This window comes from Streptomyces sp. NPDC050504, assembly GCF_044458065.1.
GTDB lineage: Bacteria > Actinomycetota > Actinomycetes > Streptomycetales > Streptomycetaceae > Streptomyces.
In genome coordinates this window covers 664,947-722,617 of the sequence record NZ_JBITHO010000004.1, presented here as the reverse complement: position 1 = coordinate 722,617, position 57,671 = coordinate 664,947, and the positions used below count along the sequence as shown (strand labels likewise).

The 57,671-nt window shown below is 69.8% G+C and carries 47 protein-coding genes (2 of these 47 cut by a window edge); 22 read left to right on the top strand and 25 right to left on the bottom strand.

The genetic code is table 11. The annotated features are described in order from the left end of the window. A protein-coding gene (locus ACIBNE_RS18470) for an MBL fold metallo-hydrolase (protein ID WP_399272685.1) crosses the window boundary here: on the top strand, nt 1–65 show its 3' portion. Its footprint begins 697 nt before the window's first position; 65 of the gene's 762 nt are visible here — the last part of the coding sequence; its start codon lies off the left edge, out of view; the stop codon is at nt 63–65. A gap of 175 nt (nt 66–240) precedes the next feature. Here ACIBNE_RS18470 and ACIBNE_RS18465 read toward each other — a convergent pair whose 3' ends face one another. After that, nucleotides 241–972, bottom strand: a complete 732-nt coding sequence (locus ACIBNE_RS18465; RefSeq protein WP_399272683.1) for a VOC family protein — start codon at nt 970–972, stop codon at nt 241–243. A 126-nt stretch (nt 973–1,098) separates the two neighbouring features. Between ACIBNE_RS18465 and ACIBNE_RS18460 the strand changes: the two genes are divergently transcribed. Beyond that, nucleotides 1,099–2,586, top strand: a complete 1,488-nt coding sequence (locus tag ACIBNE_RS18460) for a serine/threonine-protein kinase (RefSeq protein WP_399272681.1) — start codon at nt 1,099–1,101, stop codon at nt 2,584–2,586. A gap of 349 nt (nt 2,587–2,935) precedes the next feature. Beyond that, complete coding sequence (locus ACIBNE_RS18455; protein WP_399272679.1) at nt 2,936–4,126, top strand: DNA cytosine methyltransferase; 1,191 nt, start codon at nt 2,936–2,938, stop codon at nt 4,124–4,126. A gap of 4 nt (nt 4,127–4,130) precedes the next feature. On the opposite strand, the gene ACIBNE_RS18450 is transcribed toward ACIBNE_RS18455, so the two are convergent. The 5 genes from ACIBNE_RS18450 to ACIBNE_RS18430 form a co-directional block, all read right to left on the bottom strand. After that, complete coding sequence (locus tag ACIBNE_RS18450; RefSeq protein ID WP_399272677.1) at nt 4,131–4,604, bottom strand: very short patch repair endonuclease; 474 nt, start codon at nt 4,602–4,604, stop codon at nt 4,131–4,133. Between the two features lie 57 nt (nt 4,605–4,661). Beyond that, entirely contained in the window at nt 4,662–5,633 is a 972-nt protein-coding gene (locus tag ACIBNE_RS18445) for a NaeI family type II restriction endonuclease (RefSeq protein ID WP_399272675.1), read from the bottom strand. Between the two features lie 61 nt (nt 5,634–5,694). Further along, nucleotides 5,695–8,682 carry a Z1 domain-containing protein gene (locus tag ACIBNE_RS18440; RefSeq protein ID WP_399272673.1) on the bottom strand — a complete coding sequence of 996 codons (2,988 nt, stop codon included), beginning with the start codon at nt 8,680–8,682 and terminating at the stop codon, nt 5,695–5,697. Between the two features lie 27 nt (nt 8,683–8,709). Beyond that, entirely contained in the window at nt 8,710–10,248 is a 1,539-nt protein-coding gene (locus ACIBNE_RS18435; protein WP_399272671.1) for an ATP-binding protein, read from the bottom strand. Nucleotides 10,249–10,405: 157 nt separating this feature from the next. After that, nucleotides 10,406–11,413 (bottom strand): SEC-C metal-binding domain-containing protein, encoded by a 1,008-nt coding sequence (locus ACIBNE_RS18430; RefSeq protein WP_399272669.1) that lies wholly within the window; start codon nt 11,411–11,413, stop codon nt 10,406–10,408. Nucleotides 11,414–11,511: 98 nt separating this feature from the next. Here ACIBNE_RS18430 and ACIBNE_RS18425 point away from each other — a divergent pair, with 98 nt between their 5' ends. From ACIBNE_RS18425 to ACIBNE_RS18400, 6 genes are all read left to right on the top strand, one after another. Next, nucleotides 11,512–12,402 (top strand): class E sortase, encoded by an 891-nt coding sequence (locus tag ACIBNE_RS18425; RefSeq protein WP_399272667.1) that lies wholly within the window; start codon nt 11,512–11,514, stop codon nt 12,400–12,402. 14 nt (nt 12,403–12,416) lie between these two features. Then, the gene (locus ACIBNE_RS18420) at nt 12,417–12,659 is read left to right on the top strand and encodes a DUF3311 domain-containing protein (RefSeq protein ID WP_399272665.1); all 243 of its coding nucleotides are present in this window, start codon (nt 12,417–12,419) and stop codon (nt 12,657–12,659) included. After that, on the top strand, nt 12,656–14,218 hold the full coding sequence (locus ACIBNE_RS18415) for a sodium:solute symporter (RefSeq protein WP_399272663.1): 1,563 nt from the start codon (nt 12,656–12,658) through the stop codon (nt 14,216–14,218). The genes ACIBNE_RS18420 and ACIBNE_RS18415 overlap by 4 nt, the downstream gene beginning before the upstream one ends. 107 nt (nt 14,219–14,325) lie before the next feature. Beyond that, the gene (locus ACIBNE_RS18410) at nt 14,326–14,652 is read left to right on the top strand and encodes a DUF6412 domain-containing protein (protein ID WP_399272661.1); all 327 of its coding nucleotides are present in this window, start codon (nt 14,326–14,328) and stop codon (nt 14,650–14,652) included. A 431-nt stretch (nt 14,653–15,083) separates the two neighbouring features. Further along, nucleotides 15,084–15,860 (top strand): YidC/Oxa1 family membrane protein insertase, encoded by a 777-nt coding sequence (locus ACIBNE_RS18405; protein ID WP_399272659.1) that lies wholly within the window; start codon nt 15,084–15,086, stop codon nt 15,858–15,860. Nucleotides 15,861–15,978: 118 nt separating this feature from the next. Next, on the top strand, nt 15,979–16,839 hold the full coding sequence (locus ACIBNE_RS18400; RefSeq protein WP_399272657.1) for a fumarylacetoacetate hydrolase family protein: 861 nt from the start codon (nt 15,979–15,981) through the stop codon (nt 16,837–16,839). Between the two features lie 251 nt (nt 16,840–17,090). On the opposite strand, the gene ACIBNE_RS18395 is transcribed toward ACIBNE_RS18400, so the two are convergent. Next, nucleotides 17,091–17,285, bottom strand: a complete 195-nt coding sequence (locus ACIBNE_RS18395; RefSeq protein WP_399272975.1) for a hypothetical protein — start codon at nt 17,283–17,285, stop codon at nt 17,091–17,093. A 146-nt stretch (nt 17,286–17,431) separates the two neighbouring features. After that, complete coding sequence (locus ACIBNE_RS18390; RefSeq protein ID WP_399272655.1) at nt 17,432–18,367, bottom strand: SPFH domain-containing protein; 936 nt, start codon at nt 18,365–18,367, stop codon at nt 17,432–17,434. A 283-nt stretch (nt 18,368–18,650) separates the two neighbouring features. Between ACIBNE_RS18390 and ACIBNE_RS18385 the strand changes: the two genes are divergently transcribed. After that, nucleotides 18,651–21,089 (top strand): transglycosylase domain-containing protein, encoded by a 2,439-nt coding sequence (locus ACIBNE_RS18385; RefSeq protein ID WP_399272653.1) that lies wholly within the window; start codon nt 18,651–18,653, stop codon nt 21,087–21,089. Between the two features lie 172 nt (nt 21,090–21,261). On the opposite strand, the gene ACIBNE_RS18380 is transcribed toward ACIBNE_RS18385, so the two are convergent. From ACIBNE_RS18380 to ACIBNE_RS18370, 3 genes are all read right to left on the bottom strand, one after another. Continuing rightward, nucleotides 21,262–23,160, bottom strand: a complete 1,899-nt coding sequence (locus tag ACIBNE_RS18380; protein WP_399272651.1) for a SpoIIE family protein phosphatase — start codon at nt 23,158–23,160, stop codon at nt 21,262–21,264. A 191-nt stretch (nt 23,161–23,351) separates the two neighbouring features. Then, nucleotides 23,352–24,017: a DUF402 domain-containing protein gene (locus ACIBNE_RS18375; RefSeq protein ID WP_399272649.1), complete on the bottom strand. Its 666-nt coding sequence runs from the start codon at nt 24,015–24,017 to the stop codon at nt 23,352–23,354. Between the two features lie 63 nt (nt 24,018–24,080). Further along, complete coding sequence (locus ACIBNE_RS18370) at nt 24,081–25,484, bottom strand: class II fumarate hydratase (RefSeq protein ID WP_399272646.1); 1,404 nt, start codon at nt 25,482–25,484, stop codon at nt 24,081–24,083. Between the two features lie 107 nt (nt 25,485–25,591). Between ACIBNE_RS18370 and ACIBNE_RS18365 the strand changes: the two genes are divergently transcribed. Further along, nucleotides 25,592–27,109, top strand: coding sequence for a ricin-type beta-trefoil lectin domain protein (locus tag ACIBNE_RS18365; protein ID WP_399272644.1), 1,518 nt, complete (start codon nt 25,592–25,594; stop codon nt 27,107–27,109). A gap of 48 nt (nt 27,110–27,157) precedes the next feature. Here the strand turns inward: ACIBNE_RS18365 and ACIBNE_RS18360 are convergent, their stop codons facing one another. Next, entirely contained in the window at nt 27,158–28,831 is a 1,674-nt protein-coding gene (locus ACIBNE_RS18360; RefSeq protein ID WP_399272642.1) for a fumarate hydratase, read from the bottom strand. Nucleotides 28,832–29,002: 171 nt separating this feature from the next. Here ACIBNE_RS18360 and ACIBNE_RS18355 point away from each other — a divergent pair, with 171 nt between their 5' ends. Continuing rightward, nucleotides 29,003–29,701 (top strand): DUF1707 domain-containing protein, encoded by a 699-nt coding sequence (locus ACIBNE_RS18355; protein WP_399272640.1) that lies wholly within the window; start codon nt 29,003–29,005, stop codon nt 29,699–29,701. 180 nt (nt 29,702–29,881) lie between these two features. Beyond that, nucleotides 29,882–30,256, top strand: coding sequence for a WhiB family transcriptional regulator (locus ACIBNE_RS18350; RefSeq protein WP_399272638.1), 375 nt, complete (start codon nt 29,882–29,884; stop codon nt 30,254–30,256). Between the two features lie 162 nt (nt 30,257–30,418). On the opposite strand, the gene glpX is transcribed toward ACIBNE_RS18350, so the two are convergent. Next, a complete protein-coding gene (glpX, locus tag ACIBNE_RS18345) occupies nt 30,419–31,450 on the bottom strand; it encodes a class II fructose-bisphosphatase (RefSeq protein WP_399272636.1) in 1,032 nt (343 codons plus the stop codon). Nucleotides 31,451–31,573: 123 nt separating this feature from the next. On the opposite strand from glpX, the gene ACIBNE_RS18340 reads away from it, so the two are divergent. After that, complete coding sequence (locus ACIBNE_RS18340; RefSeq protein ID WP_399272634.1) at nt 31,574–32,095, top strand: DUF4245 domain-containing protein; 522 nt, start codon at nt 31,574–31,576, stop codon at nt 32,093–32,095. 114 nt (nt 32,096–32,209) lie between these two features. On the opposite strand, the gene ACIBNE_RS18335 is transcribed toward ACIBNE_RS18340, so the two are convergent. The 4 genes from ACIBNE_RS18335 to ACIBNE_RS18320 form a co-directional block, all read right to left on the bottom strand. Continuing rightward, entirely contained in the window at nt 32,210–32,800 is a 591-nt protein-coding gene (locus ACIBNE_RS18335; protein WP_399272632.1) for a malonic semialdehyde reductase, read from the bottom strand. A 235-nt stretch (nt 32,801–33,035) separates the two neighbouring features. Then, the gene (locus ACIBNE_RS18330; RefSeq protein WP_399272630.1) at nt 33,036–33,242 is read right to left on the bottom strand and encodes an exodeoxyribonuclease VII small subunit; all 207 of its coding nucleotides are present in this window, start codon (nt 33,240–33,242) and stop codon (nt 33,036–33,038) included. 115 nt (nt 33,243–33,357) lie between these two features. Beyond that, nucleotides 33,358–34,578, bottom strand: coding sequence for an exodeoxyribonuclease VII large subunit (gene xseA / locus ACIBNE_RS18325; protein ID WP_399272628.1), 1,221 nt, complete (start codon nt 34,576–34,578; stop codon nt 33,358–33,360). Nucleotides 34,579–34,700: 122 nt separating this feature from the next. Further along, the gene (locus ACIBNE_RS18320; protein WP_399272626.1) at nt 34,701–36,083 is read right to left on the bottom strand and encodes an APC family permease; all 1,383 of its coding nucleotides are present in this window, start codon (nt 36,081–36,083) and stop codon (nt 34,701–34,703) included. Nucleotides 36,084–36,169: 86 nt separating this feature from the next. On the opposite strand from ACIBNE_RS18320, the gene ACIBNE_RS18315 reads away from it, so the two are divergent. Together ACIBNE_RS18315 and ppgK are read left to right on the top strand one after the other, a co-directional pair. Further along, a complete protein-coding gene (locus tag ACIBNE_RS18315; protein WP_399272624.1) occupies nt 36,170–37,159 on the top strand; it encodes a 4-hydroxy-3-methylbut-2-enyl diphosphate reductase in 990 nt (329 codons plus the stop codon). A 69-nt stretch (nt 37,160–37,228) separates the two neighbouring features. Then, nucleotides 37,229–37,972, top strand: coding sequence for a polyphosphate--glucose phosphotransferase (ppgK, locus tag ACIBNE_RS18310; RefSeq protein ID WP_399272622.1), 744 nt, complete (start codon nt 37,229–37,231; stop codon nt 37,970–37,972). Between the two features lie 74 nt (nt 37,973–38,046). Here the strand turns inward: ppgK and ACIBNE_RS18305 are convergent, their stop codons facing one another. Then, nucleotides 38,047–38,592: a DUF6542 domain-containing protein gene (locus tag ACIBNE_RS18305; protein ID WP_399272620.1), complete on the bottom strand. Its 546-nt coding sequence runs from the start codon at nt 38,590–38,592 to the stop codon at nt 38,047–38,049. A 433-nt stretch (nt 38,593–39,025) separates the two neighbouring features. Between ACIBNE_RS18305 and ychF the strand changes: the two genes are divergently transcribed. The 3 genes from ychF to ACIBNE_RS18290 all read left to right on the top strand — a co-directional run bounded on the left by ychF (nt 39,026) and on the right by ACIBNE_RS18290 (nt 41,045). Then, nucleotides 39,026–40,114: a redox-regulated ATPase YchF gene (gene ychF, locus ACIBNE_RS18300; RefSeq protein WP_399272618.1), complete on the top strand. Its 1,089-nt coding sequence runs from the start codon at nt 39,026–39,028 to the stop codon at nt 40,112–40,114. Nucleotides 40,115–40,365: 251 nt separating this feature from the next. Beyond that, entirely contained in the window at nt 40,366–40,650 is a 285-nt protein-coding gene (locus ACIBNE_RS18295) for a hypothetical protein (protein WP_399272616.1), read from the top strand. Continuing rightward, nucleotides 40,632–41,045, top strand: coding sequence for a PIN domain-containing protein (locus ACIBNE_RS18290; RefSeq protein WP_037661709.1), 414 nt, complete (start codon nt 40,632–40,634; stop codon nt 41,043–41,045). The genes ACIBNE_RS18295 and ACIBNE_RS18290 overlap by 19 nt, the downstream gene beginning before the upstream one ends. A gap of 157 nt (nt 41,046–41,202) precedes the next feature. Here the strand turns inward: ACIBNE_RS18290 and ACIBNE_RS18285 are convergent, their stop codons facing one another. The 5 genes from ACIBNE_RS18285 to ACIBNE_RS18265 all read right to left on the bottom strand — a co-directional run bounded on the left by ACIBNE_RS18285 (nt 41,203) and on the right by ACIBNE_RS18265 (nt 52,042). Then, nucleotides 41,203–42,453, bottom strand: coding sequence for a hypothetical protein (locus ACIBNE_RS18285; RefSeq protein WP_399272614.1), 1,251 nt, complete (start codon nt 42,451–42,453; stop codon nt 41,203–41,205). Between the two features lie 276 nt (nt 42,454–42,729). Further along, nucleotides 42,730–45,597 carry a pPIWI_RE module domain-containing protein gene (locus ACIBNE_RS18280; protein ID WP_399272612.1) on the bottom strand — a complete coding sequence of 956 codons (2,868 nt, stop codon included), beginning with the start codon at nt 45,595–45,597 and terminating at the stop codon, nt 42,730–42,732. Nucleotides 45,598–45,643: 46 nt separating this feature from the next. Further along, the gene (locus ACIBNE_RS18275) at nt 45,644–49,216 is read right to left on the bottom strand and encodes a signal recognition particle (protein ID WP_399272610.1); all 3,573 of its coding nucleotides are present in this window, start codon (nt 49,214–49,216) and stop codon (nt 45,644–45,646) included. Beyond that, the gene (locus ACIBNE_RS18270; RefSeq protein ID WP_399272608.1) at nt 49,209–50,315 is read right to left on the bottom strand and encodes a hypothetical protein; all 1,107 of its coding nucleotides are present in this window, start codon (nt 50,313–50,315) and stop codon (nt 49,209–49,211) included. Before ACIBNE_RS18270 ends, ACIBNE_RS18275 begins: the two co-directional genes overlap by 8 nt. Before the next feature lie 68 nt (nt 50,316–50,383). Next, entirely contained in the window at nt 50,384–52,042 is a 1,659-nt protein-coding gene (locus tag ACIBNE_RS18265; protein ID WP_399272606.1) for a PD-(D/E)XK nuclease family protein, read from the bottom strand. A 108-nt stretch (nt 52,043–52,150) separates the two neighbouring features. On the opposite strand from ACIBNE_RS18265, the gene ACIBNE_RS18260 reads away from it, so the two are divergent. Together ACIBNE_RS18260 and ACIBNE_RS18255 are read left to right on the top strand one after the other, a co-directional pair. Next, nucleotides 52,151–53,473, top strand: coding sequence for a serine/threonine-protein kinase (locus ACIBNE_RS18260; RefSeq protein ID WP_399272604.1), 1,323 nt, complete (start codon nt 52,151–52,153; stop codon nt 53,471–53,473). Between the two features lie 136 nt (nt 53,474–53,609). Then, nucleotides 53,610–55,715 carry an N-6 DNA methylase gene (locus ACIBNE_RS18255; protein ID WP_399272602.1) on the top strand — a complete coding sequence of 702 codons (2,106 nt, stop codon included), beginning with the start codon at nt 53,610–53,612 and terminating at the stop codon, nt 55,713–55,715. 172 nt (nt 55,716–55,887) lie between these two features. Here ACIBNE_RS18255 and ACIBNE_RS18250 read toward each other — a convergent pair whose 3' ends face one another. Next, on the bottom strand, nt 55,888–56,193 hold the full coding sequence (locus ACIBNE_RS18250; protein WP_399272600.1) for a hypothetical protein: 306 nt from the start codon (nt 56,191–56,193) through the stop codon (nt 55,888–55,890). A gap of 489 nt (nt 56,194–56,682) precedes the next feature. On the opposite strand from ACIBNE_RS18250, the gene ACIBNE_RS18245 reads away from it, so the two are divergent. After that, nucleotides 56,683–57,174, top strand: coding sequence for a hypothetical protein (locus ACIBNE_RS18245; protein ID WP_399272599.1), 492 nt, complete (start codon nt 56,683–56,685; stop codon nt 57,172–57,174). Here the strand turns inward: ACIBNE_RS18245 and ACIBNE_RS18240 are convergent. After that, on the bottom strand, nt 57,140–57,671 hold the 3' portion of the coding sequence (locus tag ACIBNE_RS18240) for an IS5 family transposase (RefSeq protein ID WP_399272597.1). The gene runs 251 nt beyond the window's last position; the window shows 532 of its 783 coding nt (coding positions 252–783); its start codon lies beyond the right edge, outside the window; the stop codon is at nt 57,140–57,142. The two genes, ACIBNE_RS18245 and ACIBNE_RS18240, sit on opposite strands and share 35 nt — an antisense overlap.

Sequence of the window (57,671 nt, the reverse complement as noted above, 5' to 3'; positions counted from 1 at the left end):
TCGCGGCGGCGGGGCTGAGCGAGCGGCTGAACCTGCTGGAGCCGGGTGGCACGGTCAAGTTCTGAGGGCGGGGCGTTCCGGCGCCCCGGGGGCTTGAAGGGTGGGGCGTTCCGGCGCCCCGGGGTCCGAAGGGCGGGGCGTTCCGGGGGCTTGAAGGGTCGGGTGTTCCGGTGCCCCGGGGGCTTGAAGGGTTGGGCGTTCCGGCATCCCGGAGTCCGAAGGGTTGGGCGTTCCGGTGCCTCAGGTGACCTGATTGATCGCGAACTGCCCCCGCCCCGGGTCGCGCAGGGTGGCCTGCCGTCCGATCCCGGCGGCGGACTCGGGCGGATGGACGACGGCGGCGCCGAGCGCGAGGGCCTCGGCGACCGTCGCGTCGCAGTCCGCCACCCGGAAGTAGGGCACCCATCCGGGCACGGGCGGCGCCCCCGCGGGATCGGCGGGCGGAAGCCGGATGATCCCGCCGTGGGCGCCCTCGATGCCGGCCCCGGCGGGGGAGAGGACCGTGTAGTCGGCGCCGCGCTCCAGCACGATGTCCCGCATGTCCCAGCCGAAGACCGCGAGGTGGAACCGCTTGGCGGCGGCGGCCTCCGCGGCGTCGGAGACGTACAACTGGGTCCACCAGAGCGCGCCGGGCACGTCCACGGCGTCGAGCGCGGGAACGTACCCGCCGCGCCGCACGCCGAAACGGTGCCCGCCGGGGTCGCGGAAGTGCCCGAAGTCGTGGTTGGCGGACTCCGTCGAACCGCCGGCTGATTCGACGGTCCCGGCGACGGCGAGCGGGCCGAGGTCGGTCCGGAACGAGATGCGCCAGTACGAGTCCGCGCCGTCGTCGGCGCCCGAGCCGTCACCCCCGCCCCCGCCCGGGGTTCCGTACGCGGCGACGGTCTGTCCGCCGAGCAGGAAGAGCCCCTTCGTCGGCTGCCAGCCGAAGAGCCGCCGGTAGAACTCGACGACGTTCGAACTCCCGCTCAACTCAACCCAATTGGGTGATCCGTGCGTGTAACCGGTGGTCAGCACAAGTCACTTCTTCCGTGCTCGGAGCTACCCTGATCGCCCGGGTGCGCTACGGGGGACGGGCGACGGACGGGGGGACGACTGATGGTGGCACTTCTGCCCAACGACCCGCAGGAGATGGGCCCTTACCGGTTGACGGCCAGGCTCGGATCGGGCGGCATGGGAATCGTCTACCTGGGCCGCTCGCGCACGGGCCGCGAGGTGGCCGTCAAGGTGGTCAGGGCGGAGCTGGCCGACGAGCCGGGCTTCCGGGACCGCTTCCGGCGGGAGGTCGGCCTGGCGATGCGGGTCGGCGGGTTCTGGACGGCGGCGGTGGTCGACACGGACGCGGACTGCCCGACGCCGTGGGTCGCGAGCCAGTACGTGGCGGGCCCGTCGCTGGCCGACGCGGTCCACGACCGCGGCCCGCTGCCGGAGGCCGCGGTGCGCTTCCTGGGCGCGGGCCTGGCGGAGGCGCTGACGGCGATCCACGCGATCGGCCTGGTGCACAGGGACGTGAAACCGGCGAACGTACTGCTGGCGCACGACGGCCCGAGAGTCATCGACTTCGGCGTGTCCAAGGCCCTGGACAGCGCGACGGGCCTCACGCGCACGGGCACGACGCTCGGTACCCCCGGCTTCATGTCGCCGGAGCAGGCGACGGGCGAGGGGATCGGCGCGCCGAGCGACGTCTTCTCGCTGGGCTCGGTCCTGGCGTTCGCGGTGAGCGGCAGGGGCCCGTTCGGCGACGGCCCGACGCACGCGCTGCTGTACCGCGTGGTGCACCGGGACCCGGACCTGTCGGAGGTCCCGGGGGCCCTGCGCCCGCTGGTCGAGGGGTGCCTGGCGAAGGAGCCGGGGGAGAGGCCGACGGCGGAGGAGGTACTGGACAGGCTGGCGGTACGGGCGGGAGACGGCCCCCCGGAGGGCTGGCCGGGAAAGGGAGCCCGGCCCGCCGCCCCCGCGACACTCAAGGCGGAATCGATTCCGCACCCCTCACGGCCCACGCGCCCCGCACCGCCAACACCCCCGCCCCCGCAGTCACCACCGGGCACCACCCCGCACGGCGCGACGTTCAGGGCGGGAGGCAGGTTCACCGACTTCCGGCGGAGCTGGGGCCCGTACTGGAAGACGGCACTGCTGACCTTCCTCACGGCGGTGGTGGTGGAGGCGGCGGGCGGCCCGGCGGTGGCGAAACCGGGCCTGGCAGCGGCGGCCGCGGCGATCCTCCTGGGCCTGGTGGTCTCGGCCGCGCACCTGGCGGAGCACGCCCTGCGGCTGGACGGAACGGGCCTGGAACTGCGCCGCGCGGGCAGAACGCTCCACGCGAGGTGGCAGGACGTGGCCTACGCGACGCTCCTCTTCACGGACGAGCGGACCCTGGCGGTGGTACTGGTCCTGAGAGCGGAGTCCCGCATCCCGATCCCCAGACCGCTGCGCGGCAGGAACTCGGGAAACGCGAGGGAGTGCGTGTACAGGGTGGACCTGAAGTCCCCCACCCAAGCAGCCATCCAAAGCACCCAACTGGACACCCACCTAAGACGCTACGCAGGCCCCCTCTACGCCCCTACGCACTCGCGGAGGGCCAGGTGAACGCCTTGCGGACTTCGTCCGGGGTGCGTCAAGAGGCGCCCTCGATTCTGCCGGGCCGCTCCGGGATCTCGGCCAGGCCGGTTGTCCTGCGATTCACGCTGCTGTCGGAGCGAACTGCGGCAGCTTCCGGCTGGCGTCCTGATGGAGCGGGAGCGGCCTGAGGAGACTACGCAGGGCCACGAGTCATACGCCATATCGTACGAGGGGCCTCTGGTGCAGGAGATGTGTGCTGGCGGGCGCACGGGGTGCCGCACAATTAGAGGCGTTGCCGGCGTTGTCAGTGGTGTCTGTCACCCTCTGTGAGGGCGGATAGCGAGAAGTGTCCGCTGAGTAAGTTTTAGGAGGGTGCATGGCCAGCACTGAGTCGGAGTTCACCTCGATCGAGATCTGCGCGGGGGCCGGCGGGCAGGCTATCGGGCTGCACGAAGCGGGGTTCAGGCATCTCGCGCTTGTCGAGATCGACCCGCATGCGGCGAAGACGCTGCGTGACAACATCGAGAGGCACGGGAAGTGGGATTGGGAGCGGCAGCACTGCGACGTGCTGCCGCCGACGGACGTCAATGACTTCAACCCGGACGAACACCTGGTGAAGAGCGGTGAGCGGCTGCGGGACCACGGCCTCGATCTGCTGGCCGGTGGAGTGCCTTGTCCGCCGTTTTCCCATGCGGGAAAGCAGCTCGGCAAGGATGACGAACGTGATCTCTTCCCCCGGATGCTGGAGCTAGTCAAGGACCTCAAACCGCGTGCGGTAATGATCGAGAACGTCCGCGGCATCATGGATCCGAAGTTCCAGGATTACCGTCAGTACATCGTGGCCAGGCTGCAGGGCGGCGCCTATCGCGGCGAGGATGGCCAAGAGGTCGAAGAAGATGGCCTCGGCTACATCGTATGTAAATGGGACGTTCTGGAAGCCAGCGATTTCGGTGTTCCGCAGCTCAGGCCCCGGGCCATTCTCGTAGCCATTCGCGAGGACGTGCTGCAGGGCCTGGAATACAAGTGGCCGACTCCCACGCACAAGGATCCAGTCAGCGTCGCCGACGCGCTCGGCCCGTCCATGAAAGAGCGGTACGGCCGTTATTTCGGGGGAGTGCACGACCAGCGGGCCAAGGACGCCCACGACCGGTGGCTGGACGCCGCGACGACGAGGGACCAGGAGCTCAAGGGCAAGGGCGGCGGCATCGCACCCACGCTGGTCGGCGGTTCGAAGAAGCACGGGGGCGCCGACCTGGGACCGAGCCGTGCCAAGGCCGCGTGGAAGACGCTGGGAGTATCCGGGCTGGGCGTCGCCAATGACATGGACACCTGCGCGAAGAAGGGCACCGAAGACAGGGACCTTTTCGGGCCGGACGGGCCGATGCTCACGGTGCAGCAGGCCGCGATCATTCAGGGGTTCCCTGACGGATGGGAGTTCACAGGGGGCAAGACCGCTCAGTACCGGCAAGTGGGGAACGCCTTCCCGCCACCTGTTGCCGCAGCGGTCGGTGAGTCCATCATCAAGGTCCTGAAGGCCGCACGGAAGCGCGACGGCAAAAAGCGCTGACGGGTTATTCTCCCGGCTTCTCGGTTTCCCGCCGCGCCAGGGCGCGGCGCTTGTCCACCGCCGCGGCGATCTGGGCAGCACAGTCCGCGGAGGGCTCGTGCTCCCAGAACCGCAGTACGGTCCACCCGGCCTCGGTAAGGCGCTCGTCAGTGTCACGGTCGCGGGCCATGTTCCTGGCGACCTTCTCCGACCAGTAACCGGAGTTGGTCTTGGGCGGAACGTAGTGCTCCGGGCAGCCGTGCCAGTAGCAGCCGTCGATGAAGACGGCCACCTTCACGGGGCGGAACACCATGTCGGCCGTTCTGCGCAGGCCGGGCAGAGGCTTCGCCGCCACGCGGTAGCGGAGCCCTCTGGCGTGGACCAGCCGTCGGATCAGCCACTCCGGTTTGGTGTCGCGGCTTCTGATCGCCTGCATGTTCCGGCGCCGCTCAGGCGACGACGCCCACGAGCCTTCGGGTGGAGTCCATGGCGTGCTCATTCCGCACTCTTCATCGTTGTTCAGTTCAGACAGTCGTGAGCTGGGGAAACGGGCTCGTCAGCCCTCTGCGGAGCCGGCGGGCGGCGGAAGGAGCGGTGCGGCTGTCACCGGGTCCCCGGGGCGGGCGAGGGCCCAGGGTATGCCCGCGATGACGGCCTGCGGCGCCGTGCGGCCAGGGCCGGCCTCCGTCACCCGGGCGCTGACGAACTCCCCTTCCCTGGGGACGGGAAGCCCGAGGCTCCGGGCGATCTCCTGGTGCGCCCGGTAGTCGCCCATGATGAGGATGCCTTCCGGCCGGAGGGCGGAACGGGAGCCGCCGTTGCCCCGTACCCGCTTCATGTAGTCCTTCTGCTGCGCGACAGTGCGGACGACGTTGCGACCGATGCGACGCCCTTGGGCGCGGCGGAAGAGCTCATTGAGACGTGCCTGCCCGGCCTTCGGAGCGAACACCGCCGTACGGTCGGCGTCGTCCAGGTGCAGCAGTACGTTCTCCGGGAGCTCGGCGTCGCGCCAGAGCCAGAGGATCTTGTCCCGGTGCTCGGCCTTCACCGTCAGCTTCGCATCACGGTTGCTGCCGGCGTTCAGCCATCGTCGCTCGATGCGCAGGAGCCCGGCGCTCCAACGGCTCGTGTAGTCATCCGCCCACACGAGCAGACACAGATGCCCGACGGCCTCCGGCGGAATCATCCAGCCGCCGAAGTTCTGCGAGTACTTGCAGTCGACGTCGTACCCCGCGATCTTGTAGTCCATGGCGTCGCCGTCATCGAACTTGAACTCGCGCTGAAGGTTGATCTCGACGATCGTCCCGGCGTGGGTCTTCTCGGTCTTGAAGAGGGTCTTCCAGTCGTAGCGGCCGGTGACTTCGCCGTTGAGCAGCTGGTCGATCGTGTCCCGCAGCACGCGCGCGAAACGTTCCCCGGAAGGGTCGAGCGAGCGGATGCGGTCGTGGACCGCGGCCAGCGCGGGGTCGTCCTGGAGCGCGTTCTGGGCGTGGAGGCTGGCCGCCGCAGTGATGTCGACCGGGAGCAAGGAGGTTCTCTCTTCTGTCAGCTGATGTCCGTCGGATGCTGTCTGCCCGTGTGGGATGGCGCTATTGGGAGGTGTCGACCACGACGTCCCCGGACCGGTTCGAGTTCTTCGTCCGGAAGCGGAGGAGCTGGCGCTTCGTGTCGATCGCGGACTTCGGGGGGACGATGGTGAAGGCCATGGTGACGTCGGCGGGGTTGACGGTGCCGCTGGCGGCTGCCGCCCGTACCGCCTCGTCGGTCTCCGCTTCGACCACGGGGTAGAGCAGCACGACGCCCCGGTGCGGGCCCAGCACGTCAGTGGTGTCCACGGGGGCCGCGGACTGCGCCGATGCGATCAGGTGCATGGCGTAGTCGCGGTGCTCCTTGCCGGAGATGCGGCCGAAGGAGGATCTGTTGTCCTGGATCTTGCGCCGGAAGAGGGAGAAGGGTCCGTGGTCCAGGAGCCGCGCGTCGATGCTGCGCTTCTCGGTCCTGCGCGGGGCTACGACGAGCCAGTCGTCCACCTTCGCCAGCCGTCCGTCCAACTGCGCGAGGTACGTCAGGTGGGGACCGAAGCGCAGTCCTCCGTCGGCCCACTCCAAGCCGCCCAGCACGCCCAGCAGCTCGGCGTGCGGCAGAACGGTCGTGGAAGCCTGGAAGCTCCGGGTCAGACTGGTGGTGGTGTCGGGCAGCAGACGGCAGGTGCTCAGCGACCCGTCGAGTGCGCGCAGCACGGGCCGCCAGCGCTCGGTGTTGGCCCTGACGGTGTTCGCGTCCATCGGATAGGCCAAGGGCTCGATCGGCTCGCCCGGGGAGCGGACCTCTACCAGCTCCGCGTTGAACATCTTGTTCCGTGCGGAAGGCTTGACCCACGGCAGGTGCTGGGAGACCAGCGGAGGGATCTGGGCGGGGGTCACCTGCGGCTTGCCGTCGACCAGTTCCGCGTACCGGGATAGTTCGGCCCGGAAGTCCTCCTCGTCCTGGCAGATCGCCTCGAACGCCTCGTACAGATCCACCGTCTTGCTGCGCCCGAAAGGCTCTTCGCGGCCGATGTAGAGGCGTACGAGATCCTGGTAGTTCGGGCGGAAGCCGAACCAGCGCCCCATCTGCATGAGGGTGTCCGCCTGCTGGGTGGTGCGCCGGTAGTAGGTGACCGTCAGGCCTTCGACGGTGAAGCCCCGGGAGAGCTTGGTGCCGCCCACGAGGATCTTCCAGACGTGCGGGGTCCGGTCGAAGTCCAGATCGATCTGGGAGAAGTACCGGTCGGTGTCGCCATTGACGATCACGACGGGCTCGCCGCCCGAGTTGATCAGCTGGCGGGCCCGGCTGACGTACGGCTTGAGGTCGTCGTACGAGGTGGGGCAGGGCAGCGGCGTGCCGTCGGCGGGCGCCCGGCTGCTGGAGACTTCCCGGAAGTCCGAGTCGTAGAGGGCTTCGAGGCGGGCGTGGCCGGCCTGGCTCGTGTAGCCGGCCTGGTGCCACACGGTGTTGATGCGCAGAGCCAGCTGGCTGTGGTCGTTCGTCCGCACGGACTCGTGGACCAGCATGGTGTGGTGGCGGAAAGGGCCCTCGGGGACACCGTGGTCGGCCCGGTAGAGCTTGATCGCGCCGGACAGGATGAAGGCGTCCACGGCTTCCTGCAGCCGGTCGCCGGTGGCTTCCCTGATGTCCCGCACGTGCGCTTTCTCCTGGGAGTTGGCGACCGTGCGTTCGTCCTGCGGTACGGAGGAGTCCAGGTCGTGGAAGTCCTGTACGCCCATGTAGCCGACCGGCCTCGGCAGCGAGATCAGGAAGTCCCGCGGGAAGATGTCGGCTTCGTCGCTCGGGTCCACGAAGACGTTGGCGAAGGGCGTTGCGGTGTAGCCGACGTACTGCGCGCGGGGGAGCAGCGTGAGGAGCTCGGAGATCAGCCCGTTGATGGCGGTGCGGGTGACCTCGCCGGCCTCCCACTTCTTCGGGTCGGTGGTGTTCACCGACGCCTGGTCGGACTCGTCGTCGATGATCAGCGCCGGAATCTGGTCGAGGAGCCGACGGTCGATCCGCCGCAGGTCCTTCACCAAGCGGGTCAGTACGGACTTGTTCTTCTTCACCACGGCCAGGCGCGCGGCACTGCGGTGCAGGTTCTCCGGCGCGTACAGCGGAAGGTCGCGGTCCCGTTTGTCGAACTCCAGCGCACGGATGCCTTCGTTGAGGCTCTGGTAGTCCTTGTCCTGGCGGGTCAGCCGGTCGATCTCGAACGAGCCGAGCGCGGACGGGCGGTCGCCGTGCGAGAGGAACTCCGGCCAGTCCTCGTCGTCCTGGTAGTCGACGTCCACCAGAGTGCCGGGGTCCGCGGGGTCGGCGCCCCGCAAGATGTTCTCGCGCCCGACGAGCTCCATGTCGATGCGCCGCTGGGTCTGGCCGCGCAGCAGGTTGAGCGTGCCGCCCAGGATGATGACGAGACGGTACCCGGCGTCTACGGCCTTCGCCGTGACTCCGGTGAAGTTCGCCGTCTTCCCGGACTGCACGTAGCCGACGACCAGGCCGCGGGCCGGATAGGCGGTCTCCCGCGTGGGGTCCGCGAGGCGTTCCACCACCGCGTGGCTCGCGGCGTCGAGCGAGGCGATCGCCGACTCGTCCCAGTGCTTCGTCTCCCGCAGGTAGTTCTCGTAGGCAGGCCAGTAGAAAGCCCGGCTGTCAGCGGCGCTCCGCGAGTACCAGGGGGTGAACTCCCTGCTGATGGTCACGATCCCGGGGACCTTGGAGACCGGCGCCGCGAGGTCCAGTGCCTTGCGCAGGTCGTAGTCGAAACACAGCCGCGCGTACGCGTCCGCCCGGCGCTCGTCCGTCCTGGGCGGATGTGCCGACCAGCCCGGCCGCTCCGTGAAGTCCCACTGTGCGAGGGTGCGCCGCCAGAGCGCCACGAGGGGGCCGCTGGTGTCCTCCAGGCCGGCTCGGAAGGCGTCGTCGCTGATGTCCGCGCCGGGGTACTCGTCCTCGGCCTCGGTACGCGCGCGCGGTGCGAACGCCTTCGGGCGCAAGGCCATCGCGCCGAGTACCGCGGTGTGGATCTCAAGGAGCTGGTCAGGCATAGCGGGGTGAAGCCCTTTCGGCCGTACTCAGTTGGTGAGGCGGTCGCGCTGCGCGCGTACGGCCGCCAGCAGGATGGTGTTCCAGTAGCTGAGCTGGTCGTCCCGCTTCTTCTCCCAGCGGGCGAAGCCGAACAGTTCCTCCAAGAGGAGGTACAGGAGCGTCTTGGTCACGGGCGCGTCGTTGGAGCCGCCTCTGCGGTCCCCGTTGAAGGCGTCCCGGTAGGTCTTGTTGAGCTGGATGACCCGGTTGGTGCGGTCGAGGTCGAAGAAGCGGTCGTCGGGGAGCGTCACCCACGTCAGCGCGATCGGCGACTCGCCGGGCTTCTCCGGCAGCTCTTCGCGGATGGCACGCTTGATCTTGGGGTCCAGGCCCTTGCCGGGAGGGATCACCGCTCTGCGCTTCACCTCGGCGCGCGAAGACGCCTCGCGGTACACCGACTCGGCGTCCCGCAGGTACTGCTGGAAGGTGAGCCCGTCGGCGTCCGTCGCCTGCTCGACGCCGCGTGCGAAGGCGAGCGTCGTGTCGATGCCGTCCTTCTTCACGGTCAGCTTGAAGACCGGGTTCTCCCCTTCGGGCAGGTCCACCGCGACCCGCGCGAGGTTCAGATGGGGTTCGGCCAGCCGGAAGCCGTGCCAGCCGCCGGCCTGGATGAGACGGTCGTGGCGGTAGAAGTAGAAGCCCTGGCGGTCAGTGAGGGAGCCGAGGCGCGGCAGCCTGAAGCCGGTGAGCGGCGACTTGGGGGGCCAGACGTGGGCGGAGAGCGTGACCTCGCCCACGCCCTCGACCGGCGCGGTCAGTGTGCGCGGATAGCCGGACACGCCGGGGACCCGGTAGCTGAAGGGGTCGATGGGCAGGACGCCCCGCTGGTCCAGGATCTCGCGGGTGCGCACGTCCTCGACGGCGATGTCGAGGTGGAAGTCATCGCGGGACAGGAAGCGGTGGAGGTAGAGGCCGAGGTGGGTTTCCAGCTTCTCTATCGCTTCGTCCAGGTAACGGTCGGTCTGGTGCGCGGCGATCGTCTCGAAGGCCCGTACCCCGTCCCAGCGCACGATGGTGCCGTGCCAGTTGATCACTCCGTCGTAGCGGTCGACCAGTTCCTGGCAGTAATCGGCGTTGACGATGTCGCAGCTGAAGTCCGCTCGGGCGTGTGCGGTCAGCCAGCGGCGCCCTGTCGCTGGGCTCCTCTTCGTGCGGCTGATGACGGTGAGCGCGTCGGCGTGCGACATGGAAGCCGCCTTGAGGCCAGTGCCGAACCTGCCGAGGGAACGCGCCGCGTAACGCTGCTGACCACCCACCGTCATCGCCGTGTCCAGTGCGTCGTCGTCCATGCCTTGGCCGTCGTCGACGAGGAGGAGGCTGACCAGGCGGTCCTCATCGCGCAGGAAACTGATGACGGCTTTCCTGGCGCCCGCGTCGATGGAGTTGTCGACGAGATCGGCGACGGCGGCTTCGAAGCTGTACCCCTGATGCGTCAGCGCCTCCACATAGCGGGAGGCCGGCGGGAGCTGCTTGCTTCCGCTGGTGGGGACGTCGTACTGCCAGTCGGCACCCGGCACGTAAGGCATGGGACTCACATGTGTAAACGAGGCTGAGTCAGGGCTGAACAGCACGGACCCAGACGGTCGGTCAGTGGGTAGAACTTATTTTGTGACGGTACTGTAAAGATCCCGGCCCGGCTGGGTGGTCCCGGTATTCAGTGGCCCGAAGTCCCGCTGTTCAGCCTCAGCCGCCGTCCCGCACCCCGTGGCACTCCCGGTAGGTCGTGCCCGAGTCGCACCAGCACGGGGTGTTGCGGGACGGGGGCCAGGGGGTGGCCTTGCCCCGGGCCGCCAGGGTCGTGGCGTACTGGGGGAGCAGTGCCGGGTCCGTGGGGGACGTCTGTTCCGACGCCGCGAACGCCTCGTACGACGGGACCGTGCCCGTCACGATGCCCAGGTTCTCCGTGCCCGTGTCCGCCAGCGTGCGCAGGGAGGACTCCACCGCCGTCAGGTGCTCCTCGTGCGAGGGGTACTCCGCCGCCAGTTCCGGGTGCGCCGCCAGGAGTTCGGTGAGTTCCGCGGCCGGCCAGTGCAGGATCGCCACCGGGAACGGACGCGAGAGCGCCGTGCGGTACGAGCCCAGCTCGACGCGCAGGCGCGCGATCTCCGCCTGGAGCTCCGCCGGGTCCGACGAGCCCAGGGACCACAGGCGCTTCGGGTCGTGCAGCTCGTCCAGCGGGACCGACGCGGTGTGCAGCCGGTCCGCCAGCACGTCCCATTCGTCGTGCGCCAGCGCCAGCAGGCGGCGCACCCGGTGGCGGCCCGTGAGCAGTGAGCGCGTGGGGTGCGGAATGTCGTCGTCCGGCGTCAGCAGGATCGTCAGCGCGGTGGTGAAGTGCGCGTGCGCCGCTTCGAGTTCGTCGTGCGATTCGAGGGTCTCCGCGATCACCTCCCAGGCCGCCGGCGAGAGCGGGGCGGCCGTCGCGATGCCGTCGATCAGCGCGCGGGCCTCCGCCTCGTGGCCGTACTCCCAGAGGTTCGCCGCCTGGAGGGCCTTGATCAGGTGCGGGTCTTCGGGGCTGTCGGCCAGGAGGTCGGTGTAGAGCGCGGTCGCTCGGGTCCGGTCTCCGGCCAGCTCCAGGTGGGCCGCGGCCTGGAGCAGCAGGGGCTCGCGGTCCTCCGGGTACTGCGCCGCGGTACGCAGCAGGCGCTCGGCTTCGGACGTGTGGTCGGCAGGCGTGTCGGGGCGCATGCACGACACCGTACTGCCGGATGCCCTTTCGGCGGAGGGGGCTTCCGGCCCGGTGAGTTGACTGGTGAGTTCAAGGGGCAGGCCTTATGGTGCGCGGCGTGCGGCGGCAGCAGCGGATTCCGGTGGCGGTACAGGGGCACGGCCCGCACGGCGCGGGGGCGGGCGCGCGGCGTGTTCGCGCGCCCTGGGCGCGCCTGCTGTGGGGCGCGGCCGAGGTGACGGTCACCTGCGGCCTCGTACTCCTGCTGTTCGTGGTGCACCAGTTGTGGTGGACCAACCGCGAGGCCCGCGCCGGTGCCCAGCGCCAAGTCCGCGCCCTTGAGAAGGAATGGGAGAGGGCGGACACGGGAAGCGGGGCGGCGGTCAAGGGCGATCCTCGGGGCGGTTCCGAGGGTGACGCGCGGGACGGTTCCGAGGGTGACGCAAAGGGCGGTTCCGAGGGCGGCCCCAGGAGTGGATCCGATGGGGACTCCAAAGGCGGGCGCCGGGGCGGCTCCGCCCCCGGCGGCCCCCCGCCCCGTACCGCCGCACCCCGCTGGGACCAGGCGTACGCCGTCCTGCGCATCCCCGCCCTCGGCGTCACCACCCCCGTCGCCCAGGGCGTCGGCAAACGCGCCGTCCTCGACAAGGGGTACGTCGGGCACTACCCCGGTACCGCACAGCCGGGCGAACCGGGGAACTTCGCGCTCGCGGGGCACCGCAATTCGCACGGCGAACCCTTCCGCCGCATCGACCGCCTGCGCGTGGGGGACGAAGTGCGCGTCGAGAGCAGGACGGCGTACTACGTGTACGTCGTGGACCAGACCCTCCCGCAGACCGCGCCCTCCGACCGCGGCGTCATCGCGCCCGTTCCGCGCAGCCGGGTGAAACCGCGCTACGGGTACGCCGTACCCGGCCGCTATCTGACCCTCACCACCTGTGCGCCCGAGTTCTCCTCCACACACCGGCTCGTCGTGTGGGGAAAACTCAAGTCCGTGCGACCCAAGTGAGTAACGTTCCGTGAGTGGTGAACGTACCGAACGGTCTGAAAGGCCGTCCCCAAGTCCTGTGGCTGCTGGTGCCCTTCGTGCTGTACCTGGGGGCCGTGCCGTTCGTGAACCGCGTACGGCCCCTGGTGTTCGGACTGCCCTTCCTCTTCGCCTGGCTGCTCGGGGCGACCCTGCTGACACCGCTCGCCGTCTGGCTGACCTGGCGGGCGGACCGCAGGAGCCGCTCCGGACGTGAGCGCGAAGGGGCACGGTCATGAGCGACGCCGCCGTCGCCACCTCGATCTTCGCCGTCTTCATGGCCGGAGCCGTCGCCCTCGGCCTCGCCGCCGTACGCGGCAGGGGCGGCGGCTCCGGCGGACTCGCGGAGTGGTCGGTCGGCGGGCGCAGCCTGGGCGCCGTCTTCATCTGGGTGCTGATGGCGGGCGAGGGCTACACCAGCTTCAGCTACCTCGGAGCCGCCGGCTGGGGGTACAACTACGGCGCCCCCGTGCTGTACGTCGTCGCCTACATGTCCTGCGGCTACGCGCTCGGGTACGTGGTCGGCCCCCTCCTATGGGGGTACGCGCGCCGCCACGGCCTCGTCGGCCTCTCCGACATCGTCGCCCACCGCTACCGGCGGCCCTGGCTCGGCGCGGTCGTCGCCGTCCTCGCGACGGTCTTCCTGCTGCCGTACATCCAGCTCCAGATCACCGGCATGGGGGTGGTCGTCTCGACCATCTCCTACGGGGCCGTGAGCCTGGACTGGGCGTACTTCGTCGCCTTCGCCGTCACCACCGGCTTCGTGGTCGTCAGCGGGCTGCGCGGCAGTGCCTGGGTGTCCGTGCTGAAGGACGCGCTGGTCATCGGGACGCTGGGGTTCCTCGCCGTGTACGTGCCCCTGCACTACTTCGACGGGTACGGGGACCTCCTGGCGCGCCTGGTCGACGAGAAGGGCGACTGGCTGACCTTCCCAGGGCACGGCGGCGCGCCGAAGGCGGACGGCGGCAGCGGGCTCGGCGGGGCGTGGTTCGTCAGCACGTCGTTCCTGAACGCGCTGACCGTCGTCATCTTCCCGACGACCGTCGCCGGGTACCTCGGCGCCCGCGACGCCGACGCGCTGCGCCGCAACGCGATCTGGCTGCCCGCGTACAACGTGCTGCTGTTCGTCCCCATGCTGCTGGGGATGGCCGCGCTGTTCGTCGTCCCCGGTCTGACGGGCGCCGAGTCCAACCTCGCGCTGTTCGAACTGGTCGTCGACTCGCTGCCCGCCTGGGCCGTGGGGCTCATCGGGGTCGCGGCCGCGCTGTCCTCGGTCGTGCCGATGGCGGTGTTCATGCTGGTGATCGGCACGATGTGGGGGCGCAGCGTGCTCTCCCTCGTACCGAAGTGGCAGGCGCGGCAGAAGGGCGCGGCGCAGCTGGTGGTGCTCGCGGCCGGAGTGATCGCGCTGGTCATGACGTACACGGCGCCCAACACGCTCGTACGGCTCTCGCTCGTCTCGTACGAGGGGATGGCGCAGCTCCTTCCGATGGTGCTGCTGGGGCTGGTGTGGCGGCGGCTGAGCCTGGTCGGCGCGGTGAGCGGGCTCGCGGTGGGCGTCGCGCTCGTCTGCGGGCTGGTCTTCACGGACAACGACCCCGTGTGGGGCGTGAACGCGGGGCTCGTCGCGCTCGCCGCGAACCTCGCGGTGGCACTCGCCGTGTCGTGCGCGGGGCGGGGCGATAAGGACGACGAACGGCCGGACTCCGAGGTGCTGGCGCGGGACCCGTTGGAGGAGGAGACGGGCGAGGACGGTTCCGCGGGAGCGTTTCGGCCGGTGGAAACCGAACGCGCGTAGCCATCGTGTATAACGGCTGAGAGGGTTGTACGGCCGGGAAGGCCGTAGACCCGAGCGCGGGCCGTACGGACGGCGGCCCACGGACCGAAGAGCGGGAGGAGCCGGGCATGGACCACGTCGCCAGTGCCGTTTCGCGGCTGCTGCGCCCCGTCGGGCTGCTGCTCTTCCTCTTCGTCGACGTCCTCCTCGTGGAGGGCGCGGGCAGCGTCACCGCGGCCGTCGCGCTCGCCGCGACCGCCGCAGCGGGCTCCGCGCTCGCCGTCGCGGCGCTCATCTCCGCGCGCTGCGCCCCTTCCGTGCCGCCTACGCGGGTGCGCACGGCGATCAGGGACCGCGAGCGGCGCACCGCGTTCCTGCCGCAACGGGACCCGGACGCGCAGGGCCGCCGCAGGCCGCGGGCGCCGGGCCTGGCCGTTTCGACGGCCACCGCGTAGGGAATCCGCGCGAGCGATTCGCGCGGGGAGATTCGCCCGGAGAGATCCGGGCGGGGAGATCCAGGCAGGGAGATCCGGACGGGCCGACCCGTCCGGGGAGCCCGCGAGGGCATTCCGCGCGGGACATCGGGCAGGACATCGGGCAGGACCGCGGAGCGGACGACGCGCATGCGTTTCGCGACCGGCCGCAACCCGGGGCGTGCCTCACCGCACTGAATGAGTAGGGCACCGCGCCCGGCTCCACCCACCGCCCCCGATCCCCGCCCCGTTCCGCCCCGTCCCGTTCCTTCCCCCCCTCTCTCCCTCCCTCGCCTCCTCCTCCGGATCCCCGTTCCCTCCGGGGCCGTCACGCCGCAGTCGTATGTACCCGATCGCATCCCGCGAGATTCCCGCGCGCACTCCGCGCGTTCCGCATGCCCCGGAGGGCTTCCATGTCCGCGTTCATGTCCGCTTTCGCCCGTCTCGTCGGCTCGCTCGCCGACGCGCTCGAACCCCTCTTCCACGCCTCGGCCACGGCCGCCGCGATCGTGCTGTTCACCGCGCTCGTGCGGCTCGCGGTCCACCCGCTCTCCCGGGCCTCGGCGCGCGGCCAGAAGGCCCGGATGAAGCTCCAGCCGAAGATCGCCGAGCTGCGCAAGAAGCACGGCAAGAACCCCGAGCGCATGCAGAAGGCGCTGCTGGAGCTGCACCGCGAGGAGAAGGTCTCGCCGCTCTCCGGCTGCCTGCCGAGCCTGCTCCAGCTGCCCGCCTTCTTCCTCCTCTTCCACCTGTTCTCCAACGCCTCGATCGGCGGGGAGCCCAACGACCTGCTCAGCCACACCCTCTTCGAGGCGCCGCTCGGTGGGCACTGGAAGGACGCGCTCGCGGACGGCGGGCCCTTCGGCGGGCACGGCCTGGTCTACCTGGCCCTCTTCGCGCTCGTCACCGCCGTCGCGACCTTCAACTACCGCCGTACGAAGCTCCAGATGGCGGCGTCCGCGGCGCTGACGCCCGCGCCGACGGGGCCCGACGGACAGCCGGTGCCCGGCATGGGCGCGATCAACAAGCTCATGCCGCTGATGTCCTTCATGACGCTCTTCTCGGTGGCGGTCCTGCCGCTCGCCGCGTCGCTCTACATCGTCACCAGCACCACCTGGAGCGCGGTCGAGCGGGCCGTCCTCTACCGCGACATGGTGCCCGTGAAGGCGGAGGTGGCTACTGCCGGGTAACGGTCCAGTGTGTGAACGGGGTCTTGTGGAGTGAACGGAACTCTTGGAGGATCGGCCAATCCGCCGATGGCCGCTACCCATCGAACGGGGCCTGACTTCGACCACGAGGAGACAGACCGTGAAGCTGTTGCGTGTCGGTACGGCCGGGGCCGAGCGCCCGGCGCTGCTCGACGCGGAGGGGGTCCTGCGGGACCTCTCCGGGGTCGTGGCGGACATCGACGGGGAACTGCTCGCCGATGACGCCGCCCTCGCGCGCGTACGCGAGGCGGGGGCCGACCCCGACTCGCTGCCCGCCCTCGACGCGGCGGGGCTGCGCGTCGGGCCGCCGGTCGCCCGGATCGGCAAGATCGTGTGCATCGGGCTGAACTACCACGACCACGCGCGGGAGACCGGCGCGGAGATACCGGCCGAGCCGATCATCTTCTTCAAGGCGCCCGACACGGTCGTCGGTCCTCACGACACCGTGCTGGTGCCGCGCGGCAGCGAGAAGACCGACTGGGAGGTCGAGCTGGCGGTGGTCGTCGGGCGGACCGCCCGGTACCTGGAGTCGGCGGAGGAGGGCCTGGCGGCCGTCGCCGGGTACGCCGTCTCGCACGACGTCTCGGAGCGGGAGTTCCAGATCGAGCGCGGCGGGACGTGGGACAAGGGCAAGAACTGCGAGACGTTCAACCCGCTGGGGCCGTGGCTGGTGACGGCCGACGAGGTGGGCGACCCGCAGGCGCTGGACCTCAAGCTCTGGGTCAACGGCGAGCTGAAGCAGAACGGCACGACCGCGGAGCAGATCTTCCCGGTGGGGGAGGTGGTGCGGTACGTGAGCCAGTTCATGACGCTGTACCCCGGTGACGTCATCAACACGGGGACGCCGGCCGGGGTGGCGCTGGGGGAGCCGGACCCGAAGCCGTACCTGCGGGCTGGGGACGTGGTGGAGCTGGAGATCGGGGGGCTGGGGCGGCAGCGGCAGGAACTGAAGCCCGCGTAGCGCCCCTGCGGGGCGCGGGTCCGGGGGCGGGGCTCCCCGGGGCGGGGGCCTTGCGAGGGTCCTGTTGCCCGGGGTGCCGTTGCCAGGGGGTCCCGTTGCCCGGGGTGCTGTTTTCGCCTTCGGCGGGGTGAGGGGCAGGCCCGCTCGGGGTTCGTGGGTACGCGCGGCACGTGCCCCGTTCGAGTGCGGTTCCCCGCACCCCTGAATGGGGCGCGGGGAAGGGGAGGGGCGGGGCCCGCCCGTACTCCTGCCTACTCCTGGTCTGCCGGTGGTGCCTTCGGCGGGCGCCCCCGGCGGGGGATGGGGGCCGCGCTCCCCGGCAGCCGCCCCGTCTCCGCGAGCGCCCTGCGCAGCAGGAACTCGATCTGGGCGTTCGCGCTGCGCAACTCGTCCGAGGCCCACCGCGCGAGCGCGTCGTACACCGCGGGATCGAGTCGCAGCAGCATCTGCTTACGAGCGGCGCCGGCCCGTCGAGCCCCCGCCGCCCCGGTACCCGAGGGCGAGCCGCCCTCCGGAAGGGCGCCGCCTCCCGAGGGCGAACCGTCCCCCGAAGGCGAGCCGTCCCCCTGGGTCGCCCCGTCCCGCGTCTCGGTCACGAGTAGAGCGTGCCGGTGTTCACGACCGGCTGTGCCGCCCGGTCCCCGCACAGCACCACCATCAGGTTCGACACCATTGCCGCCTTCCGCTCCGGGTCAAGCTCCACGATGTCCTGCTCGGCGATCCGGGCGAGCGCCATCTCGACCATCCCCACCGCGCCCTCCACGATCTGCTGCCGCGCGGCGACGATCGCGCCCGCCTGCTGCCGCTGGAGCATCGCGGAGGCGATTTCGGGAGCGTACGCCAGGTGGCTGAAGCGGGACTCGATGATCGTGACACCCGCCGCCTCGACCCGCGCGGTCAGTTCGACGGCCAGCTTCTCGGTGATCTCCTCCGCGTTGCCGCGCAGCGAGAGCCCGCCCTCGTCGTGGGAGTCGTACGGGTACTCGAGCGCGATGTGCCGCACGGCCGATTCGGTCTGCGTCGCGACGAACTCCAGGAAGTCGTCCACCTCGAACAGCGCCTGCGCGGTGTCCTCGACCTTCCAGACCACGATCGCGGCCAGCTCGATCGGGTTGCCGTAGGCGTCGTTGACCTTGAGGACCGCGGTCTCGTGGTTCCGTACGCGGGTCGAGATCTTGCGGCTGCTGGTGAGCGGGTTGACCCAGCGCAGACCGTCGGTGCGGATCGTCCCGACGTACCGCCCGAAGAGCTGGATGACCCGCGCCTCGCCCGGCGCCACCATCTTCACGCCCGACATGCAGAACAGGGAGCCGAAGAAGAGGATCACTCCGAGGATGAAGAGCGGAACGCCGACCCCGTTGTGGCCGTTCGCGCCGATGACGCCGCCGCCGATGCACAGGCCGACGCCCAGGATGGCGCCGAGCACCGTCAGGAGCAGTCCCACGCCGCCCGGGATGCTGTTGGCCACGGTCTCGCGGACCCGGGGCGCGGGCATCTCCGGCGTGTCCGGTGTGAGGTCGTTGGTCATGGAGTTCCCCGTTTCGTCCTGCTGCCAGGCATGGTCAGTGAGCTGTCAGCGCGCTAGCAATGTGATTACACATTAGCTGTCTTCGCAACCCTGTGCACCTCTCGTGAGTCGGTTCCATCGGAGTGGGTGCTGATTGTCACGTCCGGAAAAGACTGGATCGGTTCCTCTTTGTCCGTACCGGCGGTGTTAGTTTGCTGAGCTGATCGATGCTGATTAGTTCGGACAGCCCGGTTAGTTCGAGTAATTCGAGTGGTTGCAGTCCAGAAGCGGAGCGACGGAGCACATGGGCCGAGCGGAAGCGCGTCGGGCCCGGCAGCGCAGTGCGCGCCGGGTGAAGAAGCCGAAACAGGCGAAGACCGGCATACGCAGGTTCTTCACCTGGAAGAAGCTGCTGGGCACGTTCTTCGTCCTCTGCCTCCTCGGCATGGGCGGCTTCGTGACCATCTACTTGATGGTGCCCGTGCCGGACAAGGCGAACGCCGACGCCATGCTGCAGAGCAACGTCTACAAGTACAGCAACGGCGAGATCATGGCCCGCACCGGCCAGGTCAACCGCGAGATGATCGACCTCGACAAGGTCCCCGAGGACGTTCAGCACACCTTCGTCGCCGCTGAGAACATGTCGTTCTACGACGACCACGGCGTCGACCTCAAGGGCACCGCGCGCGGTCTGATCAACACGGTCACCGGCAAGGGCAAGCAGGGTGGTTCGACCATCACCCAGCAGTACGTCAAGAACTACTACCTGAACCAGGACCAGACGGTCACCCGCAAGCTCAAGGAGCTGGTGATCTCCCTCAAGGTCGACCGCAACAAGTCCAAGGAAGACATCCTCGCCGGGTACATCAACACCAGCTACTACGGCCGCGGCGCGTACGGCATCCAGGCCGCGGCCCAGGCGTACTACGGCGTCGACGCCGAGAAGCTGAACGTGGCGCAGGGCGCGTACCTCGCGGCGACGCTCCAGGCCCCCAGCCAGTACGAGTGGACCGCGTCGTCCTCGGCGCTGGGCAAGAAGAACGCGCAGGCGCGCTGGAACTACGTGCTGAACAACATGGTCGAGAAGGACTGGCTCGACCCGGCGGTGCGCGCGAAGACCGCCTTCCCCACGCCGATCCCGCCGAAGCCCGCCCCCGGCATGGAGGGCCAGATCGGCTACATCGTCGAGGCGGCCAAGACCGAGTTGATGGAGCGGAACAAGATCAGCAAGGCCGACATCGACGCCGGCGGCTGGACCTTCACGCTCAACATCGACAAGAAGAAGCAGGAAGCCCTCGGCAAGGCGGTCGACCGGCAGCTCAACGAGCACCTCGACCGCAAGGGCAACAAGGTCGACGCGACCGTCCAGGCGGGCGCCACCTCGGTCGACCCGAAGACCGGCGGCGTCGTCGCGATGTACGGCGGCGTCGGCGCGACCGAGCACTGGGTCTCCAACGCCACCCGCCGGGACTACCAGCCCGCCTCGACGTTCAAGCCGATCGTGTTCGCCTCCGCGCTGGAGAACGAGTCCGAGACGCAGGACGGCAACCGGATCGGCGTCGAAACGATCTACGACGGCACCAGCAAGCGGCCGGTCGTGGGCAGCGACACCGAGTTCATGCCGGAGAACGAGGACGACGTCGACTACGGGAACATCGACGTGAAGAAGGCGATGGCCTCCTCGGTCAACTCCGTCTTCGCGCAGATGATCGTGGACGTCACGCCGACCAAGACCAAGGAGACCGCGCTCTCCATGGGCGTGCCCGACCTGAACTTCCCCGAGCGGCCCGCGACGTCGCTGGGCACCATGAACGCCTCCACCATGGACATGGCCGGGGTGTACGCGACCCTGAACAACCACGGCAAGCTGGTGACCCCGGCCCTGGTGAAGTCCGCCGAGCACAAGGACCGCAAGCCCACGCTCAAGGACGCCATCGGCAGCCAGGTCATCAAGCGCAGCACCGCCGACACCGTCACCTCCGTGCTCCAGGGCGTGGTGCAGAACGGCTCCGGCAAGGAAGTCAGGAACGGCGCCTACGAGGCGGCGGGCAAGACCGGTACGTCGGAGAAGAACCGCTCCGCGTGGTTCGCCGGCTACACCCCCGAACTCGTCACCACCGTCGCCCTCTTCGGTGAGTCGCCCAAGGGCGGCACGCAGGTCTCGCTGACCGGCACCGCCAACCACGGCCGCGCCAACGGCGGTGGCTTCCCGGCGAAGATCTGGGCCGACTACACCGAGGCGGCACTCGGCGGCGGCTCGGACGCGAAGTTCGACCTGGAGGACGTCGAGGAGGGCGACGCGGGCCAGCTGCCGTCCTCGACGCCGGACCCGGACAAGGACAAGGACAAGGACAAAGAGAAGGACAAGGACAAAGACAAGGAGAAGGACAAGGACAAGGAGAAGGACAAGAACACCAAGCCGCCCACGGACCCGTCCACGAAGCCTCCGACGGACGCCAACGGCGGTCAGCAGGGCGGCCAGCAGGGCGGTCAGCAAGGTGGCCAACAGGGTGGTCAGCAGGGCGGCCAACAAGGCGGGCAGCAGGGCGGCCAGCAGGGTGGTCAGCAGGGCGGCCAACAAGGCGGGCAGCAGGGCGGCCAGCAAGGCGGCCAACAGGGCGGCCAGGACGGCGGCCAGCAGGGCGGGCAGCAGGGCGGCCAGGACGGTGGCCAGGACGGCGGCCAGGACGGCACCCCGGGCGGGGGAGACTCCGCCAGTACGGGCCCGGCGGGCCGGGGCTGAGACCGGCACCCGCACACGGCGAAGGGCGGTGGCCCACCCCTCATGGAAGGGGTGGGCCACCGCCCTTTTCACGCGCCGCTTTCACACGTCCTTTTCGCACGCCGCCTTCACGTGACGCTTCCGCACGCCGCTTCCACACGCCGCTTCACGCGCCGCGCGGACGGGCTCCGGGTCACGTACGCGTGGACAGCTCGAACCAGACGACCTTGCCGGTCGAGAGCCGCGTCGCGCCCCACCGCCGTGCCAGCCGGTTCACCAGGAACAGGCCGCGCCCGCCCTCGTCGGTGTCGCGGGCCTTGCGCTGCCTGGGCAGCTGCGGCGAGTCGTCGCCGACCTCGCAGCGCAGCACGTCGGTGCGCAGCAGCCGCAGGGTCACCGGACGCTCCGCGTACCGCACCGCGTTGGTGACGACCTCGCTGATCAGCAGCTCGACGGAGTCGGACAGCTCTTCGAGCCCCCAGCGGGACAGCGCCCGCCTGGCGAGCCGCCGCGCCCGGCCGGGCGCGGCGTCCTCCGGTTCGAGGAACCAGTACGCGACGTCGCTCGGCGCGATCCCGTCGAAGCGGGCCGCCAGCAGCGCGATGTCGTCGTCGCGGTCGCCGGGGCCGAGCATGTCGAGCACGTCGTCGCAGAGGGCTTCGAGCGGCGGCGAGTGGTCGGGGCCCGTCAGCTGTGCGGTGGCGGCGAGCCGTTCGCGCAGCTGCTCGATCCCGGTCCACACGTCGCGCAGCCGGGACTCGACCAGGCCGTCGGTGTACAGCAGCAGCGTGGCGCCCGCGGGGGCGTCCAGCTCGACGGCCTCGAAGTCGACGCCGCCCACTCCGATCGGGGCACCGGGCGGCACGCGCAGCACCTCGGCGCGCCCGCCCAGGTGCAGCAGTATGGGCGGCGGGTGGCCCGCGTTGGCGATGGTGATGCGGTGCGCGACCGGGTCGTACACGGCGTACATGCAGGTCGCCATGCGGTTCTCGCCGAGCCGCTGGGCCTGTTCGTCCAGGTGGTGCAGGACTTCCTGGGGCGGCAGGTCGAGCTGTGCGAGGGTCTGCGCCGTGGTGCGCAGCTGGCCCATGATCGCGGCCGAGGTCATGGAGTGGCCCATGACGTCGCCGACGACCAGCGCGACGCGGCTGCCGGGCAGCGGGATCGCGTCGTACCAGTCGCCGCCGACCCGGGCGGTCTCGGCGGCGGGCAGGTAGCGCGAGGCGAGCCGCACACCGGTCGGCTGGGGCAGCGAGTCGGGCAGCATCGTGCGCTGGAGCTCGTCGGCGATGTACGCCTCGCGGCCGTACAGCACGGCCTTGTCGATGCCGAGCGCGGTGTGCGTGGCGAGCTGCGCGGCCACCAGCAGGTCGTTGGACTCGAAGGCGGCCCGGTCGGTCCTGCGCAGGAAGACGGCCGCGCCGATGACCCGCCGCCGCCCCCGCAGCGGGGCGAGGATCGCGCGGTGGCCGGTGGGCACGGACCTGCCGGGGCCCAGCAGTTCGGGCAGGGCGGCGCGGGCGGCCGCGGAGTCGCCGAAGACCGGCCGCACCCCGCGCAGCACCTCGGCGAGCGCGCCGCCGGTGCGCACCTCGCACAGCTCGGACGTCGGCGTGAGGTCGGAGCCGGGGCTGAGGACGGGAAGGGAGTCGATGATCGACCCGCCCTCCGCGCTCTCGTCGGTTAAACGCAGCCGGTCCGTCCTGCGCAGCCGCAGGACGAAGGGCGAGACCGGACGCTCGTCGCCGACGGGCAGCGGGTCGCGGAGGTAGACGAGGATGACGTCGGAGAAGGTCGGCACGGTGGCCCGGCACAGGCCGAGCACGATCTCGTCGAGGTCTATGCCCCGGGCGATCCTGCGGGTGGCGGCGCCGACGAAGCGCAGTCGGTCGCCCTCGCGGCGCGCGGCCTCGGGAGTCACGCCCCCCGAGCCTCCGACGCCCCCGGGGCCGGGGGATGCGGCGCCCGGTATCGAGGGCCCGGGGTTGGCCGCCCCGGGGCTCTGCTCCTGCCGGGGGCGGGTACGTTCCTGCGGCCGGGCAGCGAGTGGTGGCTGCTGCCGGCCTTCGTGCGAGGTGGGGTGCTCCGTCACGCGTCCGCTTCCGTCCGTCCGGCCCGGTTGTGCGATGCAATCGCCTCGTGGGGGCGTATACCCGTTCTCCGTGCGCAGGGCACGGCTCCACCCCCTCGTGGTGACTTACGGTCAGGTCGTGCTCCACACCCGCTGGTTGGCACTTCCGGAGGACGATCCTACGTTTCGTGTCCAGGGGCGTATCAAGGGTCTCACGACGGCATATGCGCCGGTGTGCGGTCCCAGTCATCGGGCAGCACGGGTACGGTCCAGTGGGGTTCGGGGCGCCACTCCTCCCACCCGTCGCGGAACGGCCGCCCCCAGGACTCGATGAGGTCGACCGCGCTCCGGCCGGCCCGCCCGACCAGTTCGGCGGTCCCGGAGTCCATCAGCCCGACGTGCTGCGCCTGGGCGAACTCGTCCTCGTCGCGCCAGACCCAACTCCGGTCCGGAAAGACCGAGATGTCCAGGAAGTGGTCCGTGGAGTCGATCCCGCCCGACCAGCGGGTGCGGGGCTCCTCAAGGTTGACGTACCAGCTCCGGAAGTGCCAGCCCTGGTCCCAGAACAGCCAGACGGACCAGGGCTCGCCGGGCCGCGCCAGCTTCAGCACGCCGTTGCCCAGCCAGGGCGAGCGGGTGGTGGTCCTGGCGGCGGTGTACCGCGTGGCCAGCGGCTCCTCGTGCACGGACGTGCCGTCGACGAGCACCGGCTTCACGCATTCGGTGCCGGGCGCGACCCAGACGGCGAGCACGTCCTCGGCGTCCCGGACGACCGTCACGGGCCGGCAGATGTGCACGTCGCCGGAGGCAATGTCCCGGTAGCGCCAGAGGACGTGCTCCCCGGGCGCCCAGCGCCGCATGCCTTCCGTACCTGTCATGCGCAGATCTTAGGAGTCGGGACCCGCTCGCGCTGCGGTCCAGATCACCACCCGATAACGGATTCAGGGACGCGTCATCCGCAGCACGTCCAGCGCCTCGTCCAACTGCTCGACGGTGAGGTCGCCGCGCTCCACGTACCCCGACTCCAGGACCACCTCGCGGATCGTCCTCCGCTCGGCGAGCGACTTCTTGGCGACCTTGGCGGCCTCCTCGTAACCGATGTACTTGTTGAGCGGCGTGACCACGGACGGTGACGACTCGGCGTACTCGCGGGCCCGTTCGACGTTGGCGGTGATGCCGTCCACGGTGCGGTCGGCGAGCAGCCGGGAGGCGTTGGCCAGCAGCCGTACGGACTCCAGGAGGTTCTTGGCGATCACCGGCAGCATGACGTTCAGCTCGAAGTTGCCCGCGGCGCCGGCCACGGCGACCGCGGTGTCGTTCCCCGTGACCTGGGCGGCGACCATCAGGACGGCCTCCGGGACCACCGGGTTGACCTTGCCGGGCATGATCGAGGAACCGGGCTGGAGGTCGGGCAGGTTGATCTCGGCGAGGCCGGTGCGCGGGCCCGACGACATCCAGCGCAGGTCGTTGGAGATCTTGGTGAGCGAGACCGCGATCGTACGGAGCTGGCCGGATGTCTCGACCAGTCCGTCCCGCGCCCCCTGCGCCTCGAAGTGGTCGCGGGCCTCGGTCAGCGGCAGCCCGGTGACGCGGGCGACCTCGGCGATGACGGCGGCGGAGAAGCCGGGCGGGGTGTTGATGCCGGTGCCCACCGCCGTGCCGCCGAGCGGGAGTTCGGCCAGGCGCGGCAGGGAGGCGCGCAGCCGCTCGACGCCGTACCTGATCTGCGCGGCGTACCCGCCGAACTCCTGGCCCAGCGTGACGGGGGTGGCGTCCATCAGGTGCGTGCGGCCCGACTTGACGACGTCCGCGAACTCGGCGGCCTTGCGTTCCAGGGCCGCGGCCAGATGGTCGAGGGCCGGGACCAGCTCGCCGGTCACGGCGGAGGTGGCCGCGATGTGGATGGAGGAGGGGAAGACGTCGTTGGACGACTGCGAGGCGTTCACGTGGTCGTTGGGGTGCACGTCGCGCCCCAGGTGCTCGGTGGCGAGCGTGGCGATGACCTCGTTGGCGTTCATGTTGGACGAGGTGCCCGAGCCGGTCTGGAAGACGTCGACGGGGAAGTGCTCGTCCCAGTCCCCGGCCGCGACCTCGGCGGCGGCGTGCCGGATCGCGTCGGCGACGTCCTCGTCCAGCACGCCGAGCTCGGCGTTGACCTTGGCGGCCGCGCCCTTGATGCGGGCCAGGGCCTCGATGTGGGCGCGCTCGATGCGCTGGCCGGAGACGGGGAAGTTCTCCACGGCCCGCTGGGTCTGGGCGCGCCACTTGGCGCGGGCGGGGACCCGGACCTCTCCCATGGAGTCGTGCTCGATCCGGTACGCGTCGCCTTGCTGGTCACTCGTCATTGTCGTCAGACCTCCTGTGAAAGTTGAGCACGTGTCTGGTTCGGGGTATTCCCAACTCGCCTACCGGCCAGTAAATACCGTGGGTAACAACCAGCAGGGGAGGCACAATGACGCGCACGCGTCTCAGAGTCACCTGTACGTTGGCGGCCCTCGCCGCCGCCGTGTCCGGCCTCGCGGCCACGGGCCCGACCCGGGCCGCCGAACGGCCCGCCGCGCAGCTCGCGTCCACCCCGCTCCCGCCGGAGCTGGAGGCGATCAGGGCCGCCGAGGCCACCGCGCTCTACGGCAGCCCCGCCGAACGCCCCGTGGACCAGCGCAAGACCGGACTGATCTCGCTCGGCGACAGCGAGATCTCCGGCGAGGGCGTGGGGACCTACGAACCGGGCACCAACGGACCCACCAACTGGTGCCACCGCTCGCCCGACGCGGCGATCCACAAGACGGGCATCGCCGCCGACGTCACGTACAACGTCTCCTGCTCGGGCGCCTACACCGGCAACATCAAGATCGGCGGAGCCAAGCAGTACGCCGACGAGCTGGTGCAGAGCGACAACCTCGCGATCAAGGCCCGCAACACGAAGATCAAGATGGTGCTGCTGGTCGCGGGCGCCAACGACGACCTCCAGTTCGGCCCGGTCATGACCGACTGCGTCACCCGCTACCTGACCCTCCAGGGCCCCTGCGAGCCCAAGTACGCGGGCGGCTGGCAGGCCCGTGTCGACGGGCTCGTGCCCAAGGTCGAGCAGACGGTCAGGGACCTGCGCACCACCATGCGCGGCGCGGGCTACGCCGACGGCGACTACAAGCTCGTCGTGATGGGCTACCCGAGCCCCATCGGCCCCGACTTCCCCGACAACCCCGCCTTCCCCGGCAAGCTGATCTGCGGCGGGCTCGGCTACGACTCCGACACCGTCTGGGGCCGCAACACCGCCGTGCCCGCCTTCGAGCGCGGCATGCGCAAGGCGGCCGCCAGCACCGGCGCCACCTACCTCGACAACTCGCGGCTCTTCCACGGCCACGAGGTCTGCATGGAGAACACCTGGGCGCGCGGGCTCTACGTCGACGTCTCCAACCCGTTCCCGCCGGACTCCAACTCGGTCCGCCAGTCCTTCCACCCCAACGCGCGCGGCCACGCCGCCTTCGCGTCCTGCCTCACCCAGCTCTACGACTCCGGGCTGCGCGAGGCGAGCTGCGCGGACGTGAACTCCACGGGCAGGCCCGCGCTGTACCCGGGGGCCTGGGACGACGCGTACAAGCCGCTGAAGAACGAGGCGACCGGCTCCTGCGTGGACGTCTCGGGCGCGGTCAGCCGCAACGGCACGGCGGTCGTGGGCTGGGACTGCCACGGCGGGCGCAACCAGGGCTGGTGGTACGACTCCGGCGCCCGCACCCTGCACACCGAACTCACCCAGGACCGCTGCCTGGACGTGAAGGGCGCCTCCTACGCGGCGGGCACCCCGCTCATCGCCTGGAACTGCTCGGGCGCGGGCAACCAGCAGTTCGTGCGCCAGTCGGGCACGCTCCGCCCGGCGGCGGCCACCGGGCTGTGCGTCACGCTCGGGGCGGCCAAGGAGCAGCTGAGGCTCCAGGCGTGCGACGGGTCGGCGCGCCAGCGGTTCGCGTAAGTCTCCGCGCGGGTGCCGTCCTTGAGGGCGGCACCCGCACGGCAGGCGTCAACGGCCCTCGCGCACCGGGATGTTCAGGAACGTCGGCGGCTCGGCGGGGGCCTGGAAGAAGTCGTTGCCCTTGTCGTCCACCACGATGAACGCGGGGAAGTCCTCGACCTCGATCTTCCAGACGGCCTCCATGCCGTCCTCCTCGTTGTCCAGGACCTCGATCTTCTTGATGCAGTCCTGGGCGAGGCGGGCGGCGGGGCCGCCGATGGAGCCCAGGTAGAAGCCGCCGTGCGTGCCGCACGCGTCGGTGACCTGCTGCGAGCGGTTGCCCTTGGCGAGCATCACCATCGAGCCGCCCGCCGCCTGGAACTGCTCCACGTAGGAGTCCATCCGGCCGGCCGTGGTCGGACCGAAGGAGCCGGAGGCGTACCCCTCGGGGGTCTTCGCCGGGCCCGCGTAGTAGACCGGGTGGTCCTTCAGGTACTGCGGCATGTCCTCGCCCGCGTCGAGCCGCGCCTTGATCCTGGCGTGCGCGATGTCGCGCGCCACGACCAGCGGGCCGGTCAGCGAGAGCCGGGTCTTCACCGGGTACTTGGTCAGCTCGGCCAGGACCCGGTCCATCGGCTGGTTGAGGTCGATCTCCACGACGTCGGACGCGTCGTCGAGGTGCGCGTCGGTGGTGTCGGGCAGGAAGCGCGCCGGGTCGGTCTCCAGCTGCTCCAGGAAGACGCCCTCGGCGGTGATCTTCGCGAGGGCCTGGCGGTCGGCCGAGCAGGAGACGGCGATGGCGACGGGCAGCGAGGCGCCGTGCCGGGGCAGGCGCACCACGCGCACGTCGTGGCAGAAGTACTTGCCGCCGAACTGCGCGCCGATGCCGATCTTCTGCGTCAGCTCGAAGACCTTCTTCTCCAGCTCCTCGTCGCGGAAGCCGTGGCCGGTCGCGGCGTCGCCCTCGCGCGGCAGCTCGTCGAGGTAGTGCGCGGAGGCGTACTTGGCGGTCTTGAGCGCGAACTCGGCGCTGGTGCCGCCGACGACGATCGCCAGGTGGTACGGCGGGCAGGCGGCCGTGCCCAGCGAGCGGATCTTCTCCTCCAGGAACTTCATCATGGACGCCTCGTTGAGGACGGCCTTCGTCTCCTGGTAGAGGAAGGACTTGTTGGCCGAGCCGCCGCCCTTGGCCATGAAGAGGAACTTGTACGCGCCGCCGTCGGTCGCGTACAGCTCGATCTGCGCGGGCAGGTTCGAGCCGGTGTTCTTCTCGTCCCACATGGTCAGCGGGGCCATCTGCGAGTAGCGCAGGTTCAGCTTGGTGTACGCGTCGTAGACGCCCTTGGACAGGGCCTCCTCGTCGCGGCCCGAGGTCAGCACGTTCTGGCCGCGCTTGCCCATGACGATCGCGGTGCCGGTGTCCTGGCACATCGGGAGCACGCCGGCCGCCGCGATGTTCGCGTTCTTCAGCAGGTCGAGCGCGACGAACTTGTCGTTGCCCGACGCCTCGGGGTCGTCGACGATTTTGCGCAGCTGCGCGAGGTGCGCGGGGCGGAGGTAGTGCTGGATGTCGCGGATCGCCTCGGCGGCGAGCGTGCGCAGGGCCTCGGGCTCGACCTTGAGGAACGTCCGTCCGTCGGCCTCGAAGGTGGAGACGCCCTCGGCGGTCACCAGGCGGTAGGGCGTGGTGTCCTCTCCCAGGGGGAGCAGATCGGAGTACGCAAACTCTGGCATCTCGGCCATTCCTCACTACGACAGACGGCGGCGGGCCTCCATTGGCGCGCGCGTACCAGCGTAGAACGCGGCGGGGGCGTCGCTCAGGTGAGGTAAGGCTCAGTAGGCCCGGCCGATCCGGGCGCGCCGCGCCCGCGGAACCCCTAGTCGCGATCTATCGCGTTTCGCTAGGGTGGGCGCGTGGACCTCGAAAAGCACCCCCAGAACCCGCCGGTCGCGACCCCGGCCGCCACCGGTGCGCCTGTCGGCGGCGGCGAAGGACTGCGCGCGTCCGACGCCGACCGGGACCGGGTCGCCGACACCCTGCGCGACGCACTGGCCGAGGGCAGGCTGGACGCGGACGAGCACGCCGAGCGCGTCGAGTCGGTCTACCGCGCCAAGACCATGGGCGAGCTCGACCTGCTGGTCAAGGACCTGCCGGTGGCGGGTGCCCGGCGGACGCCCGCCCCGTCGGCCGCGCGGGCCCCCGAGCAGTGGGACGGGCCCGTGGGCCCGGCGGACAACCTGGTCGCGGTGTTCTCCAGCACCACCCGCAAGGGCCGCTGGCGCGTCGGCGCCCGGAGCAACGCCTTCGCGCTCTTCGGGAGCGTCGAGATCGACCTCACGGAGGCGCTTTTCGGACAGCGGCTCACGGTCATCAACGCCACGTCGCTCTTCGGCAGCGTCGAGATCACGGTTCCCGAGAACGTCTCGCTGCGGGGCAGCGGGACCGGCGTTTTCGGCAATTTCGAGGTCAAGACGTCGGAGGGGGCCGACCCCGAGGCGCCCGTCGTGGTCGTCAACGGCTACGCGGTCTTCGGCAGCATCGAGGCTAAGCCCAAGCGCGGCAAGCTCGTCGCGGACCTCAGCAACCGGCTCCGCAAGCACCTCGGGCACTGAGCGGACCCGGCGGGCCGGAACGCGTCGGCCGTACGGGGGAGGGGCGTACGGGCGCTCGAATTCGGCCACTCGCGATTCGGGGCCCCTCAAGTCGGCACCACTCAGTGCATAGGGCCGCGCACAGCGGGTAGGCCTTGCTGCATCGTCTCTCGCTCGCGAAGCCGTCGTCAGGAGTAGACCGTGCTGCAACTGCCGCATCAGTCCCTGGTCGCTGCCGTTCCTCCCCAGCGGGTTCCCGCTCGGGAGGACCAGGCGGGCCCGTGGCATACGGAGGCGGTGTGCCGCCGGGACGAAGCCGGGTTGTTCTTCGCCCCGTCCAAGGAACCGACGGCCGCCAGGCTTTCGCGTGAGGAGGCCGCCAAACGGGTCTGTGCCCGCTGCCCCGTCATGGTCGAGTGCCGGGAGCACGCCCTGCTCCAGCCCGAGCCGTACGGAGTGTGGGGCGGGCTGACCGCCGCCGAGCGCCGGGTGGTGCTGGCCCGTCGCAGGCGGCGCGAGATGGAGCTCCAGAAGGCCGCCGCTTCGGCGGGCGGCCGGGTGGCGGCGGCGGGCTGAGCCCGCGCGCGCCGTGCGCTGTACGCCGTGCGCGCATACGGGAAGGGGCGCCCCACCGCACAGGGGGCGCCCCTTCCCGTATGCGGACCGGCCGCGGGGGCCGTCCGCTACGAGCCGCTCACTTCGAGCCGCTCGCCTCGCGTCGGCTCGCTTCGCGTCGGCTCACTTCGCGCGGTCGAAGTCGATCGCGCTGTACGCGCGCAGCTTCGACAGCCGGTGCGTGGAGTCGATCTTCCGGATCGTGCCGGACTTGGAGCGCATCACCAGCGACTCGGTGGTCGCCGTCTCGCCCCGGTAGCGCACGCCGCGCAGCAGCTCGCCGTCGGTGATGCCGGTGGCGACGAAGAACACGTTCTCGCCGCTGACCAGGTCGTCGGTGAACAGCACCCGGTCCAGGTCGTGGCCCGCGTCCAGCGCGCGCTTGCGCTCGGCGTCGTCCTTGGGCCAGAGCTTGCCCTGGATCGTGCCGCCGAGGCACTTGATCGCGCAGGCGCTGATGATGCCCTCGGGGGTGCCGCCGATGCCCATCAGGAGGTCGACGCCGGTGCCCTCGCGCACGGCCATGACCGAACCGGCGACGTCGCCGTCCGAGATGAACTTGATCCGGGCGCCGGTCTCGCGGATCTCCTTGACGATGCCCTCGTGGCGGGGGCGGTCCAGGATGACGACCGTGACGTCCTCGACCGCGGTGCCCTTGGCCTTGGCGACGCGGCGGATGTTGACCGAGACGGGGGCGTTGATGTCGACGAAGTCGGCGGCCTCCGGGCCCGTGACCAGCTTGTCCATGTAGAAGACCGCGGACGGGTCGAACATGGTGTGGCGGTCGGCGGCGGCCAGCACGGCGATCGCGTTGGGCATGCCCTTGGCGTTGAGCGTGGTGCCGTCGATCGGGTCGACGGCGATGTCGACCTCGGCGCCGGTCCCGTCGCCGATGTGCTCCCCGTTGTAGAGCATCGGGGCTTCGTCCTTCTCGCCCTCGCCGATGACGACGACGCCGTTCATCGAGACGGTGGAGACGAGGGTGCGCATCGCGTTCACAGCGGCGCCGTCCGCGCCGATCTTGTCGCCCCGTCCGACCCAGCGGCCCGCCGCCATGGCGGCCGCCTCGGTGACGCGGACGAGTTCGAGGGCGAGGTTGCGGTCCGGGGCCTCGGGCGAGACCTCCAGCTGGGACGGGAGCGAGTGCTCGGTCATCGGAGCGCACCTTTCTGTACGACGACGGCCGGATGGGAGGGTGAGGCGACTCTATCGGTACGTCGACAAAATGAGCAGAGGGGGTCACGTTTGAGCAAGGACCCCGGATGCGACGATGGGGGCGTGGCAGCAAGCAATCGTGGCAAGCAGAGCGTCCGTAACATGTTCCTCTCGTTGGTGGTCATCGTCGCGGTGGCGGGGGTGATGTACCTGTTCATCCCGCACGACGAGAAGAAGGACCCCGTCAAGCGCGTCGACTACCGCGTGGAGCTGCTGACCGCACAGCGCGCGGCGCCCTATCCGGTGCTGGCGCCCCAGGGCCTGTCGGACGAGTGGAAGGCGACCTCGGTCACGTACTCCCGCCAGGACGACAACACCTGGCACCTCGGCTACATCGAGCCGGACGGCGAGTACATCGGCGTGGAGCAGTCGACGGCACCCGCCGAGAAGTACATCGCGCAGGTGACCCACAGGGCGGAGAAGACCGAGCGCACCCAGAAGGTCGGCGACCAGGTGTGGGAGCGCTGGGAGGGCGAGAAGTACGACGCGCTCGTACGCCGGGAGAAGGGCGCGACGACGGTGGTGACGGGGACTGCGCCGTTCGAGCGACTCGCGGAGATGGCGGCGGCGCTGAAGGCGAAGTAGGCGAAGCCGCCGAACGGCACGGCGGTACGCGCGGCACGGCGGTACGCGCGGTACGCGTGAGGGCCGGGGCACCTGGAAAGGTGCCCCGGCCCTCGTTCGTGCGTACGGCGCCGCTCAGACGGTGGTGACGACCTCGTCGTAGGCGAGGCGCGGCAGGCGCGGGAACCAGGCGTCCTCGCCCGGCTTGCCGATGTTGATGACCATCAGCGGGGAGTGGTCCTCGTCCAGGAACTCCTTCTGGACGCCCGCGAAGTCGAAGCCGGTCATCGGGCCGGCGGCGAGGCCGGCGGCGCGGACGCCGATGATGAAGTACGCGGCCTGGAGCGCGGCGTTCACGCCACCGGCCTGCTCGCGGACCGGGCGCTCCGAGAAGAACATGTCCTTGGCCTGCGGGAAGTGCGGCAGCAGGTTGGGGAGCTCCTCGTGGAACTCGTTGTCCGTGGCGAGGATCGCGACCAGCGGGGCGGTGCGGGTCTTGGCCTGGTTGCCCTCGGCCATGTGCGAGACGAGACGCTCGCGGGCCTCCTCGGAGCGGACCAGGACGACGCGCAGCGGCGTCTGGTTGAAGGCGGTGGGGCCGTACTTGACGAGGTCGTAGATCGCCTGCACCTGCTCGTCGGTCACCGGCTCGTCGGTGAAGGTGTTGGCGGTGCGGGCCTCACGGAAGAGGAGGTCCTGGGCGGCGGCGTCAAGAACGAGGGACATGGTGGGGCCTTCCGGGGAACGGGGTGTTCAACGAGCATCAAGGTACGTGCGGATTAGGTTAACTTTCAACCAAATCGTCTCGTTCGTGACGCAGGTCACGGCGCGGGGCGGGTGGTCGCCCGCGGCCCGATGCGCGGCTCCGCCCCCCGGGCCCGGGAATTCCATGCCAGGCCCGCGCCCCGGGCAAGGGCAGGGCGCGCCCCGGGGCACCCGGCCCCGAAAGGCCCTGTACCCCCTACTCCCCGTCCTCCTCCAGCGCCGCGTCCAACCGCGCCCGCGCCCCCTCCAGCCACCGTCGGCACACCTTCGCCAACTCCTCGCCCCGCTCCCACAGCGCGAGGGACTCCTCCAGCGACGTCCCGCCCGCCTCCAGCCGACGGACGACGTCGATCAACTCGTCCCTCGCCTGCTCGTACCCGAGCGCCTCGTCCGTCTTCGTCATACCGCCCACCTTGCCATCTCCGCCGCCGCCCTCATCGCCACTGCTCACGCCCGCCCCCTCACGCCTGTCCCTTCACGCCCATCTCCTCACGCCCGCTCCCTCACGCCCCGCCCCCTCACGCCCCGTCCCCGTCCACCCGTACCGCGAACTCCCCCTCCGCGACCCGCGCCCGCAGCCGCGTCCCCTCCTCGACGTCCCCCGCGGACCGCACCACCGCCCCGTCCTCGCGTTGCAGCACCGCGTACCCCCGCTCCAGCGTCGCCGCGGGCGACAGCGAGAGGACCCGCGCCCGGGTGTGCGACAGCTCGGACTCCGCGCGGTCCAGCAGGTGCCCCAGCATCCGGCGGCTCCGCTCCACCAGCGCGTCCACCTCCGCCTCGCGGTCGTCCACCATCCGGTGCGGCCGCTCCATCGAGGGGCGGGCCAGAGCGGCGGCCAGCCCCCGCTCCTCCCGGTCCAGCAGCCCCCGCACCGTCCGCAGCGCGCGGTCCCGCAGCGCGGCCACCTTGTCCAGCTCCTCGCCCACGTCGGGCACGACCTTCTTCGCCGCGTCCGTCGGCGTCGACGCCCGGAGGTCCGCGACCAGGTCCAGCAGGGGAGCGTCCGGCTCGTGCCCGATCGCCGACACCACGGGCGTACGGCACGCCGCCACGGCCCGTACCAACTGCTCGTCCGAGAACGGCAGCAGGTCCTCCACGCTGCCCCCGCCCCGCGCCACCACGATCACGTCCACCTCGGGCAGCTCGTCCAGCTCCTTCACCGCCTGGACGACCTGCGGCACCGCGTGCACCCCCTGCACCGCGACGTTGCGCACCTCGAAGCGGACGGCGGGCCAGCGCCGCCGCGCGTTCTCCAGCACGTCCCGCTCCGCCGCCGACGCCCGGCCCGTCACCAGCCCCACCAGCTGCGGCAGGAACGGCAGCGGCTTCTTGCGGTCCAGCGCGAACAGCCCCTCCGCGCCCAGCGTCCGCTTCAGCTGTTCGAGCCTGGCCAGCAGCTCCCCGATCCCGACCGGCCTTATCTCCGCCGCCCGCAGGGACAGCTGCCCCCTGGGCGCGTACCACTCCGGCTTCGCGTGCACCACGACCCGCGCGCCCTCCGACACCACGTCGGCGACCTGGTCGAAGACCTGCCGGAAGCAGGTGACGCTCACCGAGATGTCGTACGAGGGGTCGCGCAGCGTCAGGAACACCACCCCCGCCCCTGGGCGCCGCGACAGCTGGGTGATCTGCCCCTCGACCCACACGGCCCCGAGCCGGTCGATCCAGCCCCCGATGAGCCGCGACACCTCGCCGACGGGCAGGGGCGCTTCCGCGGATGTACTCGTACCGGCCATGGAAAAGAGCGTATCGGCAGGCTGTGACAACGCCCCCGAGCCGTCACGGGCCCGGCCGCGGCCCAGTTACGGCCACCGCCCCGTCCCAGCCGCGCCCAGTCACGGGCCCGGCCGCCGCCCCGTCACGCGCCCCCGCTGTCCGCCGCCCCCGACCGCCGCCCCCACTGCACCCCCAGCACCACGAGTCCCACCGCCAGCCACACCACGCCCACCAGCTGTGCCGTCACCGACGCCTCCACGATCACCGCGATCAGCACCGCGGCGCCGACCACCGGCAGCACCACGTGCTTCAGCGGGCTGAAGGCGCCCTCCCCGCGCCGCACGGCGAACCAGCCGACCACGCTCGCGTGCAGCAGCACGAACGCCGTCAGCGCGCCGATGTCGACCACCGACACCAGGTGGTCCATCCCGTCGTCGCGCCGCGCCGCCCACACCGCCGCCACCAGCGTCACCGCCGCCGCCAGCAGCAGCGCCACCCGCGGCACCCCCTCGTCCGTACGGGACAGCGCGCGCGGCAGCCGCCGGTCCCGCGCCATCGCGAACAGCAGCCGCCCGGCCGCCGCCTGTCCGGCCAGCGCCGCGAACGCCGCACCGATCGCCTTGCTCACCGCCACCAGGTTGTGCAGCCACACGCCGACCGACGCCTCCACGGCGTTGTAGAACGCGGGCCCCTGCTCGGCGGGCTTCGCGGCCAGCTCCGCGGACGACAGCGGCTCCAGCAGCGCCACCAGGTACGTCTGCGCCACGAACAGCGTGCCCGCCACCACCAGACAGGTCAGCACGGCCCGCGCCACCTTCCTCGACCCGCCGGTCACCTCCTCGGCGAACGAGGCGATCGCGTCGAAACCGAGGTACGACAGGACCGCGACCGACACGGCGCCCAGCACGGCCCCCATGGAGAAGCCCAGGTCACCGGTGAACGGCGACAGCCAGTCGCGCTGTGCCCCGTCCCGGACCAGCGCCACCACCGCCGACACCACGAACACCAGCAGCACCACGATCTCCATCGCCAGCACCGCGAGGCCGACCCGGGCCGCCGCCCGTACGCCCTTCAGGTTCAGCAGCGTCGTCACCACGACCGCGATCGCCGTCCACACCCACTGCGGGACCGACGGCACGAGCGCGTGCATCGCGATTCCGCTGAACAGGTAGGCGACGGCCGGGATCAGCAGGTAGTCCAGCATCGCCATCCAGCCGGCGATGAAACCGGGCCCCTCTCCGAGGCCCTTGCGCGCGTACGCGAAGACCGATCCGGCCTGCGGGGCGACGCGCACCATCTGCGCGTAGCTGAAAGCGGTGAACGCCATCGCGACGGTGGCGACGAGGTAGACGAGCGCGACGGCGCCGCCGGACTTCGCGTCCAGGGTGCCGTACACCCCGACCGGGGCCATGGGCGCGATGAACAGCAGTCCGTACACCACCAGGTCCCGGAAGCCGAGGGACCGGCGCAGCCCGCCGCCCCCGGGGGCGGGAGCCGGGGGGCGGGGGGCCGTGGGACTGGTCATCGTGCGCCTCCGAGTGCTTCGTTCACGCCCAGTCTGGGCACCGGGGGGCGCTTTGGCGCGCCGGGCGCGGCCTTACGATGGAGGGCATGACTGCTACGACTCCTGCTTCCGCCCGACGAGTCCTCCTCGCCGCGCCGCGCGGTTACTGCGCGGGCGTGGACCGTGCCGTGATCGCCGTGGAGAAGGCGCTGGAGCAGTACGGTGCGCCGATCTACGTACGGCACGAGATCGTCCACAACAAGTACGTCGTGCAGACCCTGGAGAAGAAGGGCGCGATCTTCGTCGAGCAGACGGCGGAGGTCCCCGAGGGCTCCATCGTGATGTTCTCCGCGCACGGCGTCGCGCCGACCGTCCACGCCGAGGCCGCCGAGCGCAGGCTGGCGACGATCGACGCGACCTGCCCGCTGGTCACCAAGGTCCACAAGGAGGCCGTGCGGTACGCCAAGGAGGACTACGACATCCTCCTGATCGGCCACGAGGGCCACGAGGAGGTCATCGGCACGTCGGGCGAGGCGCCGGACCACATCACGCTGGTCGACGGCCCCGACGACGTCGCCAACGTGACCGTGCGCGACGAGTCGAAGGTCGTCTGGCTCTCCCAGACCACGCTCTCGGTCGACGAGACGATGGAGACGGTCGACGCGCTCAAGGAGAAGTTCCCCAACCTCCTCTCGCCGCCCAGCGACGACATCTGCTACGCCACGCAGAACCGCCAGATCGCGGTGAAGAAGCTCGCCGAGGACGCCCAGCTGGTGATCGTCGTCGGCTCCAAGAACTCCTCGAACTCCATCCGCATGGTCGAGGTCGCCCTCGACGCGGGCGCCCCCGCCGCGCACCTGGTGGACTTCGCCGACGAGATCGACGAGGCGTGGCTGGAGGGCGTGACCACGGTCGGCCTGACCTCCGGCGCCTCGGTGCCCGACGTCCTGGTGGACGGCGTGCTGGAGTGGCTGGCCGAGCGGGGCTACGGCGACGTGGAGACGGTGAAGACGGCCGAGGAGTCGATCACGTTCTCGCTGCCGAAGGAGCTGCGCAGGGACCTGCGCGCGGAGGCGGCGGAGCTGTCCGGGAAGTAGGGCGCCCCGGACTTCGGGAAGTGGGCGTTCGGGAAGTGACTGTCGGTCCCGCGTCGTAACGTGGGGTCCATGCAGATCTTCGGCGTGGACATCGGCGGATCCGGCATCAAGGGCGCCCCCGTGGACCTGGAGCGGGGCGACCTGGCGCAGGAGCGGCACAAGGTGCTGACGCCGCGGCCCGCGACGCCCGACGCGGTCGCGGACGGCGTCGCGGAGGTGATCGGGCACTTCGGCTGGTCGGGCCCGATAGGCATCACGTTCCCCGGAGTGGTGACGGGATCCACGATCCGTACGGCGGCCAACGTCGACAAGAGCTGGGTGGACGTGGACGCGGCCCGGCTGCTGGGCGAGCGCGTGGGCGGCCTGCCGGTGACGGTGCTCAACGACGCGGACGCGGCGGGCGTCGCCGAGATGACGTTCGGCGCGGGCCGGGGCCGCAAGGGCACGGTGGTCCTGCTGACCTTCGGCACGGGCATCGGCAGCGCGCTCTTCCACGACGGGGTCCTCGTCCCCAACACCGAGCTGGGCCATCTGGAGCTGCACGGCCACGAGGCGGAGAAGCGCGCCTCGACCAAGGCCAAGGAGGACGAGGAGCTGAGCTGGCAGCACTGGGCTCACCGGGTGCAGAAGTACCTCGCGCACGTGGAGATGCTGTTCTCGCCCGAGCTGTTCATCGTCGGCGGCGGAGTGAGCCGCAAGGCGGAGAAGTTCCTCCCGCTGATCGAGGGCGTACGCGCGGAGCTGGTCCCGGCGCAGCTGCAGAACAACGCGGGGATCGTGGGAGCGGCGATGGCCGCGGGGGCGCGGGCCTAGCGACGGGCCCCGGCGCGACAGCCCCCAGCGGCCCGGAGCGCCCCGCCCCACCCGCTCTACCTGCCCTCCCCGCTCTACCCGTGCCGCTCGGCGACCTGCCGGGGGCGGCGCGGAGGTCCCGGCTGTCCCTGGCGTCCCGGCCTGCCGCCGCTGCCGCCCTGGCCGCCGGGCCTGCGGGCGGGCCGGGGCTGGCGTGCCTGGGCGGACTGCCCGCGCCTGCGGCTCATCAGCCGTACCTTGCGTACGGTCGAGATGAGCCCGGCCACCAGCGTGCCGCCGTACAGCCACCCTGCGTGCAGGGCGAGGGCGGTCACGACGCCCATGGCCTGCGCGCCGAAGCCCTCGCCGCCCGCGGCGACGGGCACGATGCCGACCGCGAAGGCGATGGGCACCCCGACCGGGGCCGCGACCAGGTCGGCCGGGCGCACCCAGAGGGCGGTGAGCGCGCAGACGGGCAGGAACAGCACGCCGTACACCGCGGGGGAGCCGTCGAACAGCAGCCAGTCGAGGCAGCCGAACAGCAGCATGAGGGCCGAGGCGAAGAGTCCCGCGCCGAGCCCGGTCAGCCGGGGGTTGGGCAGCGCGCGCAGGCGGCGCAGCAGGAGGGCCAAGGGGGGCACGGGCCGCGCGGCACCGGAGCCGGTACGGGCCCCGGTTCCGCCGCCCGTACCGGCCCCCGACCCGGTCCTGCCCGCGCCGACGGCCCCGCCCGGCTTGTCTCCCGGCTTCCCGCCCTGCGGGGGAAGAGGGGGCCGGGGGCGGGTCCGGCGCTGCGGAATACGTGTCCTGGGTTGCTCCACCTGAACAACGTAGGTCGCGAGATGGGAGGAATCCGGCGCGGGACACGCCCTTTGGTCGACCTTGGCGGTGAGTTCGACGACTACGGGCCGGGAAGCCCCCCTCGTGACGGCCCGGCGCGGCTCTTTGTGACGGCCCGGCGCGGCCCCTCGTGACGGCCCGGCGCCCGCGGTCGGCGCCCGCGTACGGCCGCCCGTAAACTGAGGGACCGGCCCCACCGCCCAGGTCCCATCCACTCTCCAGGAAGTCGCCAACGTGTCGCTCACGATCGGAATCGTCGGCCTGCCGAATGTCGGCAAGTCGACCCTGTTCAACGCCCTGACCAAGAACGACGTGCTGGCGGCCAACTACCCGTTCGCCACGATCGAGCCGAACGTCGGCGTCGTCGGCGTCCCCGACCCCCGCCTCGACAAGCTCGCCGAGATCTTCGGCTCCCAGCGGATCCTCCCCGCGACGGTCGACTTCGTCGACATCGCGGGCATCGTGCGCGGCGCGAGCGAGGGCGAGGGCCTGGGCAACAAGTTCCTCGCGAACATCCGCGAGTCGGACGCGATCTGCCAGGTCATCCGCGCGTTCAAGGACGAGAACGTCGTGCACGTCGACGGCAAGGTCTCGCCCAAGGACGACATCGAGACGATCAACACCGAGCTGATCCTCGCGGACCTCCAGACGATCGAGAAGGTCCTCCCGCGCCTGGCGAAGGAGGCGCGCATCAAGAAGGACGTCGCGCCCAAGGTCGCCGTGGTCGAGGCGGCGAAGGAGATCCTGGAGAAGGGTGACACCCTCTTCTCGCAGGGCTACGTCCAGGGCACGGACAAGACCGAGCTCCTCCACGACCTGCACCTCCTCACCACGAAGCCGTTCCTCTACGTCTTCAACGTGGACGAGGACGAGCTGACGGACGAGGCGTTCAAGGCCGAGCAGCGCGCCCTGGTCGCCCCGGCCGACGCGATCTTCCTCAACGCCAAGCTGGAGGCGGACCTCGCCGAGCTGGACGACGAGGACGCGATGGAGCTGCTCCAGTCGGTCGGCGCGGAAGAGCCCGGCCTGGCGACGCTGGCCCGGGTCGGCTTCGACACCCTGGGCCTCCAGACCTACCTGACGGCAGGCCCGAAGGAATCCCGCGCCTGGACCATCAAGAAGGGCGCCACGGCCCCCGAGGCGGCCGGCGTGATCCACACGGACTTCCAGAAGGGCTTCATCAAGGCGGAGGTCATCTCCTTCGCGGACCTGGTGGAGACCGGCTCGGTCGCCGAGGCCCGCTCGGCGGGCAAGGCCCGCATGGAGGGCAAGGAGTACGTGATGCAGGACGGGGACGTGGTGGAGTTCCGCTTCAACGTCTGACGGGTCACCGCGTCGCCTATCTGGCAAACATGCAGGTCAGTGAGGGTCCGACTCTTCGGAGTCGGGCCCTCATTTTTCCGTGCTGGCACGGTGCTCGCATGTAATGGGACACGCGTGCTGGTTTCAGGTGCTGTGCTGCCTGGGGCGAAAGGCTGGGGCGGGATCCGTCTACACACCCTTTTCGTGGCTCTGGGGCTCTGCGCAGATCTCGGGCCGTGGTGTTTTTCCTACTCGTTTGACACAATCGAGGTATGGCCGAGACGACGTACAGCATCGGGGAAGGGCCGGCGACACGGGTGAGCTTGTCGCTGCCGGAGGGAACCGCGGAGGCGATCCGGGCTCGGGTGGGCAAGCGGGAGTTCTCCGCGTTCATCGCCGAGGCGGTCGAGCGTGAGCTGCGCGGGCAGGTCATGGACGAGTACCTGGCGGACTACGAGAGCCGCAAGGGGCCCGTCTCCGAGCAGGCTCGTCAGCGGGCGCGGCAGGTCTTCGACGAGGTGTTCGCCGAGGAGGCCGAGTGGCCCGCCGCAGGCTGAGTCACGAGGGGACGCTCGTCCTCGACAGCGAGGGACTCTCGAAGCTGCTCGCCGACGAAGAACAGGTGGTGGCTCTGATCGCTGAGGCGCGCTCGCGCGGCATGGAGGTCGTGATCAGTGCGCTCACCATCATCGAGGCCGTCCATGCCCGTACGAACAAGTCCCGCCTGAACTGGGTGCTTTCCGGGCTGCGGGTCGTCCCGGTCGGTGACGAGGAGGCGAGAGCCGCCTCGAAGTTGCTGATGAATGCCGGGTTGCACGGACACAAGTACGCGATCGATGCGGCCGTCGCGGAGGCCGCGCTGCGACAGCACCGCCCCGTGGTCATGCTGACTTCCGATATTGACGACATGGCAAAGCTGTGCGGCGAGCGGGTCCGGCTCGTGGCGGTGTGATTTCCCTTGGTCCGGCTCAGTAGGAGCAGGGTCCGTAGGGGCTCCAGTGACCGAGGAAGGGCTTGAGGTTGTCGCCGCTGGGTTTCGGCGGCGTGGGCAGTTTCGGCGCTGAGGCCGATTCGATGAGGTTTTGGAGATGCGCGTCCGCGAACGCGAGTCACGCCTCGACTTCGGTCCGCTCCTCCCCGGGCGGAAGTGATGTGGCATGGACGCCTACTGCTGCGACGTATTCAGTCAGGCGGCTGGCCTGGTACCAGGTGTCTGCCTGTTCTCCGAGGTGTTTGACGCGGTAGGCGTGGGCGTAGGCGGCGTGGGCTTCCTGCATGGCGGCTTCCCAGCGCTTTCGCTCTACTTCTCTGGCTTTCTGGTCCGCGAGGCGTTTGCGCTCCGCGGCTTCGCCACGGAGGCCGACCTCCTGCACGATCTCGGCGAGTTGCTCTTCCAGAGGCCGGTCGGGGAGATCCGCCCATTCGCTTGCACGGTGCGGGCTGCCGCCGCGGAGTATGAAACGCAGCCGGCTAGAGGGGGTGTAGTCGAAGCGGGGGATGCGCATCCATGAGTACTTCTTGGCGTCGGCGAGTTCTTTGTCCGTCGGGACGTGTTCGCTGCGGTCCTGTTCTTGAAGGACGAGGAATCCGACGCTTTCGCCTTGGGCGGTGATGGTGAAGTGCGGTGGTGCCTTGCGGCGCCGATGGGGCGGGGGCGCGCCTTGTGTGGTTCCGAGTGCCGCCTTGTGGCCTTGTGCTTCGGTGGCGGTGATGAGGGTGTCGATGATGCGCAGGGCTCGGCCCTGGAGGGGTTTGGTCAATCCCATGGGCTGCGGCTGCTTTTGGAGGGAGGCCACGACGGCATGGGGTTTGGTGAGTCTGGCCGGCACTGGGAGCGGGGTGAGTTCCGCGAGGCGCCAGGCAGGGATGTCGACCAGCTTGATCTCGTAGCCGCGGTGGGTGCGGTATCCGTGGAGTTCCTGCGTGTGTGGGATCTTGCCGGACTTGCGGGCGGCGTTGACCCGTGACGCCCAATTCACCGCGTGCGGGCCGGATTCGATGGGCTTGATGAGACAGCCGTCGTTCGCAACCGCCAGTTCATCGAGTAGCTGGTCCGCGTAGTTCGCAAGGGCCTTCGGCACGGCTCGGGGGCGCGGCGGTGCCGGTTCTCGGGCGGGGCGCTCCGGCAGTCGGGTGCTCTGCTCCACGGGGCGGATGCCGCGTTCGATGAGATGCTGCCGCCCCTTCTCGGTGAGGTGGGCGCTCCAATACCCGCGGCGTTTGGTGACCTTGATGAGCCCTCGGTTCTGCAGGGCTTGTCCGCTGGTCTTGTACGTGCTGTCTGGCCAGACTCCGTCGGGACACCCCTGGCCCACCCAGTCGAGCACGGCCTGCTGCCGCTTGTTGAGGGCCTGTTCCATGTAGCCTCCCGCCGTTCCCTGGGTGCGCTGCTCCTGGAGGCAATTCCCTTTGCCCCTGCGGGAATTCGGGGCTGCAGAGAGGACCCCTCGTTCGAATGAGAGGTACCGGAGGGTGCGTTTGCGCCGAGAATAGTTCTTTCGAGGCAGACGGTGTGCCGATCCGACCGTGGGTCGGCGGGCAAGACCAAGAGCTCAGCCGCCGGGCGGCCGGAGCCGAGTTCCGCGAGGTGACGATGCTGGCCCGCCATGCATGCCCGTGCGAGATGAGCTTGCAAGTTACTGAATCGGTGGGGAACCTTCCTCTCCGGAGTACTCGTCGGAGTCGCCGTCGTGTGGCAGGACGTATTGTGCGGTCTTTGCCGCCATGTGGAGCGGGAGTGGAAGCCCTAGGGTCACGTTGTAGTCAGGCGCGCGGCGCAACTGGTGGGTGATGGCGGCCCAAAGCCCCGGCGCGCTGGATTTCTCTGGCACGGCGACAACCGCGATCTCCAGTGCTGACGGGTTCCATGCGTTGGTGCTCGTGTCGATGACAGGCTCCGGCTCTTTGTCTTCTTCATCCTCCGAGCGCTTCTTCCTCAGCGGGATCCGGGTGGCAATCTTCGAGGCGGTCTTCACCGCGTGCTTGGCTGTGTGGGGCTTTTCGCCGGTGCTGTAGTACACGCGGTGGTCGTCGTCGGCGCCCGGGTGGGCCCACAGGCCGCTCGCGAAGCCGTGATTGGCGGTGTCGTCGTCCGGGGCGAACCACTGGGGGGTTTCGTCGGATGCATGGTCGCGTACCCGAACATGGCACAGATTCTCGCCGTACAGGCTGATGTGCTGGGCCGGGTTGGGGCCGAACTGGAGGGCGTCGGGACGCAGCCGGCCGTTGGTCAGCCATGGCCAGTGCAGACGGGAGTTCTGTGCGTGCGAGAGCAGCAGGACGTGGCGGTCGCGCAGGCTATAGAGCATCGCCCGGATGAACTGGGCCGTCTCGGCCCGTTGATCGTCCAGATCGGGAACCCAGGTCGTGGTGCGCTTCGTCTCCCCATCCTCGGCCTCCGGCCTCGGCGCGTCCTCCTGCCCGGTCGCTCCTGTGACTTCGCCGTCCTCACCATCTTGGTCTTCCTCGTCGAACTCCTCATACTCGCCAGGGATCTCGGCGTGGCGGGCGAGAGAGAGCAGGAGTTCCGGGTACGGAATCCAGTCCCCACGGTCGGTGTCCCACCCCGTGACCGAGCTGTCGGCTGTGTTCATTTTGACGGCGACAGGGGCGGTGCGGCGTTTGCGGGTCGGCCCGTCGGCGCGGCGCTTGACCATCCATAGTGCGACGTATTCCAGGTCCTTGGGCAGTTCGTCCACACTGTGTTCCGGTGCCGTGCAGACGCCCAGTTGCCGAAGAACGTCCTTCCACGCTTGCAGAGCCCGGTGGGCGATGCTCTTCTTGGCGGCGGTGTTCCAGCGCGAGCTCGGCAAGGTGATGAACTTTGTCAACCGTCCGGCATCGGCATACCCGAGGCGTACGGCGAACTTTGGGTCCACGATGTCGGGCCGGAAGGACTTCGGGTGGCCGATCTCGACCACGACGGCCTGGAGGTCCGGTCGTTCGTCGCACTCGCACAGTTCGGCGATCTCTCGCCTACGGGCACTGATCGCTGTGGAGAGGGTCTTCCGTTTCGGCTGGCCGTCGGGGAAATCGAGTCGGGCGGCGACGACACCGGCGTCTTCCAGGTACAGGCGTACCGTCAGCTCTGGTGTCGTCCAGGTACGTACGGCCTTGTCCGTTCCGCCCGGCCCGTCCAGGCCCAACAAGACTGCCAGTTGCTCGATCAGGGCGTCACGGGTGTGGTCGTTCTGCCAGCGAGCTTCGACGAGCAGGGGCCGACCGTTGAGTACTCGTGCCAGGGCGGCGCGTCGTTCGTTGCGGCCTTCCCGTTCCAACTCCGCTTTCTGGAGGGCGCGTTCCTCCTTCGTCTTGGCTGTCGGAGACTTGGGCAGATTGAGTGGGAGGACTGGATAGCGGCTGCGGGTGAAGTCGCCGAGCTGGGTGAGGTGAGGCAGCAACGCCTCGGCTGCCCATTCGGTCAGGGGGGAGCGGTCGCGCGGCATAAGACCGGTGCCGACGCCATGGCCGCCCATCGACGTGGCATGCACGACGCCGATCTGAATGCCGTCCTTCCCGGGGATCCAGGCGTCGGGGTTCTCCTGCACTGCCGCCGCGTTTGGGAGTTCGCGAGAGAACCCGAGGCTGCTGAGCATGCCTTGGGGGCCTCCACGCGTCCACTGGGGCAGGGACGTGTTGCGGTCGATGTCCAATCGGCACACCGAGAGCCGTCCGGTTCCTGTCGACTGCCCTAGCCAGGGCGTTTGCGCGAGCAGGTACGCCGACACCGCCCGCCGATAGGGCACTGGCACGGGCCCACCGGTGCGCCAGCGGCGAACCCCGGTGCGAATATGGAGACGGAAGTCGCCGGCGAAGGGCACGGTCTGCACGGTGAGCGTGATGATGAACGAGAACTTCCACCGCATTCCATCGTCGTCCTGGTGGTCACGCGGTGGCCAGGAGACAAGCTCGGCGCCGCGTTCGGCGGCGGCGATTTTGAACGTCATCTCGACGCCCTCGAAGCGGTAGGGATCCAGCTTCGCGATGCTCTGTGCGAGGACGTCGGGCAGGAGCTGGTGAATCAGCGGGTCCGGCTCGAAGGTGCCGCCGGGCGAGGTCGTGCCCGCGAAGAGGTCGACGGTGTGTGGCTGCCAGGTCAGCCCGGCCATGTCCAGTGAGGCGCTGAGCTCGGTGGCCCGTTCGGTGATGTCCGGGTACTCCTTACGGGTGCGCGGGGAATGCAGGTCACGGATCCAGGCGTGAATGAGCTGCCGCATGACGGGGAGCGGAAGCGGCGTTTCTGCGTACAGCCATGGGGCGTTGTCCTCAAGTGTGGCGCCGCGCGCGACACACAGCAGGTCGGGTGCCACGGCACGGATGACCTCGTTGAGCCGGCGGATAGGTACCTGGTTGATCTTTTTCGGTTCGCGTTTGCCGATCCGGTAGAAGTCCAGTACCTCGGCCCGCCACGAGGCAGGGAAGGCGAGTCCGTGGGTCTGGCGGATGAACTCCGTGCCGCGGGCGGGTTCGAACGCGGTGAATCTGACGGTGGGGTAGGAGGGCATGTGAGGGGTCCCTTCGTGTACAGGGGTGAGGGAATGGCTGTGCGGTTCAGTCGGACGGGTCCGGGGCGGAGGGGACGATGCCTGCGAGCGCGGTGTGCAGGGGTTCGTACAGGGCTTTGACGAGGGCCCGGTCCAGAGCAGTGATCGGTGCAGTGCCGGGGGTCGTCTCGTCGGCCGGGGACGGAGCGAGGTAAGGGTCCAGGACGTGCCGCATGGCGAGCAGGAGACTCGTCCGCCAGGTGTCTGGCACCGCCTTGCCTGCGGCGGCCCGGGTGGCGAACGGAGCGTCGACGAAGACGACGCGGGCGGGGACGCCTCCGCGCACGAGGCGGCCGATGACCTGCCAGATGACTACCAATTGATCCCAGGTGAACGAGATCTTCTCTTCCTCGTTCAGCCGGCTCCAGGCCAGAGGGTGGTTGAGGAGGTGTCGCCACTGTGCGCGGGCTAGGGTGCGGAACTGGGCGCCGGCCTTGTCCAGGCTCGGTTGTGCGCGGACGAACTCATCGAAACTGCCGTCGCGTTGCATGCGTGCCGCCCAGTCGTTGACGGCCTGTACGGCGAGACCGATGTCGTCGGGGCGCGGGTGGGGGCGGGCCAGGAAGAACACCGAACCGATCGCGGCGACTCCCCGGTCGAGGATGTTGTGGCCCCGTTCGACGGCGAGTAGGGGAGCCACCAGGATCTCCATGCCGGTCGAGGCGAAATTGGCTACGTCGCCGCGGCGCAGGGCTACGACCGTGCCGCCGTCGGGGCCCATGGCCGGACTGGAGTAGAACGGGGGCTCCTCGTCCGCGTCGTCGGCGACCAGACGGCACACCTTTCCGGCCCACCGGGGGATGCGGTTGAGGATGTCCGCCGCGCGACGTGCCTCGTCGTAGGAGCCCGTCAGTACGAGGAGCCGTTCGCGCCTTTCGTCGTTCACGGCGGAGAGTTCCTGTTCGAACACGCTGGGCTTGCCGTCGGCGCCGCGCCGGGCGAGCCTGTCCAGCATGTGCTCGAGGACGAGCGGGCGCAAGTGGGGTTTGGTGCCGGACAGCTTGAGGGGACGGCTGTCGGGACCGGTCAGGAAGTGGGTGGTGAATACGGTCTCGTTGATGGCCGCGCGTTCGGCCAGCGGGGGCTTGAGGAGGGCTCCGACCTCGGTGAGCACGTGGTAGCGGGTGGAGCGGCCGGCCCAGCTGGTACCCGACATGAGCAGCACGTTCGGTCCGGGAAGACCGTCCGCGATGGTCAACTCCGCCAGTTGGAGGAGGAGTTCGCGGCCATTTCCGGCGCAGCGAAAGAAGCGCAGTTCGCCGCTGCGCAGCTGTCCCAGGCTTGCGTCCTCGGACAGGAACTGGAAGCCGAGGATGTTGCCCATGGGGGATTCGGGGACCAACGGCCGGTAGTCCTCGGGCGGGCGGCGGGACAGCACATTGCTCGATGCCCCGAAGTTCAAGGCGGCCTCGACCCCCGGCCACAGCTCCGTCAGCAGGTCGAGCCGGGTGTGCAGGGCGGACAACAGGAGGGTGAATTCGAAGCGCAGCACTTGCTCTTTCACGCTGTCGGGGCTCTCCAGCACAGCGTCCCCTGCAAGCGAGAGCAGTTCTCGCTCGACAAGGCGGCGGGCGTTGCGGGGGCGGATGGCGTGTAGAAGCTGACGGGTCAGCCGCACCAGCGAGTCGACCTGAGGGTCGCGTTGTTCGCGGTCGCCGAGCGGGTCGTCGCGGAACGTGTCAAGGATCGCCACGACGGCGTCGCGTCGCGCGTCGCCTGAGGAGTCTGATGTGGCCGGATGGCGAGTTTCGGGAGGTTGCGTCTCCTCGTCTCCGTCGGCGGCCTGCCCGATGTCCTCGTCCCATTCGGGGGCGGGCCGGTCGGGGGTGTCGGCCGGATCGGTGTCGGCGTCGGAGGGCTTGCCGAACCAGTCCGAGATGAGTTTGAACTGGAGAGTCCATGAGCTGAAGTAGTCGGCCTCGACCCAGTCGCGCAGGCTCCGGTGGCCCAGCAGCATGTGGTAGATGCGGTCGGCGGCGACTGTGACGGTGTGCAGGGCCGCCGTCCATTCCATGACGGTGGAGTTGGACAGTTGGATGCGTCCGCCGCGCGCCAGTTCGTCGATCTTGTGCTGGTGGATCTCGTCGAGCCAGGAGTTGGGTGTGCGCCCGGTGAGCACGGCGGCGGGGGCGAACATGGTGTCCAACTGCATCTGCACGCGGTCGGCCTCGTCGATGACGACGAAGTCGCTGCGCTGGCAGGCGAGTTCGAGGAAACGGATGCGCTCCTCGTTTTGGTGGGCGGGCACTGCGCTGTGTACCAGGGCGGCGGGGGTGGCGACCCAGATGTCCGCGGCGACGAGCTCGCGGGCACCGTGATGACGCGGGCACCGGTGCCATAGAGGGCAGCCGTGGCGCTTGCGCAGGTTCGGGGCTGGCGTGTCCTGCGATCCGTCAGTGGCCAGAGCGGTGAGCGGGCGTTGGGGTGGCCGTCGTTTGGGCGGGAAGAGCTGGGTGCAGGGAGCGGCCCGGTAGGCGAGTGGCTCCGCTGTCTCGACTCCGCGCAGGGCGTCGAGGGGGCAGGCCGTGCTGAGGTAGTCGAGGCTCAGCGCGTCGTGGGTGAGCAGGGAGGTGCCGCCGTCCTGTGTGGCGAGGCGGCGGTGGGTGCGCTGCAGATGCTGCTCGCGTGTGGTCACCCCAAGGACGGGGGCCGCCTTGAGGCCGAGCGCGGTGAACAGGGACACGAGGTGCAGGGCCTCGGCGACATCGCCCACTACCAAGGTGACGCGTTTGTCGTGGGTGGCCGCCCAGACTGCGAGGATGTCCCGCAGGGTGCTCTTTCCGGCACCGACCATTCCCAGCAGATGCAGCATCCGGTCGATTCGCAGCATCTTGTGCTCCGGTGCGAAGTCGCCCGACTCGGGCTTTCGGACGAACAGTTCGACCCTTTCCAGCCTGCGCCGCCAGTCGCCGCCGCCGGGGTCGTCGGGGCCGCGCAGCTGGTCCTCCATCCACGTGGCGGTTGCGAGGAGTTCCTCCCAGGGGGCCTCCAGTGGCTTGCCGTCCGGTGCGGCCGATGATCCGAGGGCGTGGGGCGTCGTTTCCTCGGCGGGCAGTTCTTTGGGTAGCTCCACCGAGGTCCAGGTGCGGCTTTCCAGAAAGCGCCATGCGCCGGGCTCGGCCAGTGGCAGCGACCGGGTCTGGTAAGGCGGGGCCTCGGCCAGGGCCTGGGTGTAGATGACCCACCGGTGGTGGGCGATGGATACGCTCCGCCGCCGGGGGGCGTCGTCCTTGCTGGCGAGGTGGAAGCCGCGCAGCTCGGGCGGGAGCGTCAGATAGGTGTCGAGGGACTGAGTCCACACGCGGCGCCGGCGCAGCGGCCACAGCAGGTGGCGGCCGATGCGCAGCATGCGTTGCAGTGCGGGCGTTTGGGCGTGTCCGAGTGCGGCAGCGAAGGGGTATCCGCCGAAGAGGGTCCAGCCGGCCTGTGCGGGATGCCCGGGCAGCAGCTGTTCCACCAGGCAGAGTCCGAGCTCGACTTCGCACAACCGGGCTGCCGCGAGTTCCGGCTGCGGATCGTCGGCGAAGTACGGAAGAAGGCTCGCGATGAGATCGTCGCGCCACTGCTTTTGGTCACGCATCGGCGTCCTCCGCCTGGTCGTCGGCGAACGGCCCGCCTGGGCCGTCGGCCAGGGTGGCTCGGATCCGTGCCATGAACTGCCGGTGGCTGAGCACGGTCATCGACTTGCGTACATCGGCCCTCAGGTACTTGCGGACCACGGACACGTAGTTGCGGCGCATGGCGATCCGGTGGTCGGGGACAACGAGAAACGCCTCGTCGTAGGGCGGATCTTTGAGCAGCGGCTTGGCATTGCGGCCGAGCAGCGCGGGGTTGGCCCAGTCCTTGACATCGATGGCCCATACCCGGCCGTCTGGCAGTGGGATTCGCAGGTCGTATGCGTCGTAGTTCGGCCACAACTCAGGGGCGAGGCGAAGACGCAACAAGCTCCGCTCCAGGCGCAGTTCGGCGACGCCGGGGGAGGTGACGAACAGGCGCAAAGGCCGGGTCAGTAGCAGCACGCCGCCGCCCTCGAGCTCGTCGTACGCGGGGCCGACGGGGGCGTCCCCCTGGTGCCGGCAGCGCGCGTTCTCGCACCACCAGCCGCCCTCCCGCATGGGGGCGAGCAGGGTGTGGCAGCGCCGGCACGAGGTGAACCGGCCCCCGCGGGCCCAGCCGATGGGGGCCTGCAGGTAGATCTGCTGGAGCAGTCCGTCGAGTGGAGTGAAGGTCGGCTCCAGCGCGATCTCGGCGGCCTTGTCCCTGGTGAGCACGGGATGTTCGATGAGCAGGCGCCGGAAGGCCACATAGCTGGCCGGTGCGTTGGCGCTGCGGCAGCGGTCCATCGCCAGGCCGATCAAGGCCCGGTCGATCTGCTCGGTCGCCGAGTCGGGCCGGTCAACGGCCCACTCGTAGCACAGGTCTGTGGGCACGTAGGCGCTCTCGTTGATGAGGCGGTCATCCGGGCCCGCCAGACCGTTGGGGAGGTCCAGCGGCCACTCGGTCACCGGCCGCTGGCGACACCACACGAGCAGGTCGCTGACGCTCAGGGGCGGGTCGGCACCGCGCAGCAGGCAGGCCAGCACGGTGCGGTCCAGGGCGCGTTGCGCCTCGGCCGGGTAGGGGAGGGTGAAGGTACCGAGGTCGGACAGGGCATCCAGTTCGAGGACGGCGGAGGCCACGGTGCGCAGCAGAGTCAGACCCTGGTGCGGGACAAGCGCGGAGTTATCTGGGGGCACGGTGGTCCGTTTCACTGGAGGGACGACGAAACAGAGGAGGAGGGCGCGGCGGGGCACCAACGAGACACCTCGCAGCGGGCGCACTGGGTTCCCGGGTTCGGGGCGGATGTGCGGTCCGCATGCCACGGGGCGGCGAGGTCATGGAGCGCCTGCCGGGCTGTGGCAACACGGTCGGCCTGACGGGGGGAGACAAGTTCCAGGTCCGGTCCGGTGGGCCGCAGGATCTCCACCTCAACGCGGGAGCGGCGCACGTCACCGCCGAGCGCACCGTCGGCCAGCAACACCAAGGCCAGGGCCGCCTGGGGATACAGCTCCAGGATGTCCTTGTCCCCAGGCGGGGTGCGGTACTTGGTGCTCTTGACCTCACGCCACACCACCGAACCGCCACTGCGGTACAGGAGGTCTGGCTTGGCAACGAGCACGACATCGGCCTGCGTGTCGTGGAAGGTGAGGAGTCTTTCCGCGACCAGCGCCGCATCCGGATCGGCGTGGCGCAGCGGGCACACGGCGGCATGACGGGCGATCAGGCGTGCACCGAGTTCGGCATCGTCCCCCGTCAGGTGCCAGTCGCCGACCGCCCAGTCGGACCGGTCGGCGGGGGTGTCGTCCGGTGTGCAGGGGCGTTGTGGGGTTCGCGCGTGCATATGCTGCAGCCAGGCGTGCACTGCGTGCCCGCGCACCACGTGATGGTCGTGCTCGATGTCCTTGTCGTAGGGCAGATGGATGCGCCGCAGATGTTCCTGCGCGGGGCAGTTCGCATAGCGGCGCAAATCGGTGACGGATAGGGTGCGGCGAGGCCGCGCCCCGTCCGCGATCTGCAAGATGCCCGGCGTGCGCACCAGGTCAGGGCAGGAAGCGGCGAGCTTGCATGTCGCGCATCCGGGGCCCGGGCGCCTGTCCACGGCATCGACCGTCGCGCGCAGGCGGGGCGCGGAGAGCTTGTGATAGGCGGCTTCAGCTTCCTGGGGTGTCCCGTCGAACAGCGGTGGACGGACCGAGCCGTCCAGGCAGCCGATCTCCACGACCCGTACCCGCTGCGGGGTGACGGCGCTGTGCACGTCGTGCGCGTCACTCCATCGGGTGGGTTCTGGTGCACGGCCGCCGTGGGCAGCGATGTATGCCGCCATTGCGACCTCCGCCGGATCCCGCTCAGTCGGCCCGCGTCGCCCGGGCTGTACCGATCCGAACCGGAGCAGGCGCAGCTCGCACACCGCACGGTCACGGCTGGCGTAGCAGCGCCCCCAGACCCTCATCTCGTACACGGTGGGGGTGCCTTGACCCCTGGCTGCTGTCCTCGACTGCTTGACCCAGTACTGCGGATCGGGCAGCAGCTCCGCTCTTGGGTCTAGGGATTTGACCGCGTCCAGGTACTGGGCGGCGGCATGCTCGGCATAGCGCTCGAGCCCGGGGTGCGAGGGGCGCACTCGGGCCGGATCGTCCCGGGGGCGGCCGAACTCTACGGTGTCGAGCCGGCGCATTACGGCGGCGAGGGCGAACGATTCGTAGTCCGCCGGCTTGTAGGGGGTGCGGTGCGTGGGGCGAAGGCGTGGCCGGGCCTTGACGGCCCGCAGCGTGGGGCAGTCCTCGTCCCCCTCCTTCGTGCCTCCGGTGAACACTCTGATCAGGCCCGGGTCACCCGTGGTTCCTGCGGGCAGCGACCACTCAGTCACACGCACTCCTCACACCCGTCTCTGTGAACAACATTCACCGGAGGCTACATGCTGCTACGGTTCACGCACGGATGATCCGTCAAATTCATTGCAGAGAACGGACCTCAGGTGGGTTCACGGAACGACATCATCGCCAGGCGGTACCGCCTCGTGCGTCGGCTTGGTGGCGGTGCGATGGGCGAGGTGAGCCTGGCGTACGACCTGAGCCTTGACCGGCAGGTCGCCGTCAAGCAACTCCACGCGCAGAACGTTGAACGAGAAGAGGGGCGTTACGCGGATCGCCTGGAGCGTGAGGCCAAGGCGACCACCGGGCTCAGCCGCTGCCGGCACTTCCCCCAGGTGTACGACTTCGGATACCACGCCGACGAGCCCTATCTCGTCATGGAGTACATCGAGGGGCCCACCCTGGCGGAGCTGGCGGCCAACCATCACCCTTTGTCCTTCTCTACGATCACGGCGATCCTGGCTCAACTCGCCACTGCACTGGCCTGTTTGCACGACGCCGAATTCGTCCACCGCGACCTCAAGCCGACCAACGTCATGATCGCGGCAGGCGGCGTCATCAAGGTGGTGGACCTCGGCATCGTCGCCGTCTCCGACCCCCACGCCACGCGACTGACGGCCACCGGCCAGGTGCCGGGCACCGCGGCCTACATGGCCCCCGAGCAGGCCGCCGACGGTCTCGCCGAGCCCCGCAGTGACCTCTACTCCACGGGCTGCCTCGTATTCGAACTCGTCACGGGAGAGCTCCTCTTCAACGCACCGACCGCTCACGCGATGGCGCGCGCCCACATTGACCAGGCGCCCCGCAAGACCCGGGACGTGCGCCCCGAAACCCCGCTATGGCTGGCCCACATCATCGACCGATTGCTGCACAAGGACCCGGAACTGCGCTTCTCCGACGCGCGAACCCTGTATGGGGCTTGCTACCCGTACGTGGACGACCTCAGGGGAACGGGTAGCCCCCGGCTCGGCCGCTTCGATCCGGCCCTGCTTTGGCGTGCCCCGTGCTCACCACCGCCCCCGCCGCAACCGTCAACGCCGCCTCCGCGGCGCTCTCCCGGTACCCGGATGGATGCACTGGCCCGCAGCCGGACGCGGCGAACCGACCTGAGGCGGGACGAGCTGACCCAGATCCGCGCCGATGCTGCCGCACAGGCGGCCAACGGCGATCTGAGAGGCGCCGTCCAGCTCATCGAGGAGTGCCTGGCGTCGGCCGTCGGCCACTTCGGCCGCATCGAGAAGGGTGTGGTCCGCTTGAGCATCGACCACGCCGGCCTGCTATGCGAACAGGGGTTGTCGAAGCAGGCGCACGCTGCCTATGTCGGCGTGCGCCCTGACGCCGTCATCGCGTTCGGAGCAGAGAGTCCAGAAGTGCGCGAGATCGACGAAGGCATCGAGGGGTGCGAGGAGGAGGGAACGTGGGATTGATCCGTGCCTTGATGTACTGCACGCGATTCCAAGCGCGGCGCCTTTATCGACGCGTGAAGAACATACACGCACGGTAGAACGAAGGTACGCTTCACGCTCTGTCTGCAGAGACAGGGTAGGACGCAGGGAGCAAGGCGTGACAGAGGAACCGACCACCGTGACGGCCACGGGCATCGCCAGGATCGCAGGTGTCGGCCGGGCCGCAGTGAGTAACTGGCGCCGACGCCACCAGGATTTCCCTCGGCCGATCGCCGGCACAGCCGCGAGTCCCGCCTTCGACCTGGACGAGGTCGAGCTATGGCTCGACCGGCAAGGCAAGCTCCGCACCATCGGCCCGCTTGACCGACTCCAGCAGCGTCTGGAAGCGCTCGGGACGGCCGGGCAGTCCGCTGAGGCCCTCGTCCTGGTCGGCCTGACACTCCTGACGGCGCCTGCCGCAGTGCCCACCCCTCGCCAACTTGCCGACGCCGTACGTTTGCTGACTTCACCCCGTCACGCCGACGTGCTCTTGACGGACCTCCCGGTCGTATGGTCACCAACGCACCGAGAGATCCTCGAGGTCTCGTGCTCGTTGAGCGACCAAGAGGACCGTGTCGGAATTCTGGAGCACCTTCATGCGCAATACGTGACAGCCCGAGGCGCTGCCGGCCTCACCGATACGCCCGTGCCCGTCGTCAGCCTGATGCTGGATCTCGTCGGCCCCGCCGCCTCCGTCCTCGACGTCGCCTGCGGCACCGGCACATTCTTGCGCACCGCCCTCGACAGGGTGAACGCGGCAGGTGGCACGCCACAGCTTCTGGGGCTGGACGCCCGCCCCGAACGCGTGCGCATCGCGCTGCTGCGCCTGCTGGTCTTGCGGCAGCAGGCCAAGGCCGCTTCGGGCACCGGCGAAGAACTGTGCCTGCGCGTCGGCGATCCGCTCCTTGAGGGCGCCTTCCTCGTCGACCACGTCGATGCCGTAGTCGGCAGTCCTCCTCACAGTCCCCGCGATTGGGGCCACGACCGCCTCGCCTTCGACCCCCGGTGGGCCTATGGAGGTATGCCCCCGCGTACCGAACCCGAACTTGCCTGGGTACAACATGTGTTGGCTCAGCTGAAGCCCGGTGGGAGGGCCGCCTTGCTCCTGCCGCCCGCAGTGGCTGCGCGTCCCGCGGGACGCCGCATCCGCAGCGAATTGGTCCGGCGCGGCGCCCTGCAGGCAGTCGTCGGGCTCCCCCCGACGGCGACCGTCGGCAGCGGTAACGGCGTGCATGTCTGGCTTCTCCAACGCCCCGACGAGGACAGCGCCCCACCTACAGGTGTGCTGTTTGTCAACGGCGACGACGTGCCCCTGGATGCGAACGTGCGCCCGAAGGATCGTCTCGAGGCGCTGCGCCGCCACATCGCTCCGTTGTGGGACCGCTACCGTAAGGGGCACGGGCCCTTGGCCACGGATGCAGACTTCGCCCGGGATGTGTCGCTGGCCGAACTGCTCGACGAGGACGTTGACTTCACTCCCCGGCATCACGTGCCGAACCCGGATTCCATTCCGTGCCCGCCCGACGACCTGCTCAAGATGCCAGCGGCCATGAGGGCTCAACTCAATGCGCTCCGGGATACGTTGCCAGAATTTTCCCCCACCCAGGCGCCCATGTCGTCTGGCGTTCCCACTGCGACGCTGGGCGAACTCTCCCGGACCGGGGCGCTGAGCCTGCACCGCCATGCGGCCCGCGCCGCACACCGCGATGCCCCCGCCCCTGATCGGCACGAACCAGCGCTGACGAGCCAGGACGTCATCGCTGGCCGACCCGCCAGCGGTTCAGTTCCCGTCGGCCCCGACGACGACCCGGCGGCCCGGGTACGGGCCCACGACATCCTCATCCCAGCAATCGCCCAAACCTTGGTCGCCCGGGTCGCGACGGATGAGCAGATCGGAGCCCGGCTCGGGCCGGGCGTGCACGCCGTGCGCGTGGATCTGGACTACCTCGACCCGTGGTTCGCGGCTGGCGCCCTCACACGCTCCGAGAACGCCACGAAGGCAGCCCGAACGTCCACCGGAACAAGCGGAGCCCTCCGCATCGATGTGAAACGGCTGCGTCTGCCTGTGCTGGCAATCGAGGAACAACGACGCCGGAGTGAAACCCTGCGTCGTCTTACAGAGTGGGATGCGGCGCTGTCCCGGCTTGTCGAGGCAGGACGTGAAGCCGTTCGGGCCCTGACCAGCGCCCTGGTTGACGGGGCGCTCGACCCGTTGGACAAATGAATCGGACGCAGTAGCCGTGCAGAACGGATCCAGGAAGCCATTCCTCGCCTCACCGGACAACTCACGCAGAGTCCGCTCGCGTTGGGACATTGGCCAGTCCGTCTGCGCAGCGGCGAGTCGAAGCTGTAAAGGAACCGCAGCTTGAACTGGTACGGACACTCGAACAGGTACTTCAGCTCGCTGAAGCTGAAGACGATGTCGGGCGTGTCGGCCTGGTCAGGACGTAGGTGTTATGGGTCGCCTCGGCTAAGTGCTGGGACTCGCGCTGGTAGAGCTTGCCCGGCTCGTAGGAGCAGGAGAGGGCGAAGTACTCCTGGGCACAGGTCGCGGCCACGTAGACGAGTGGGCGCTCATCGTCCTCGCTGCCGCGGTTGCGGTCGGCGTCGTTGACGGCGGCCTCGGGGACAATATGGAAGACACCAAGTCCGCCCTGCCGTTTGATGGGGAAGCGGTTGCGGCGCATACATGGTACGAACACCGTCGGCCACTGCATGCCTTCGGCTGGTGGACGGTGGCGATCGTGACGGCATTGGGCCGGGCGTATCCGCCTCCGCGTCACCTTCCTCGTAGTAGTCGCCAGCCTGGTACTCCAGCCACTTGGCGAAGGTGGCGAACCGGTCAGGCGGGCTGCTGAGGAAGTGGATGCGCTCGTAGTCGCCGTTGGCGGTGCTGAACCGTCCCAGGTTGTAGAAGGCGAGCTTGCTGCGCTCGCGGCCGACCTGGGCCGTTAGGTCTTCCTTGCGTACGCCGACCTCGCCCAGGAAACGTTGGTCGCACCGGCTGGCTTCCGGATGATCGTTGAGCGGTGCAAGCGACTTGTGCCGGAAAATCCGAACTGGAAGCGCCAGGTGCTTAGAAGCCGTTGTCTTTCCGAAAGTGATTGCTGCGTTTCCGCTGGTCAGGAATGAGGTTGGTGCCTCGGTGGCAGGGATGACGTGTCGTGTCGTCTGTGTGGTGGAGGTTCCGGATGCCATCGGTGATGGGGCTGTTGGAAGAGCGAGAGCGTGCTGCCCGGCAGCGGGTGGAGGTCCTCCGGGCTGAGCTGCGGGAGGCGGAGGCCGCGTGGCAGCGGTTCGTGATCGCCTGTGAGACGGTCGGTCAGATTCTGGCGGAGCCTTGCGAACGTGAGGAGTCATCGGGTGCCGTAGCCGACGAGCGTCCGGGGTCCGTCGCAGGTGCTGCGCCAGGTTCGGTGGTGCCGGTGTGGAGCGAGGGGCTCGACCCGGCCGTGCTCGTGCCGGACTGCCGGCGGATCATGGGCATCGTGGCCGGTCATGACGGATCAGGTGGCGTCCCGATGGATTGCCGGCAGCTCGCCGCGGCGCTCGGCTTGGAGCCGGTTCCCGCGAAGGTCGAGGGTGTGCGGTCGAAAGCGAAGCGCCTGGCCGCTCGGGGATGGCTGACCGAGGAGAGTCCGGGGATGTTCAGCGCCGTTGCCGGGCGAGCCGTCGGCTCATGACCATGCTCATGGACCACAGGATCATCACCTCAGAGCTGTCGGTGCGGGCTTCGTAGTCACGGACCAGGCGGCGTGAGCGCATCAGCCACGCGAACGTTCGCTCCACCAGCCATCTCTTGGGCAGGACGACGAAGCCGGTGGTGGTGTCGCTGCGTGTGACCACCGTCAGAGCGATCCGCAGCACACTGCGGGCGAAGTCGACGAGGTGGCCTGTGTAGCCGCCGTCGGCCCAGATCCGCGTGATGCGCCAGTGCCGCTCGCGCAGCCGGGCCAGCAGCGTTTGCCCGGCCTCCCGGTCGGTCACAGACGCTGCCGTGACCACGGCGGCAAGCAGCAGACCTAGTGTGTCCACCACGATGTGGCGCTTGTGTCCGTTGACCTTCTTGCCACCGTCGAAGCCTCTGGTCGCGGCTGGCACCGAGGCGGCACCTTTCACCGACTGGGCGTCGATGATGCCCGCCGTCGGCTCCCGGTCGCGGCCCGCCGCTTCACGGACG

Bases quoted from the DNA above. Each gene is read 5' to 3' on its own strand.
- ACIBNE_RS18460 (WP_399272681.1), top strand. From the start codon at position 1,099: ATGGTGGCACTTCTGCCCAACGACCCGCAGGAGATGGGCCCTTACCGG.
- ACIBNE_RS18335 (WP_399272632.1), bottom strand. From the start codon at position 32,800: ATGTCCCTCGTTCTTGACGCCGCCGCCCAGGACCTCCTCTTCCGTGAG.
- ppgK (WP_399272622.1), top strand. From the start codon at position 37,229: ATGCAGATCTTCGGCGTGGACATCGGCGGATCCGGCATCAAGGGCGCC.
- ACIBNE_RS18385 (WP_399272653.1), top strand. From the start codon at position 18,651: ATGGGCCGAGCGGAAGCGCGTCGGGCCCGGCAGCGCAGTGCGCGCCGG.
- ACIBNE_RS18435 (WP_399272671.1), bottom strand. From the start codon at position 10,248: ATGCCTTACGTGCCGGGTGCCGACTGGCAGTACGACGTCCCCACCAGC.
- ACIBNE_RS18330 (WP_399272630.1), bottom strand. From the start codon at position 33,242: ATGACGAAGACGGACGAGGCGCTCGGGTACGAGCAGGCGAGGGACGAG.
- ACIBNE_RS18455 (WP_399272679.1), top strand. From the start codon at position 2,936: ATGGCCAGCACTGAGTCGGAGTTCACCTCGATCGAGATCTGCGCGGGG.
- ACIBNE_RS18315 (WP_399272624.1), top strand. From the start codon at position 36,170: ATGACTGCTACGACTCCTGCTTCCGCCCGACGAGTCCTCCTCGCCGCG.
- ACIBNE_RS18280 (WP_399272612.1), bottom strand. From the start codon at position 45,597: ATGCCCTCCTACCCCACCGTCAGATTCACCGCGTTCGAACCCGCCCGC.
- glpX (WP_399272636.1), bottom strand. From the start codon at position 31,450: ATGACCGAGCACTCGCTCCCGTCCCAGCTGGAGGTCTCGCCCGAGGCC.
- ACIBNE_RS18370 (WP_399272646.1), bottom strand. From the start codon at position 25,484: ATGACGAGTGACCAGCAAGGCGACGCGTACCGGATCGAGCACGACTCC.
- ACIBNE_RS18450 (WP_399272677.1), bottom strand. From the start codon at position 4,604: ATGAGCACGCCATGGACTCCACCCGAAGGCTCGTGGGCGTCGTCGCCT.
- ACIBNE_RS18375 (WP_399272649.1), bottom strand. From the start codon at position 24,017: ATGACAGGTACGGAAGGCATGCGGCGCTGGGCGCCCGGGGAGCACGTC.
- ACIBNE_RS18285 (WP_399272614.1), bottom strand. From the start codon at position 42,453: ATGGAACAGGCCCTCAACAAGCGGCAGCAGGCCGTGCTCGACTGGGTG.
- ACIBNE_RS18295 (WP_399272616.1), top strand. From the start codon at position 40,366: ATGGCCGAGACGACGTACAGCATCGGGGAAGGGCCGGCGACACGGGTG.
- ACIBNE_RS18365 (WP_399272644.1), top strand. From the start codon at position 25,592: ATGACGCGCACGCGTCTCAGAGTCACCTGTACGTTGGCGGCCCTCGCC.
- ACIBNE_RS18390 (WP_399272655.1), bottom strand. From the start codon at position 18,367: ATGACCAACGACCTCACACCGGACACGCCGGAGATGCCCGCGCCCCGG.
- ACIBNE_RS18320 (WP_399272626.1), bottom strand. From the start codon at position 36,083: ATGACCAGTCCCACGGCCCCCCGCCCCCCGGCTCCCGCCCCCGGGGGC.
- ACIBNE_RS18415 (WP_399272663.1), top strand. From the start codon at position 12,656: ATGAGCGACGCCGCCGTCGCCACCTCGATCTTCGCCGTCTTCATGGCC.
- ACIBNE_RS18360 (WP_399272642.1), bottom strand. From the start codon at position 28,831: ATGGCCGAGATGCCAGAGTTTGCGTACTCCGATCTGCTCCCCCTGGGA.
- ACIBNE_RS18430 (WP_399272669.1), bottom strand. From the start codon at position 11,413: ATGCGCCCCGACACGCCTGCCGACCACACGTCCGAAGCCGAGCGCCTG.
- ACIBNE_RS18410 (WP_399272661.1), top strand. From the start codon at position 14,326: ATGGACCACGTCGCCAGTGCCGTTTCGCGGCTGCTGCGCCCCGTCGGG.
- ACIBNE_RS18275 (WP_399272610.1), bottom strand. From the start codon at position 49,216: ATGCGTGACCAAAAGCAGTGGCGCGACGATCTCATCGCGAGCCTTCTT.
- ACIBNE_RS18405 (WP_399272659.1), top strand. From the start codon at position 15,084: ATGTCCGCGTTCATGTCCGCTTTCGCCCGTCTCGTCGGCTCGCTCGCC.
- ACIBNE_RS18245 (WP_399272599.1), top strand. From the start codon at position 56,683: ATGCCATCGGTGATGGGGCTGTTGGAAGAGCGAGAGCGTGCTGCCCGG.
- ACIBNE_RS18395 (WP_399272975.1), bottom strand. From the start codon at position 17,285: ATGCTGCTGCGACTCGATCCCGCGGTGTACGACGCGCTCGCGCGGTGG.
- xseA (WP_399272628.1), bottom strand. From the start codon at position 34,578: ATGGCCGGTACGAGTACATCCGCGGAAGCGCCCCTGCCCGTCGGCGAG.
- ACIBNE_RS18440 (WP_399272673.1), bottom strand. From the start codon at position 8,682: ATGCCTGACCAGCTCCTTGAGATCCACACCGCGGTACTCGGCGCGATG.